Annotated in this window: 31 protein-coding genes; 25 read left to right on the forward strand and 6 right to left on the reverse strand. The window is 64.9% G+C overall.

Translation table 11 applies throughout. The annotated features are described in order from the left end of the window. Nucleotides 1-131 precede the first annotated feature (131 nt). From JSV65_01930 to JSV65_02000, 15 genes are all read left to right on the forward strand, one after another. Nucleotides 132-1,559 (forward strand): VCBS repeat-containing protein, encoded by a 1,428-nt coding sequence (locus JSV65_01930; GenBank protein UCH35136.1) that lies wholly within the window; start codon nucleotides 132-134, stop codon nucleotides 1,557-1,559. Between the two features lie 174 nt (nucleotides 1,560-1,733). Continuing rightward, on the forward strand, nucleotides 1,734-3,245 hold the full coding sequence (locus JSV65_01935; protein UCH35137.1) for a hybrid sensor histidine kinase/response regulator: 1,512 nt from the start codon (nucleotides 1,734-1,736) through the stop codon (nucleotides 3,243-3,245). A 502-nt stretch (nucleotides 3,246-3,747) separates the two neighbouring features. After that, the gene (pyrR, locus tag JSV65_01940; protein ID UCH35138.1) at nucleotides 3,748-4,299 is read left to right on the forward strand and encodes a bifunctional pyr operon transcriptional regulator/uracil phosphoribosyltransferase PyrR; all 552 of its coding nucleotides are present in this window, start codon (nucleotides 3,748-3,750) and stop codon (nucleotides 4,297-4,299) included. 4 nt (nucleotides 4,300-4,303) lie between these two features. Then, on the forward strand, nucleotides 4,304-5,509 hold the full coding sequence (gene pyrB, locus JSV65_01945; GenBank protein UCH35139.1) for an aspartate carbamoyltransferase: 1,206 nt from the start codon (nucleotides 4,304-4,306) through the stop codon (nucleotides 5,507-5,509). Beyond that, nucleotides 5,506-6,783 carry a dihydroorotase gene (locus JSV65_01950; GenBank protein UCH35140.1) on the forward strand — a complete coding sequence of 426 codons (1,278 nt, stop codon included), beginning with the start codon at nucleotides 5,506-5,508 and terminating at the stop codon, nucleotides 6,781-6,783. Before pyrB ends, JSV65_01950 begins: the two co-directional genes overlap by 4 nt. Further along, entirely contained in the window at nucleotides 6,780-7,904 is a 1,125-nt protein-coding gene (carA, locus tag JSV65_01955; protein UCH35141.1) for a glutamine-hydrolyzing carbamoyl-phosphate synthase small subunit, read from the forward strand. Before JSV65_01950 ends, carA begins: the two co-directional genes overlap by 4 nt. 26 nt (nucleotides 7,905-7,930) lie before the next feature. Further along, on the forward strand, nucleotides 7,931-8,344 hold the full coding sequence (locus JSV65_01960; protein ID UCH36671.1) for a GxxExxY protein: 414 nt from the start codon (nucleotides 7,931-7,933) through the stop codon (nucleotides 8,342-8,344). A gap of 281 nt (nucleotides 8,345-8,625) precedes the next feature. Then, nucleotides 8,626-11,871 (forward strand): carbamoyl-phosphate synthase large subunit, encoded by a 3,246-nt coding sequence (gene carB / locus JSV65_01965; GenBank protein ID UCH35142.1) that lies wholly within the window; start codon nucleotides 8,626-8,628, stop codon nucleotides 11,869-11,871. A gap of 370 nt (nucleotides 11,872-12,241) precedes the next feature. Further along, nucleotides 12,242-13,366, forward strand: coding sequence for a hypothetical protein (locus JSV65_01970; protein ID UCH35143.1), 1,125 nt, complete (start codon nucleotides 12,242-12,244; stop codon nucleotides 13,364-13,366). 188 nt (nucleotides 13,367-13,554) lie between these two features. Then, nucleotides 13,555-14,553: an NADH:flavin oxidoreductase gene (locus tag JSV65_01975; GenBank protein UCH35144.1), complete on the forward strand. Its 999-nt coding sequence runs from the start codon at nucleotides 13,555-13,557 to the stop codon at nucleotides 14,551-14,553. After that, nucleotides 14,550-15,623, forward strand: coding sequence for a nucleoside 2-deoxyribosyltransferase (locus JSV65_01980; protein ID UCH35145.1), 1,074 nt, complete (start codon nucleotides 14,550-14,552; stop codon nucleotides 15,621-15,623). Before JSV65_01975 ends, JSV65_01980 begins: the two co-directional genes overlap by 4 nt. Nucleotides 15,624-15,762: 139 nt before the next feature. Then, nucleotides 15,763-16,851 carry a redox-regulated ATPase YchF gene (gene ychF / locus JSV65_01985; protein UCH36672.1) on the forward strand — a complete coding sequence of 363 codons (1,089 nt, stop codon included), beginning with the start codon at nucleotides 15,763-15,765 and terminating at the stop codon, nucleotides 16,849-16,851. A gap of 217 nt (nucleotides 16,852-17,068) precedes the next feature. Beyond that, a complete protein-coding gene (locus JSV65_01990; protein ID UCH35146.1) occupies nucleotides 17,069-18,193 on the forward strand; it encodes a hypothetical protein in 1,125 nt (374 codons plus the stop codon). 778 nt (nucleotides 18,194-18,971) lie between these two features. Next, nucleotides 18,972-20,555, forward strand: a complete 1,584-nt coding sequence (locus JSV65_01995) for a GGDEF domain-containing protein (protein ID UCH35147.1) — start codon at nucleotides 18,972-18,974, stop codon at nucleotides 20,553-20,555. A 55-nt stretch (nucleotides 20,556-20,610) separates the two neighbouring features. Further along, nucleotides 20,611-22,218 carry a GGDEF domain-containing protein gene (locus JSV65_02000; protein ID UCH35148.1) on the forward strand — a complete coding sequence of 536 codons (1,608 nt, stop codon included), beginning with the start codon at nucleotides 20,611-20,613 and terminating at the stop codon, nucleotides 22,216-22,218. 48 nt (nucleotides 22,219-22,266) lie between these two features. On the opposite strand, the gene JSV65_02005 is transcribed toward JSV65_02000, so the two are convergent. The 5 genes from JSV65_02005 to JSV65_02025 all read right to left on the reverse strand — a co-directional run bounded on the left by JSV65_02005 (nucleotide 22,267) and on the right by JSV65_02025 (nucleotide 28,081). Continuing rightward, nucleotides 22,267-24,537: a sodium-translocating pyrophosphatase gene (locus JSV65_02005; protein ID UCH36673.1), complete on the reverse strand. Its 2,271-nt coding sequence runs from the start codon at nucleotides 24,535-24,537 to the stop codon at nucleotides 22,267-22,269. Between the two features lie 340 nt (nucleotides 24,538-24,877). Next, nucleotides 24,878-25,822 (reverse strand): 6-phosphofructokinase, encoded by a 945-nt coding sequence (gene pfkA / locus JSV65_02010; GenBank protein UCH36674.1) that lies wholly within the window; start codon nucleotides 25,820-25,822, stop codon nucleotides 24,878-24,880. A 41-nt stretch (nucleotides 25,823-25,863) separates the two neighbouring features. Continuing rightward, on the reverse strand, nucleotides 25,864-26,889 hold the full coding sequence (locus JSV65_02015; protein UCH35149.1) for a 6-phosphofructokinase: 1,026 nt from the start codon (nucleotides 26,887-26,889) through the stop codon (nucleotides 25,864-25,866). Nucleotides 26,890-26,920: 31 nt separating this feature from the next. Further along, on the reverse strand, nucleotides 26,921-27,610 hold the full coding sequence (locus JSV65_02020) for an NAD-binding protein (GenBank protein ID UCH35150.1): 690 nt from the start codon (nucleotides 27,608-27,610) through the stop codon (nucleotides 26,921-26,923). 18 nt (nucleotides 27,611-27,628) lie between these two features. Further along, on the reverse strand, nucleotides 27,629-28,081 hold the full coding sequence (locus JSV65_02025; protein ID UCH35151.1) for a TrkA family potassium uptake protein: 453 nt from the start codon (nucleotides 28,079-28,081) through the stop codon (nucleotides 27,629-27,631). A 665-nt stretch (nucleotides 28,082-28,746) separates the two neighbouring features. Here JSV65_02025 and JSV65_02030 point away from each other — a divergent pair. The 6 genes from JSV65_02030 to JSV65_02055 all read left to right on the forward strand — a co-directional run bounded on the left by JSV65_02030 (nucleotide 28,747) and on the right by JSV65_02055 (nucleotide 39,145). Beyond that, complete coding sequence (locus JSV65_02030) at nucleotides 28,747-29,994, forward strand: glycosyltransferase family 39 protein (protein ID UCH35152.1); 1,248 nt, start codon at nucleotides 28,747-28,749, stop codon at nucleotides 29,992-29,994. Between the two features lie 558 nt (nucleotides 29,995-30,552). After that, complete coding sequence (locus JSV65_02035) at nucleotides 30,553-31,416, forward strand: prepilin-type N-terminal cleavage/methylation domain-containing protein (protein UCH35153.1); 864 nt, start codon at nucleotides 30,553-30,555, stop codon at nucleotides 31,414-31,416. Between the two features lie 426 nt (nucleotides 31,417-31,842). Beyond that, the gene (locus tag JSV65_02040; protein ID UCH35154.1) at nucleotides 31,843-32,718 is read left to right on the forward strand and encodes a prepilin-type N-terminal cleavage/methylation domain-containing protein; all 876 of its coding nucleotides are present in this window, start codon (nucleotides 31,843-31,845) and stop codon (nucleotides 32,716-32,718) included. A gap of 304 nt (nucleotides 32,719-33,022) precedes the next feature. Further along, complete coding sequence (locus JSV65_02045; protein ID UCH35155.1) at nucleotides 33,023-35,587, forward strand: alpha-mannosidase; 2,565 nt, start codon at nucleotides 33,023-33,025, stop codon at nucleotides 35,585-35,587. Nucleotides 35,588-35,645: 58 nt separating this feature from the next. Further along, the gene (gene nikR, locus JSV65_02050) at nucleotides 35,646-36,083 is read left to right on the forward strand and encodes a nickel-responsive transcriptional regulator NikR (protein UCH35156.1); all 438 of its coding nucleotides are present in this window, start codon (nucleotides 35,646-35,648) and stop codon (nucleotides 36,081-36,083) included. A 71-nt stretch (nucleotides 36,084-36,154) separates the two neighbouring features. Then, complete coding sequence (locus tag JSV65_02055) at nucleotides 36,155-39,145, forward strand: hypothetical protein (protein UCH35157.1); 2,991 nt, start codon at nucleotides 36,155-36,157, stop codon at nucleotides 39,143-39,145. Between the two features lie 59 nt (nucleotides 39,146-39,204). Here JSV65_02055 and JSV65_02060 read toward each other — a convergent pair whose 3' ends face one another. After that, nucleotides 39,205-41,226, reverse strand: coding sequence for a DUF2961 domain-containing protein (locus JSV65_02060; protein ID UCH35158.1), 2,022 nt, complete (start codon nucleotides 41,224-41,226; stop codon nucleotides 39,205-39,207). A 181-nt stretch (nucleotides 41,227-41,407) separates the two neighbouring features. On the opposite strand from JSV65_02060, the gene radC reads away from it, so the two are divergent. The 4 genes from radC (at nucleotide 41,408) to JSV65_02080 (ending at nucleotide 46,328) form a co-directional block, all read left to right on the forward strand. Next, nucleotides 41,408-42,094: a DNA repair protein RadC gene (radC, locus tag JSV65_02065; protein UCH35159.1), complete on the forward strand. Its 687-nt coding sequence runs from the start codon at nucleotides 41,408-41,410 to the stop codon at nucleotides 42,092-42,094. A 155-nt stretch (nucleotides 42,095-42,249) separates the two neighbouring features. Continuing rightward, a complete protein-coding gene (locus JSV65_02070) occupies nucleotides 42,250-43,800 on the forward strand; it encodes a M48 family metalloprotease (protein ID UCH35160.1) in 1,551 nt (516 codons plus the stop codon). 197 nt (nucleotides 43,801-43,997) lie between these two features. Next, nucleotides 43,998-45,260, forward strand: coding sequence for a DegT/DnrJ/EryC1/StrS family aminotransferase (locus JSV65_02075; protein ID UCH35161.1), 1,263 nt, complete (start codon nucleotides 43,998-44,000; stop codon nucleotides 45,258-45,260). Nucleotides 45,261-45,278: 18 nt separating this feature from the next. Then, a complete protein-coding gene (locus JSV65_02080) occupies nucleotides 45,279-46,328 on the forward strand; it encodes a Gfo/Idh/MocA family oxidoreductase (protein ID UCH35162.1) in 1,050 nt (349 codons plus the stop codon). The last annotated feature ends 1 nt before the right edge of the window (nucleotide 46,329 follow it).

The raw sequence follows: 46,329 nt of genomic DNA on the forward strand, positions 1-46,329 counted from the left end.
CCGACGGACTGCCGCAGCGCCAAGCGCCCTGAGGTTAGACGTTGTCCGACGGCGAATGGATTACCTGGACCGTCTCGGCCAGGAAAAAGCCAAGACTCTGCGGCTGGACCACGCTCGAGAGGAGCCTGACGATGCGAAGCGATTGCCGGCGGTATCTCGTGGCGCTGGCGGTGACCCTCGCGGCGACGGTCGCGCCAACTCCGGGCAACGCGAGCCCGGCATTGACGGGTCGGCCTCAATACGAGTCCAACCCGTTCGTCATTCAGACCATGCAGCCGCCCGCTGACGAGCGACAGGGCGGGATCGCCGTCGCCGATCTCGACGGCGACGGCTTGATGGACTTCCTCTACACGACACCGGGCAGCGTCGGCGCGTACCACCACGACGGCCGCAGGATGTGGCTCCTCGACGTGCCGATTCGGTTGAGCGGGCAATCCGAGAGCGAAGGGCTGCCCGGGCTGCACCACCCGGGCGTCCAGGCGGCGGACATTGACGGAGACGGGGCGACGGAAGTCGTCTTCCTGCTCGCCGACGGTACCGTACAGGCGGTTGACGGGGGCACCGGCAACACGAAGCTCTCGGCCCGTCCGCCGGTGTTCGGTGAGGTCGAGCGCTGGGAGTCCTTCATCCTGTGCAACCTGCGCCGCAAGGGCGACCGGGACATTGTGCTGCAGGCGACGAATCCGAAGGGGTATCGCGTCGGCCACTACCTCCAAGCGATGAAATTGGATGACTTGGATGGCGAGCCGCTGTGGCGACGGGACGACTTCGGCGCGCTGGCTCACGGTCCCGCTCGCGCCGCCGACCTGGACGGCGACGGTCGCGACGAAATTATCGGGTTCACCATCGTCCGTCCGGACGGCACCAGCCCCGCATGGCGCTACCCTCCGATCGCGAAAGACATCGTGGACGGAGCGTCTTTCCACATTGATTCGCTATTCGTTTACGACGTACGACCTGATGTCCCCGGTCTTGAGGTCGTTCTCCTGGAGGAGGGGCGCAACTACATCGCGGTTCTCAATCCGGACAATGGAGTGCTGTGGCACAAACCGGGGCCGCGACGTCAAGAGCCGCAGAATGCAGCAGTCGGCGATTTCGATCCGAGCCGGCCGGGACTCGAGATCTGGTGTCGTTCGCGCCATAACGTCAATCAGACGCCCTGGGTTATGGACGCCAGGGGCAAGGCCATCGCTAAGTGGAAAATGGCGGAAAAGGCGCCGCCGAACTGGACCGACGCCGGGGTAGAGGAGATCTCGGTGATTGACTGGGATGGCTCCGGGCCGCGTTACTGCGCAGCGAAGGAGCGCCACGCCCGCGGGGACATCTGCATCTTCAATCCGGCGACGGGCGATTTCGTGCGACGCTGGTCTGAGCAAGCCGACCGCATCATGGTCGCCGATGTCGCAGGCGATTGGCGCGAGGAGATCATCGTCGTCCGCGGCAACCAGATCCGCGTCTACTGGAATCCGGCGCCCAACCCGCACGCGCCGCGCGAACGCTATTGGACGGAGCAGCACTACCGCCGCAGCAAAACCAATTGGAACTATTACTCCCCGTGAGAAACCCCGCCGCGGCCGATGCGTGGGCGGCGGCGCGTCCGGCAGGAGCATGCCACGGCGAAGCAGAACGTTACCTCATCAGCCGTATCAAGCGCTCGCTTGGGTACATAAGCATACTGAAGGCGCCTGGTCGCGCGCGCCCGCACCGGTCACGAGCGACCGCGCCACGCTGTGATGACAAGGGCGATATCCATACTGCGCAAGTCGCAGGTTCCCTTCCTCGGCGCCGTCACGCTGGCCGCGCTTTACGGCGTCAGCCGCTACGACTACCTCCTGTTCCACAGCATCGGAGAGCTGTTCAGTATCGTCGTCGCCTTCAGCATCTTCGTCATCGCGTGGAACACTCGCCATCTCCACGATAACGCGTATCTGCTGCTGATTGGCATCGCGTATTTCTTCGTCGGCACGCTTGATCTGCTGCACACTCTCGCCTACAAGGGGATGGGCGTCTTCCCGCATCATGATGCCAATCTGTCCACCCAACTCTGGATTGCCGGTCGCGGCCTGGAGAGCCTATCGCTGCTCATCGCTCCACTGCTTCTCGGGAAGAAGCTCCGGACCTCTCTCGTCTTCGCTGCGTATTTCGCGGTGGTTGCGCTCTTGCTCCTCGCCATCTTCGCGTGGGGCATCTTTCCGGTGTGCTATGTCGATGCGGCCGGGGGCGGCCTGACCCAATTCAAGATCGTCGCCGAGTATGTCATCTGCTGCATCCTGATCGGCGGCCTCATCGCTTTGTGGGCGCGACGGACTTGGTTCGACCCCATGGTCGTGCGATATCTCGCCGCCGCCGTTGTGACGACCATCCTGGCGGAGCTGGCCTTCACGGCTTACGTCAGCGTGTATGGCACGTTCAATCTCGTCGGTCACCTGCTCAAGATCGTATCGTTCTACATGGTTTACCGCGCCATCGTGCAGACTGGCCTTGCGAAACCCTACGATCTCCTGTTCCGGGAGTTGAAGCAACGTGAAGAGCAGTTACAGGCGGCGCAGCAGATGCAGGAGCAGATGACCCGATTCCTGGTGCACGATCTGCGCTCGCCACTGACCAGTGTGCTCGGAGGGATCCAGACTCTGCGCGAAGGCAGCGCGGAAGAGTGGGGAGAGACGCGTGAGGAACTGTTCGACGGCGCGATCGCCTCAGCTTCCTGGCTGTTGACGCTGACCAACGCGCTGCTGGACGCTTCTCGCCTCGAGAGCGGCAAGATGCCGGTACGGCTGCGCGACGTGGACGTCGGGGATGTGATCAATGCGGCGTGCCAGCAAGTATCGGTGTGGGCCGGGCTGTGCCGCGTGGGCCTTGTGTCGCAACTCGCCGCCGACAACATGACCGCCGTCGCAGACCGTGAATTGACGATGCGTATTCTGGTGAACTTGCTGAGCAACGCGATCAAGTACAGCCCGTACGAGTCCGAAGTGACGATTCGAGTCGCGCCAACCGATGGCAATGCCGTGGCCTTCAGCGTCACCGACCGCGGGCCGGGCATCCCCAGGGACATGACCGACAGGGTCTTCGAGCGCTTCGGGAGCATCGAAGCGCGCGACTCGGGAATCGGAGGCACGGGGCTCGGCCTGAATTTCTGCAAGCTCGCGGTGGAGGCGCAAGGCGGCCGCATCTGGATTGACAGCGACATCGGCCGCGGCACGACAGTTTTCTTCACGCTGCCCGCGTCGGCGGAGCGCCCCTGATCCGCCGATCACAGACCTCCGGCGACGCCGCGGTCTCGACCGCGGGCCTCGGATCGCGTGGGGACCGACGGCGGCGCAGGAAGGCATGGCCGGGTGCCGGCGAAGGTGGCGGATAGACAAATCCCGTTTCCTCCGTATTGACAAGCCGGCGCCCGTTGTGCTACCCTTCGCCCGATAATCCAAGCAGTCGTCTGCCGGACGGCGTATCCCTTTAATCTAGCCCTGCGAGGCTAGGAAGGAGCGACGTGAACGGATCAACGCGAGTCTACGGGTCTTCCCCTAATGGGAGGGCCCTATTTTCATGCCTGCCCGGGACTGACCCTACGATCCCTGGCGAGCGTGTATCCATCAGCGTCTCGTCCGGACTGAGCCACAGCCCAGACTCTTCCGGGATGCGACTCGCGACCACCAACCCCGATCAGTGTGCCCTTCCGGTAAGGTACGAACCCCGTTTGGATCGCGCGTGCGCGCGTGAACCGCGCGCGCTAATGGAGCCCAAGACATGAGCAACCAGCCACCCGAGATCATGGACGCCGACGATATTCGACGCGCCTTGACCCGCGTCGCGCACGAGATCATCGAGCGCAACCGCGGAGCGGAGAATCTGGCGCTGGTGGGAGTCCTCACGCGCGGCGTGCCCCTGGCGCAGCGCCTAAGCGAACTCATCGCATCCATCGAGGGCATCAACGTCCCGGTAGGCGCGCTCGACATCACCCCGTACCGCGACGACCGCCCCGACCGCGGACCCGCCGGCGACGACGCCAGCGACCTGCCCTTCCCCATAGACGACAAGCGCATCGTCCTGGTGGACGAAGTCATCTATACTGGGCGAACCGTACGCGCGGCTATGGACGCCTTGATGGAGCGCGGGCGGCCGGCTGCCATTCAGCTCGCCGTGCTCATTGACCGCGGCCATCGCGAACTGCCCGTCCGGCCGGATTACGTTGGCAAGAACGTGCCGACTTCTCACCGCGAGCGCGTGACCGTGCGCCTGCGCGACCCCGACAGCGAGGAGCGCGTGATCATCGAGAAGCGGCAGGAGGGGGCGAAGTAGAGAGATGGCACTCGTTGGTCGCGATCTGGTTTCGGTGTTCGATCTGGCTAATGCGGAGATCGAAGCGATCTTCGCCCTCGCCGACGACATGGGTCAGTATGTGCGCGCCAAGACAGATATCGCGCGCGGCAAGCTCATGGCCACGCTCTTCTACGAGCCGAGCACGCGCACCAGACTGTCCTTCGAAGCCGCCATGCTGCGCCTGGGGGGCGACGTCATCAGCTGCGCGGAAGTCGCTTCGACCTCCGTGGCCAAGGGCGAGACCATTGCCGACACGGTGCGCATCATCGAAAGCTACGCCGACGTCATCGTCATGCGCCATCCCCTGGAGGGCTCGGCGCGAGTGGCCGCAGATTACGCTGCGGCGCCCGTCATCAATGCCGGCGACGGGGCTCACGAGCACCCGACGCAGACGCTGCTCGACCTCTACACGATCCGCAAGGAGAAGGGCCGCATCGAAGGCGTGTGGGTGGCGCTCGTCGGCGACCTCAAGCACGCCCGCACCGCCCATTCCCTCGCCTACGGCCTGGCGCGCTTCGGGGCGCGGATCGCCTGCGTTGCGCCGCAAGGCCTCGAGCTGCCGCGCGAGATCAGCGACCGCATGCGCGAACGCTACAATGCCCCCACGCACGAATACGGCAGCCTCGACGAATTGGTGGCCGATCCGGACCTGGTGCGGTCACGCAAGGCCTCGGATCCCGATGAGCAATTGGCGCTTACCTCCAACGCGATTTCGCTGTTCGACGCGCTCTATGTGACGCGCGTCCAACGCGAGCGCTTCGCAACGCCCGAGGAGTTCGCGGCTGCGTCAAGCTCGTACAGCATTACGGCCGACATGCTGAGCCGGGCGCGCCCGGACGCCCTGGTCATGCATCCGCTGCCGCGCGTGGATGAACTGGACTACGACATTGACGCCGACCCCCGGGCCGCGTACTTCCGTCAGGCCGCGTACGGCGTGCCGGTGCGCATGGCGCTCGTGGCGGCGATGCTCGGCCTCGCCGATCTCAAGATCCCGGCGGCCGACGAGCCGGAGCGCCGTGCGCCAAGGAAGACGCCCGCGCCCGGGATTAAGTGCTCCAACCCGCGGTGTGTCACGACCGAGGAGCGCCATCTGCAGCCGCTGTTTGAGCCGGTCGGCGCAACCGGCAGAAAGCTGCGCTGCGCGTACTGCGAGCGGATCACCAAAGTCCCGCAGGGGGAGAGCGCTTGAGTTATCTCATCCGCGGCGGCACACTGGTTGATCCTGCGACAGGACGCAGCACGCGCGGAGATCTCCTCATCGTCGGGGATAGGATAACCGCCGTGGGACGTGCGGTGCCCGCCGGCGAGGCCGAAGTCGTGGACGCGAAGGGCCTTGCGGTCTGCCCCGGCCTCATAGACATGCACGTCCATCTCCGCGAGCCGGGCTTCGAGGACAAGGAGACGATCGCCTCAGGCACGGCGGCCGCGGCGGCAGGCGGGTTCTCCACCGTCTGCGCCGAGCCCAACACGGCTCCGCCGATTGACTCCCCGGAACTCATTGCGGATGCGATGTCGCGGGCGGAGTGCGCGGCGCTCGTACGCGTTCATTCCAAGGCGTGCCTCACGAAGACACAGCGCGGCGAGGAACCTACCGCAGCGAAAGCGCTCAAATCCGCAGGCGCGATTGCCCTAAGCGACGACGGCGAGCCGGTGCTGGACGACAGCGTGATGGCGGCATGCTTGCGCGGGGCAGCAGCAGCTCGCATGCTGGTCACCACGCATTGCGAGGAATCGCCTGCCTCGCGCGGAGTCAAGCCGTGGATCGTACCCTATGCGGCCGAGCCGCGTCTCGTCGGACGCGACCTCGGTCTCCTCGGCGACATCCCCGCCCGGCTGCACTTCTCGCATCTGAGCACGGCGGAGTCGGTCGCGGCGGTCACGAAAGCGCGAGACAGCGGACTCAAAGTCACGGCGGAAGCGACGCCTCACCACTGCTTGCTGAGCAGCGAGCAGATCCCCGACAGCGAGGCGAACTTCAAGGTCAATCCGCCGCTGCGGTCGTCAGACGACGCGGCGGCAATCGGCACTGCGGTCGCGTTGGGTGAGATTGACGTCATCGCCAGCGATCATGCGCCGCACACGCCCGCTGAGAAGGCGCGGGGCTGGGATGACGCGCCCTTCGGCGTCATCGGCTTGGAGACGACGCTCGCGGTCATGCTCACTTCGTTCTACCATCCGCAGCTGATGTCGCTGGTGGACCTGCTCGCGAAGATGACGTGGAATCCCGCGCGAATCCTGCGGTTGAAGTCGGGCAAGCTGTCCGTCGGTGCGCCGGCGGATGTGGCACTGATAGACCTCGACCGCGAGTGGGTCATTGACCCGCGCGAGTTCAAATCGAAGGCGCGCAATTGCCCGTTCGCCGGCTGGCGCGTGAAGGGGCGAGCGGTCGGGCTCTTCGTCGGAGGAAGTCTGGTGATGAAGGACGGTGAGATGCTCGGCGCCGCCGTCGGTGAGAGAACATGAAGGCGATACTTGCACTCGAGGATGGCACGGTTTTCGAGGGCGTCGGCATCGGCGCGCCGGGGCGCGCGGTGGGGGAGGTGGTCTTCAGCACCTCGATGACGGGCTATCAGGAGATGCTCACCGACCCGAGCTACCGCGGGCAGATACTGGCCCTGACTTTCCCGCTCATCGGCAACTACGGGGCGAGCGCCGGGGACATGCAGTCGCCCCGACCGCAGGCTGAAGGGTTCGTCGTCCGCGAACTGTGCGACGAGCCGAGCAACTGGCGCTCCGAGCATGCGCTGCGCGCATTCCTCGAAGAGCACCGCGTGGTCGGCATCACCGGCGTTGACACCCGGGCCCTAACACGGCGCCTGCGCGAGCACGGCGTCATGATGGGCACTATAACCACCGAGGAACGCCCGGCAGAGGCGCTGGAGCGCCTGCGGCAGACGCCGCGCTATGGAGAACTCGATTTCATCCATGAAGTCGGCACGGCGAGCCCGTACCAGTGGAGCCCCGAGGCGCGCTACGGCGCCGCCCAGGCGCGGATGCCTTTTGAGGAGCGCCCACGCATTGCGCTGATTGACTACGGCGTCAAACGCAGCATCCTTCAGTTCCTCCACGATCTGGGCTGCGACGTGCTGGTGCTGCCGGGCACCGTAACTTCGGAAACGATACTCGGCCTGTCGCCGGACGCGCTCGTGCTCTCGCCCGGGCCTGGAGATCCGGCGCGCCTCGACTACGAGGTGGATGTGCTGCGCGGGGTCATCGGGAAGCTGCCCATCCTTGGCATCTGCCTGGGTCATCAGTTGCTCGGTCTGGCATTGGGCGGCCGCACGTTCAAGCTGAAGTTCGGCCACCGCGGCGCCAACCACCCCGTGAAGGAAGCCGTCAACGGCGGCCGCACCTACATCACGGTGCAGAACCACGGCTACAGCATAGACGAGGAGAGCCTCGACGGCACCGGCGCCATCATGTCCCACGTCAGCCTCAACGACGGCACCGTCGAGGGCCTGATGCATCCCGATCTCATGATTACGTCGGTGCAGTATCACCCCGAGGCGTCGGCCGGGCCACAGGACAGTCGGCACATATTCGACGATTTCATCGCGAGCGTCAGAAAGCGCAAGGACGTTTGATCAGGAAATGACGGACCTTCCTGGTGATTAACCACAAAGACACCAAGGCACCAAGTGAGCCAATCCCAGATGAGGTCGATCGCGTGGCTGCACAGATCGTGGACGCCGCTTTTCGTGTCCATTCCAGCTTGGGCCCTGGCTTGCTGGAGAGCGTTTACGAGGCCTGTCTGGTTCACGAACTGAGTAAGCGCGGACTGAGGGTATCACAGCAACTCGCGCTGCCCGTCGTGTATGACGGCATCCGAATCGACGCGGGACTTCGTATCGATCTTGTTGTTGAGGACTGCGTCATCGTGGAGGTGAAGACCGTTGAGAACCTGGCGCCAATCCATCACGCACAAGTGCTGACTTATCTTAGGCTGACGGGGCACCGCCTGGGGCTGCTCATCAACTTCAATGTCGGAGCGATTAGGAATGGCATCAAGAGAATCGCCTTGTGAACAATGCCCGGTGGCACGAAAACAATTTGTCTTCTCTGACTCGGTGTCTTTGTGACTTGGTGGCTCCAATGCGTGCATCAACATCTCCTATGACGCGATGCCCTCATGCCCTGCCTGGGGCACTTGACAATACGTCACGCCAGAGCAGCCACGTCATGAGCCAGAGGCGCGGACGCACTATGGGAGCGGTAATCCGGCTCCGAAGTGTCAGATCCGACCTTTGTGTCTTTGTGCCTTGGTGGTTTCATGACCGACTCCTAGAAGCATTGGGGCGAAGCTAGATGCCCAGGCAACCTGATCTGAAGAAAGTAATTGTGATCGGCTCCGGCCCGATCGTCATCGGCCAAGCGGCGGAGTTTGACTACGCCGGCACCCAGGCGTGCAAGGCTGCCAAGGAAGAAGGGCTGGAGGTGGTGCTGGTCAACAGCAACCCCGCCACCATCATGACCGATACGAACATCGCCGACCGCGTCTATATCGAGCCTTTGACCGTCGAAGCGGTGACCGCGATCATCGACCGCGAGCGTCCGCACGGCCTGATACCGACGCTCGGCGGCCAAACTGGCCTCAATCTCGCCACCCAGCTCGCCAAGAAGGGCATCACCGACCGCTTCAACGTCCGCCTGCTGGGCACGCCGCTCGACGCGATCGAGCGCGCCGAAGACCGCGAGCATTTCAAGGCGACGATGGAGTCCATCTCGGAGCCGGTGCCGGAGAGCGCCATCATCACCTCGCTCGATGAAGCGCGCAGCTTCGCGGAGGAAATCGGCTTCCCCGTCATCGTGCGCCCCGCGTACACCTTGGGCGGCACGGGCGGCGGCATCGCTCACAACCAGCGGGAGCTCAAGGAGATCGCCAGCCGCGGCCTGCGCATGAGCATGATCGGGCAGCTGTTGTTGGAGCGCTGCGTCCTGGGCTGGAAGGAAATCGAGTTCGAGGTGATGCGCGATGGCGCCGACAACTGCATCACGGTGTGCAGCATGGAGAACCTCGACGCCATGGGCGTGCACACCGGCGACTCGATGGTCGTCGCGCCCGCGCTCACGCTGACCGATCCCGAATACCAGATGCTGCGCAGCGCGTCCATCAAGATCATCCGCGCGCTGGGCATCGAGGGCGGATGCAACGTCCAGTTCGCGCTCGACCCCAAGAGCTTCACCTACTACGTCATCGAGGTCAATCCGCGCGTCAGCCGTTCCAGCGCGCTCGCGTCCAAGGCGACCGGCTATCCCATCGCGCGCGTCGCCACCAAGATCGCCGTCGGCCTGCATCTCGACGAAATCCCCAACGCGATCACGCAGAAGACGACGGCTTGCTTCGAGCCCGCGATTGACTACGTCGTGGTCAAGGTGCCCCGCTGGCCGTTTGACAAGTTCGCCACCGGCGACCGTACCGTCGGCACGCAGATGAAAGCGACCGGCGAAGTCATGGCCATTGATCGCACGTTCGAAGCCGCACTCAACAAAGCGCTGCGATCGCTCGAGATCGGCGTCTACGGGCCTCGCCTGCGCGGCGTCAACCTGTGGAGCGACACCCAGCTCGAAGACATCTTGCGCCACCCCACCGACGAGCGCATCTTCGCCGTCTTCGAGGCCTTCCGCCGCGGCATGTCGGTCCAGGACATCCACGAGCTATCGTTCATTGACCCCTGGTTCCTGCACCGCATGCGCAATATGATCGAGATGGAGGAGACCATCGCCGACGCGGGGCAGGAGGGGTTGACCGACGAGCTTCTTCAGAACGCCAAGCGGATGAACTTCTCCGACCGCTACATCGCGGAGTTGATCGGCGGTTCGGAATCCGCCCTTGCTGAGCGCCGCCACTCGCTCGCTCTCGACCCGACCTACAAGATGGTTGACACCTGCGCGGCCGAGTTCGAGGCCGCCACGCCATACTACTACTCGACCTATGAGAAGGAAAACGAGGCATCCATCACGCATTCCCGCCGCGTCATCGTTATCGGCGCGGGGCCGATTCGCATCGGGCAGGGCATCGAGTTCGACTACTGCAGCGTGCACTCCGTGTGGGCGCTCGCGCAGGAAGGCTACCAGTCCATCATCATCAACAGCAACCCGGAGACGGTCAGCACCGACTTCGATACCTCGGACAAGCTCTACTTCGAGCCGCTCGCCGAAGAAGACACGCTGAACATCATTGGCCAGGAGCAGCCGGATGCCGTGGTCGTCCAGTTCGGCGGGCAGACGGCGATCAACCTCGCCGACACGTTCCACCGCAACGGCGTCCCGATTCTCGGCACGGCGTTCGAGGATATTGACGTCGCCGAGGACCGCGATCGCTTCGAGCATCTCCTGCGCCGGCTCGACATTTCCAAGCCACCGGGGCGTGCCGTGACGTCGGTCGAAGCGGCGCGGCGCGTGGCATCCGAAATCGGCTATCCCGTCCTGGTGCGGCCGTCCTATGTCCTCGGCGGGCGCGCGATGGAGATCGTGTTCTCGGATGAAGAGCTGCTGTCCTACATGAACATGGCGGCGGACGTGTCACCCCGGCACCCGATTCTCGTGGACAAGTACGTCCTGGGCAAAGAGGCCGAGGTGGACGTCATCGCCGACGGCCGCGACGCGCTCATCCCCGGCATCATGGAGCACATCGAGCGCGCCGGCGTCCACTCCGGCGACAGCATGGCCGTCTGCCCGCCGGTCACGATCTCCGAGAAGGCGCAGCGCACCATCGTGGAATACTCCGTCCGCCTTGCCCGCGCGCTGCACGTCAAAGGGCTGATGAACATCCAGTTCGTGCTCGAGGGCGACCACGTGTACGTGCTCGAGGTCAACCCGCGCGCGAGCCGCACGGTGCCGTACCTCTCGAAGCTGACGGGTATCCCGATGGTCAACGTCGCGACCAAGGCGATGCTCGGCAAGTCGCTGACCGATCTCGGCTACACGCCCGGCCTCTATCCGCCGCCGCAGCACTACGGCGTCAAAGCGCCCGTGTTCTCGTTCGCCAAGCTTACGCGCGTGGACATCAACCTCGGCCCGGAGATGAAGTCCACCGGCGAGATCATGGGCATAGATCCGGAGTTTCCGAAGGCGCTGCACAAGGCGATGGTGGCGTCTGGTGTCGCGGTGCCGGAGCGAGGGACGCTGGTGCTGACAGTGGCCGACCGGGACAAGCCCGAAGCGGCCGAACTCGCGCGTGGGTTCAATCGGCTGGGGTACACGATCCACGCTACGCGCGGCACGGCGAGTCATCTCTCGGCGCAGGGCATACCGGTCGTGCGCGTCGGGAAGATCAGCGAGGGCAGCCCGAACATCATTGACCTCATCATGAGCGGCGGTGTGGATCTGCTCATCAACACGATGTCGAAGGACAACCGCCCCGGCCGCGAGGGCATCCGCATCCGCCGCTCCACAGTCGAGCACTCCATTCCCTGCCTGACCTCGCTCGACACCGCCCAGGCGCTGCTCACCGCGCTTTCCTCCCGCCGCGAAGGCGAGCGCTACGCCTACAAGACCATCGACGAGTACCTCTCAGACGGCAAGGGCGCACACGGCGCCGGCCCGGCCTGAGCCTCTGCCGCCGCGACAGGTGTCACGGGATTTCCGTGGTGTCGCGTGTTGCGGCAGGAAAGTCCCTCTGCAGGTTGTTGCACAATTCCAGTGCTCCGCGCTTCCCCGGCGCCGCGACTGTCATTCAGAGCGTCGCGCTGAGCGTGAGCGAGGCGCAAAGCGAAGAATCTCGGCATCGTCGAAGCAACTGCGCAACAGCCCCCTCCGCCCTCCCGCCCACCGGCCGCCGTGCCCCGGCTCGGCAATACCTGCAGCCGTGGAAGCCAACCATCCCACACGGCGACATCACGAAAAAGGCTGCTACCCTCTTTGTCACGAAGCATCTATACGTGGCGTGGCAGCGACCGCTGTCCGGGGGGACTAAATCGACATGGTTGGCACGAGGGCAACGTTCCGCTTCCGTCAGACCGTGGCTAGGGTCGTCCCGCTCGTTCTCGCCTGGGTTCCGTATCTCGCGGTTTTTGCGCTCAGCGGACTCGCGCCGTGGCCGTATTGGCTTCACCTCCTCGGCCTCAGCTTTCTATTGGCACTGGCAGGAGGTGCGTTCACGGTAGCTGCGATACACAAACAGTTTCCCTATCCTGAATCCCTGCAGAGCTGGGCCGCCCTGATCAATGAAGCCGTAGCCTTCACATTGACACTCGGAACCCTTGCGACAGTGCTACTCTACGCTTTTGTTGCCATCCCTTTGGGGTTGATTCGAAGGATCCTGCATTACACCCGCGTCGCGCCCCGGCTGGATGCAGCACTGGGCCGTTACCCGGCAGCGCTCTCGTTGACCCGGGTTGTTGCCAGGATGATCGAAACAGACTGGGGCTCAGCGGCACTGGCGAGCCTGGCAATCAGCCGTCAGTCGGCAGCGCTTTCGCTGCATCGGGCTGTGGCCACTCGGAAGCGTGAACTCTCGGTATCCACCGCAAATGCTCTGTACCGACTGCACTATCACCTCGCGGACGACGGAACCCTCTGGGTCATGTCCATGGATGCTCGGGGGCCAGCCCGCGAGACCGCGCAGGTGATAGCACAAATCGTGGATCGCCCTCGGATCATTCACGCCCGTCTGGCTCTGTTCTATGCCTCGCGCCTCGGCCTTCGGCCACCGCGCTACCGATCGCCGCTGGCCATGCACCTCTTGCTTGCCAGCACCGAGTTATCGGCAAGCCTCCGGGCCTCACGCTCGCCGGACGCAGGCCTAGTTCACCTGTCGAATGCGATCGGAGCACGGTGGGGGCCACCCGAAGGGCCAGTGCGGCGGCCCACGAGCGTTGAGCGCGACCGCCTGGAGTTCCTACGATTGCTGCGGCGATATCCGGACATCCAGCAGGATCTTCGTTACCAACTCCTGATGGGGATGCTCGAGTCGGGAACTCAGCTTGAGCGCCTGGCGCAGGCTCGGCAGCAGATCCACCCAGACCCGGAGGACGTGCAGATGCTGCCGGAGGAACGCAAGGAGCGCGAATGGGCGGAGGCGCTAATGGCCGCCGCCGCTGCTTGACCTTGTCTATCCGCGTCTATCTGCGTCAGTTCGTGGTTGTTCGGCGGGGACAGTTACCTTTTCTTTCCCGCCAGCCGCAACCCGGCCCAAGCGGTACCCACAGCCGTCGAGGCCAATCATCCGACATGGCGGCGTGACTGAAAAGGTAACTGTCCCCCAAAGTCTAACTACTCGCCGGGAGGCTCACAGTGCCACGACTATTCGATGCGATCCAGATACCGGGGACTGCTCTGCGCCTGCGAAACCGCGTCGTCATGCCGCCCATGAATATGGATGACGCCGGGCCGGGCGGGGTCGTCACGGACGAGGTCATCGAGCATTACGTCGCGCGTGCCCAGGGCGGCGTGGGGCTCATCATTGTCGCGGCAGCATACGTGCGCGACGACGGGAAGCTGTCCCGGAATCAACTCGGCATTTCCAGGGACGAACACGTCGAGCCGTTGTCGCGACTCGCGAAAGCAATCAAGGAGCGCGGCGCAGCGGCCGCGATTCAGATCCACCACGCCGGTGGTGTCGCAGACGCGGAGACCATCGGCGGGACGGCCGTCGCGCCGTCGGCCGAGGGCTTCCCGGATCGCGACGTGAAGGAGCTGAGCGTCCAGGAAATCCGCGAATTGGTCGAGGCGTTCGGCGCTGCCGCCGCACGCGCGAAGGCCGCCGGATTCGACGCGGTCGAGTTGCACGGCGCGCATGGCTACCTCGTCACGCAGTTCCTGTCCCCTGCCACCAACCGCCGCGACGACGACTACGGCGGCACGTCTGAGAAGCGCCTGCGTTTCGCGCTGGAGTGCGTGGATGCGATCCGCAAGGCGACGGGTCAGGACTATCCCATCATCACGCGCATCAGCGCGAAAGAGGATGCTCCCGGCGGGCTGACGATTGAGGACGGCTGCCGCATCGCGAAGGCGCTGGATGATGCCGGCGCGTGCATCGTTCACGTGTCCGCCAGTCTTGCGAGCACGGGCGAGCGCGGGTGGGGTTACATGGTGCCGCTGGCGGAGGCTGTCAAACGGGCGGTGTCGGTGCCGGTCATCGCCGTCGGCAAGCTGCACGATCCGAAGCTCGCCAACAGCGTCATCGAGGAGGGCAAGGCCGACCTCGTCGCCATCGGTTCCCAACTGCTGGCGCAGCCCGACTGGCCGCAGGCCGCCGCAGAGGCCCTGGGCCAGGAGATGAAGCCACTATGATGCCGCAGCCCGATTTCGAGCGGTTCCGCACAGCCGTGCTCTGCCGCGAGCCGGACAGAGTGCCGCTCGCAGAGCTGAAGGTCGAGGACGCGGTGAAAGCCGCGTTTCTCGGGCGCAAGTTTGCCGACCCCTCCTCCGATCCCATTGCCTACCTGCGCGACGACATCGAGTTCAGCGCCGCCGCGGGATACGACTACGTCCGCGTCACCGCAATCCTGCCATACCCCGAAGTCAAGACCGCGCATACCTACCGCTATGGCGGCTACGAAGGCGACACGCGCCGCGACTGGGTCAGCCTTGGCGGCGGCATCATTCGCACCTGGGAGGACTTCGAGAACTTCGCGTGGCCGAGCGCTGACGGTGCTGACATGCGGGCGCTCGAAGCGGCGGCGGAGCATCTGCCGGACGGCATGAAGGTGGTCACGGCCGTCAAAGGTGGCGGCATCTTCGAGCGCGCGTGGATGCTGATGGGCATGGAGCAATTCGCGATGTGCCTGGCCGATGACCCCGACCTGGCGAGGGCGGTGGTGGACCGCGCCGGGGCGCTCTACGTTGAAACCTGCGCGCGGGCGGTCGAACATGACGGCGTCGAGTGCGTCTGGTTTAGCGACGATCTGGCGCACTGCGGCGGCATGCTCGTCTCGCCGCAAGTGCTGCGCGACTGGGTGTTCCCGTGGTATCAGAAGCTCGCGGACCTCAGCCGTGCGCACGATCTCATCTTCATCTTCCACTCCGACGGCAAGCTGTGGGAGGTCATGGAGGATCTGCTCGACATCGGCTTCCACGCGTTGCATCCGATCGAACCGAAGGCAATGGACATCGTCGAGGTCAAGCGCCGCTATGAAGGGCGGCTGTGCGTCATCGGCAACATTGACCTGGGCTACACGCTGACCCGCGGCACGCCGGCCGAAGTGGAGGCGGAAGTTCGCGAGCGCATCCGCGCCCTCGCCCCCGGCGGCGGGTACTGCGTCAGCTCGAGCAACAGCATCACCGAGTACGTCCCGTTGGACAACTATCGGGCGATGCTCGACGCGACGCTGCGATACGGCGAGTATCCGATCAACGTCTGAACGCAGAGCGTTGAACTTGGCCCCGGATTGACGCCGATGTACGCGGATATGGATGGCCCGCTTCGCGCGACAGTTGAACAGGATTCGCCGGCAGGGCCGTTCTGCCCGCTGGCGAAGATAACCGATGGCGGGGTGGGCGATGATCGAGATCGGCATAGTCGGGCTGCCCAACGTCGGCAAGTCCACCATCTTCAACTCCCTCTGCGGCGCGCAGGCCAAGGTCTCCAATTACGCATTCTGCACCGTCGAGCCCAACCGCGCAGTCGTGCCCGTTCCCGACCCGCGTCTCGCGCGCGTGGCGGAGATCTTCGGGCAGGAGCGGGCCGTTCCCGTCACCGCCACCTTCGTTGACATCGCGGGGCTGGTGCGCGGGGCGAGCAAGGGCGAAGGGCTCGGCAACCAGTTCCTCGCGCACATCCGCGAGGTTGACGCGATACTCCACGTCGTACGATGTTTCGCTGATGCGGAGGTGTCACACATCGAAGGCGACGTGAACCCCACGCGCGACGCGGAGATCGTTGATATCGAACTCGCCTTAGCGGATCTCGGCACGGTTCAGCGCAGACTCGAGAAGGCCAGAACGGACGCCAAGAGCGGCAATCCCGACGCGCGGGCGCAGGTCGCGTTCCTCGAACGCCTGTCGGAATCCCTCAATCAAGGAACGCCTGCGAGACTCGTCGAGGTGACCCACGCGGAGGCCCAGGTGCTGGGCGAGCTGCATTTGCTGACCGCAAAGCGGGAGTTGTATGTCGCGAACGTGGGAGAGGACGGCGATGATTCCGGCGGGGCAGGGGAGGAGCTGCGAGAGTACGGGCAGCAGCGCGGCTCGCACGTGCTTGAACTGAGCGGCAAGATTCAGGCGGAGCTGGCAGAGCTGCCCGATGCGGAGCGAGATCAATTCGCGCGGGAGATGGATGTGCCTGCCGATGCACTGGAAAAGGTCGTCGCCGCGAGTTATAATGTACTTGAACTGGTCACGTTCTTCACGGCAGTGGGGAAGGAAGCGCGGGCGTGGCCGGTGCGCAGAGGAACGACCGCGGCCGAAGCCGCGGGTCAGATTCATACGGATATGGAGAAAGGGTTCGTCCGCGCTGAGGTCATCGGATTCGATGTCCTGGATCGCCTCGGCTCGTGGGACGCGGCGCATCAGCAGGGCTTGCTGCGCGTGGAGGGCAGAGACTACGCGGTTGAGGAAGGCGACGTGATCCACGTGCGGTTCGCGACCTGAGCGCGGCACCGTTCTTGCGGCGCTGGATTCCTGGAAGGGGGTGGGGGTGCTCTGCGGCAGCATCAGGAAAGCCGCCGGAGCCGACGGAAAGGCGGGTAAAACGGGTTCGTCAGGGGAATACTCAAACCGGGAGATCGGAAGGGGGACGCAGCAGCGATTGCTGCCTTGCGGCGCCGAGTCGGCACGGGCTGCTGACGAAGCGAGAAAGGAGGCGGCGATGAGGCGCAACACGGCCGTGCGCGGTACGGCATGGCTCGCAGGCCTGGTGGCGCTCGTATTCCTACTGGGCGCGCTCCTGGCGTGCGACGCCGAGGCGGGGTTCTTCAGCAAGGTCAAGGGTCCGAAAGCGAGTTCCCAGAAGGAAAGCACGTCCCCGCCCTCGACAAGCAGCAGCCAGCCGAAAAGCGGCGGCTTCCTAAGTAAGGTCAAGAGCAAGGGGCCGACGCCGTACATCCCGTCGAAGCCCGCTCCTTCACCACCGTCAAACACGCCGCTGCCGAGCGACAAGCCCGGCTTCTTCAGCCCGACCAAGGACAAACCGCAGCTCGGCGTCCCGCACCCGTCCACACCGGGCAATCCCCCGGGCGACTTCGTGTTCACGCGGCCCAGGGATGGTTGGAAGCAGGATCCGGGAGTGCTGCGGGACGTCACGTCGACGCCGAGGCACGGCTGGAACAGCCGTGGGTACTTCGAGCAACTGCGCCGTGAGATCGAGGCGCGCCGCCACCGAGAGCGACACGTCCATTACTGGTACTATCCCTACGACTACACCTACTACCGCTGGTACCGCTACCACGTCGTGCCGCTTTACGTGTCGGTGGACAGCTACGGTTATGGCTACACGTACCTCTATCCGGACTACCGGTTCTACTATGCCGCGCCGACGACCATCATCATGGTGGAGCCCAACGATTGGGTGTACGGCGAGACGTACGTCCCGTACGCGACCTGGCCCTCCAATGACTTGATGGAGGCGAAGCGCGACATCGAGCGCGGGTGGCGACACGAACGCCTCGAGTTGATTGACCGCCACCTGGATCCCGACCACCAGATCGCCAGCTACCTGCGCGATGAGTACACGCACAGCCTGTCGGCGGAGGAGTTCCGGCAGCTCACACTTGATGCGTTTTCCAGCATTCGCACGGTGAGCTTCGAGCTGACCTCGGCGCGCTACGTCTCGACACGCTACTGGGCGCGGCTGAAGGGTAAGCACGTCTTCTACGATCCCTTCGACAAGCGCACCGTCGTCTACGTCAGCTACCTGATGCGCCGGGTCGACTACGATGCCGGGCATGAGCGCTGGATGATCTGGGAAGTCCGCCAGTCGCCGTCCCCGGACTGAGGCGTACGGCGCGTTCGATTCGCGGCGAACGCGCACGCATCCAGTTTGACTGAGCGTCGGCCCTGGTCGCGACAGAGCGGCCAGGGCCGTTTTCTGCTGGGGCTGACTCATTCTGCTTGCCGTGTCGCGGCAGCGCCCCTCGAACAACCACCGCCACCGCTTGACAAGTCCCGGTCTTGCCGCTACTATTGCGGGTAGCGAAAGGAGGTGGTGTGCATATGGTTAACTTAGCACGAGGTGAGGCTGGAGGCTAGTACCTGCTCGAAGACTTCCTCCATGTCCTCAGACATGACAGGGACGGAGCCGCAGCAGGTCGGCTCCGTCCTGCTTTTTGCCCCGGCCGAGTAGCGCGCCGCCCCCACGTTCGGCCGCGGCGTCCTCGCCCCGAACCCCGCGTGCACGCTGCCGCATAGACCGAATCACCTCTCCATCGAGCCCGGGCTTGTGCACGCGCGGCACCGTAGGCCCCTCCGGAGCCCCCAATGCGTCGAGGCCGTCGCACCTCCCCCGGGATCGGGCCCGTGAGCGTGATTCCTTGGTCTGCCGCCCTTCCCGTGACAGACGGACCCCGTTAATGTGGAATAACGCCCACAAAGTCTTGCTGTCAGGGGCGGACTGCCCCACCGGGCACGAACCCGCGGAAGTCGGTCCGGAAAAGGTCCCGGACCGTCTGCCGACTTGACGCCCGGCGTCGCGCAATACTGGAAGACTTTCATCAATCACATCACATCACACCGTGCGTCTGACGTGCGGCACAAAACAACAGAGGTCGCATGACATGCCCCCCGAACAGCCGTTAGGGACACACGCCTCAACGGAACCGCCCCTCGACGCCTCCGGCGACGCGAGCGCGTCGTTCACGGCCATGACGGCACAGATAGCGTCGGTGGTTCGCCTCGTCGTTTTGCTGACCGTTGTGCTCATGCTCCGGCTGCGTCAACTGCCGCTGGTGTTCGATTCGCTTGACATCTTGCTCGCACTAGGCGCGTGCTACGTCGTCGTCACCACGCTGTTCCCGCGGCGCTGGAGAAGCTCGCAGCTCACTCGTCTCCTTCTCATCTGCGACATCGTGCTGATCTCGGGCCTGATCTGGATCACGGGCGGCACGCGCAGCGAGTATTACCTGCTGTATTACCTGCCGATTCTGCACGGGGCGAGCCGCCTCAACTTCCGCGACGCGATAACCGCGTCGGTGTTGGCGGCGATCTGCTATCTCTTCATCGCCATTGCCGCGGGGCCGCTCGTGCCCATTATGACGACCGGCATACTGAGAGCGGGCGCCTTTGGCGGCTCGGTCATCATCCTCGCCGTATTCTTTGCCGTTCTCTCCCACGAGGCGCGCACCAATCGACTGCTTACGGAGAAACTGCGCGAGGCGTTCGACAGCGTGTCGGCAGTGTATGACATCGCCCGGGTGGCGAGCACCCGCGACAGCGTGCAAGACGTGATGGGCACGACGCTGCGGCAAGCGATGCGGCTCTCGGAGGCCGACGGCGGCGTCCTCGCCGTGCTCGACAGCGAGGGGCGGTTTCACGTGGCGGCGCAACACGGCGCCGACGACGCACCCGAAGTGGCATTCGACCAAGCGCTTGCTGGGACAGCGATCGAGGGCCGCCGGTGGTTGTCGCGCGAAGTCGCGGACCCGCGACCCGACAAGCAGCCCGCCCACGAGTTCTTCATCCCCATGTTTGCCGGCTGGCATCCGCTGGCGGTAATGCAGATTCGCACGACTCGCCCCGCCGGCTTGCAGGAGCGGGATATGGAACTCGTACGTGCGTTGTGCGCCGAGGCCGCGATGGCCATCGAGAATGCTCGCCTCCGCGCCGAAACGAAGCGCGCGGCGGCCACCGATTACCTGACCGGCCTATGCAATCGCCGAGAGTTCGCACTCCGTCTGGAGGCGGAGATTCGGCGCACCGCGCGGCACGGCGGCGAAGTCGCCTTGGTGCTGCTCGACGCCGACGACTTCAAGCGCTGCAACGATTCGCACGGGCATCAAGCCGGCGACCAGGTGCTGCAGGCGCTGGCGGAGCGCATCGAGGCCGTCATCCGCGGCGAGGATACCGCCGCACGTTACGGCGGCGACGAATTCGCAATTATCCTGCCGCAGACCGACATCGCCGGCGCCCGCGTCGTGGCGCAGAAACTTCAGCGAGAACTTCAAACGCTGACGTTCGATTGGAGCGCCGACACGTGGCAGCTCACGGTCAGTACCGGTGTCAGCGCGTCAGGCGAAGAGCTCTCCGCTAACTTGTTGCTGCAGAAGGCCGACCGAGCACTGTACGAGGCCAAGAGCGCAGGCAAGAACCAGATCTGTGTGTGGCAGGCCAACGCACAAGCTGAATCGGCGGCAACCCCGTGACGGCCGTTGTCGCCAGGCGCTGCAACACGTTGCCACCGCAGAAGGCACACGCCAGGTGAAAGACGGCAACCGCCAAACACTCAATAACGCAGCAGTCGCCATCCGCGCGGTGGTCCTACTCACCGCCACGATCATGACGCGCGTGCGGATGCACGCCGCTCCGGCGACCTTGGGATTGGACATCCTTCTCGTTTGCGGGGGACTGTATGTGCTGCTGACATCTGTCCTCGATCGCCTCGGGCCGCGCTACCGGCCCGACGTCAGTGCGCTCGTCGGCTTGGACGTATTCTACATCACCGCCCTGGTGTGGCAGACCGGTGGCCTCGCCAGCGAGTTCTATCTGCTCTATTACCTGCCCATTCTACACGCCAGTGTGCGCCTCGACTTCCGCCACGCGGTGCTGTCTTCCATGCTAGCCGCGCTGTGCTACGGGTTGATAACGGTCGCGGGAGGGCCGGACGTCCCGGTGCAAAGCACCCCGGCGCTTCAGTTGGCCACGTTTGGCGGATCCGCGCTAATCCTGGCGCTTTTCTTCGCGACCGCCGCGGCTCTGTCCAGAAGCCAGCGCGAAACAACCGACCGCTTGGAGCGAACGGTCGAGCGGCTGTCGGCGCTGTACCGCATCGCGCGCGCGGTTCACGCCAAGGACAGCTTGCAGAGCGTCGTCGATACGAGCCTTGAACTCGGGTTGGAGCTCACGGGGGCGCGCTTCGGGTATGTGGCACTGGGCAACGGCGCCGGCGAACTGCTGGTCAAAGCCAGCCGCGCCGCAAGCAGCCAGGGGGATATCGGCGAGCACCCGCCGTTCGATCGCCGTCTCGCGGAGCAGTGTCTGGTGCGGCGGGCGCCGGCGGTGACCGACGTTCGGGGCGATCATCCCGAAGTGGCCGGCGCGCTGCGCGCGGGATGCTGCGTGATCTCCGTTCCGTTGGTACACAACGACAACGCCTATGGGGCGGTGCAGCTCTACGATGCTCCCGGCGAGACGTGCGGTGAGCGGGAACTCGAGACGCTGGTCGCGCTATGCGGGGAGGCGTCGCGCGCGATCGAGAACGCCCGTCTGCTGGCCGAGGTTCACCGCTTGGCGGTGACAGACGAACTCACCGGGCTCTACCACCGCAGCGAGTTCCGACGTTTGCTCGCCGCGGAAGTTGACAACGCGCGGGCCAACGGGGGCGTCATCACGGTGCTTCTGTTCGATATTGACGGGATGCAGCAGATTGGGGCTGAGCACGGACCCGAGGCGGCGGACGAGGTACTGCTCGCCTTCGCAGACATGTTACGCCGGTACATCAGATCGCAGGACATCGCCGCGCGCTACGGCGCCGACGAGTTCGCAGTGCTGCTGCCGCAGGGAGGCATTGACGGTGCGCGAGCCGTTGCGGCGCGGCTGTGCCATGCCATGGCGCGCCATCCGTTCCACCTCCACAGCGAGGACGAGGTCCGTCATTTCAGCGTTTGCGCCGGCGCGGTCGTTGCCAAGGAGATGCCCGACGACCCGGATCATCTGATCGGGCGCGCCGACGAAGCGCTGTTCGAGGCAAGGCAGGCGGGGCCGGGCCAGATCCGTTTCTGGGAGGCCACCGTCAAGCGCGGCGTCGTGACGCAGATGCGTCAGATCGTGGAGCACGTGCAGCACTCCTCAGACGAGCAGTGGCGCTGACGAAGTGGCTTCGCCCGGCGCCCGTGACCGGCGGCGCCGCGGGCGGCATCAAGCCCCCGCCTCAGGCGGCTCCCCGGTCTTCTCCTCAAGCGCCGTCTCCGCGCCCAGGCCGCTCCGCTTGCTGAACACCACCGCGGTGCCGAGCGCGGCGATCGCCGCGAGCACCACCACAACGCGCAGCGCCGGGCTCATCTCTCCCAACTGCGTTGCCGCCACAAACGGCGCCAACAGAAGCGCCACCAAGTTCATTACCTTAATCAGCGGGTTGAGCGCGGGCCCCGCAGTGTCCTTGAGGGGATCGCCGACCGTATCGCCGATGACTGCTGCCTTGTGAAACTCGGTGCCCTTGCCGCCGTAGAGCCCGTCCTCGATCTTTTTCTTCGCGTTATCCCATGCGCCGCCGGTATTCGCCATAAACACGGCCATAAGCTGTCCGGTGAGGATCGCCCCCGCGAGGTAGCCGCCGAGCGCTGCGGCGCCGAGCCCGAAAGCGACCAGGACCGGCGTGGCGATGGCGAGCAGGCCCGGGCCGATAAGCTCCTTCTGCGCCGCGCGAGTGCTGATCTCGACACACCGAGAGTACTCGGGGCGCCCGGTGCCTTCCATGATGCCCGGGATCTCGCGGAACTGGCGCCGCACTTCATCCACGAGCAAGCCCGCCGCGCGGCCGACTGCGCGGATGGCGAAACTGGAGAACAGGAACGGCACCGCGCCGCCGATGAGCAGCCCGATGAACACGGGCGGGAAGTTAACGCGTATTCCCGTTTCCACCAGTTCGCTCTCCGCCGCGAAGGACGCGAACAGAGAGGTCGCCGCGACCACCGCAGTGGCAATGGCGAAGCCCTTGGTCAGGGCTTTGGTCGTGTTGCCTACGGCGTCCAGGCGGGCGACGATGCGATGGGCTGCCTCCTGTTTCTTGTCCCCTTCCTTCAACGCACCCGACATCTCGAAAATGCCGTTGGCGTTGTCCGATATCGGCCCGTATGTATCCATTGCTAGAATGTAGCCGGTCGTCGTCAGCAGCCCGAGGCCGGCCAACGCAATGCCGTAGAACGCCAGCGCGAGGTTGCCGCTGAAGATCACGAACGAAACGAGCATGGTGAAACAGATCGCCAGGATCGCCCACACGCTGCTCTCCATGCCTTCCGCGAGCCCGGCCAGCAGCATGGTGGCCGCGCCGGTGCGCGTCGAGCGCGCGATCTCGGTTACCGGCGCCTTGTCGGTGTGCGTGAAATGCTCGGTGAGTCGGCCGATGATCAGCGCGAGCACGATGCCCATTGCCGTCGCCACGAAGAAGCGCCAGTCCGGCAGGTAGAGCACCGTCACCACCCCGAATCCGGCCGCGGCGAGCAGCGCCGAGACCCAGAAGCCGACATTGATCGGCTGCATCGGGTTCATGTCCTCGTCATCGCGGCCGCGCACGCTCCAGGTGCCGACGATGGAGGCGAACACGCCCACCGCCCGCACGAGCAACGGATAGATGATGAGCTTGAGGCCGAACCCGAGGTCGGCCCCGACGAAGATGGCCGCCGCGCCGAGAATGATGGCCGCCACCAGCGTCACTTCGTAGCTCTCGAAGACGTCGGCGGCCATGCCGGCGCAGTCCCCGACGTTGTCGCCGACGTTGTCGGCGATGACGGCGGCGTTGCGGGGGTCATCCTCGGGGATGCCCTTCTCGACCTTGCCCACGAGGTCGGCTCCGACGTCCGCCGCCTTGGTGTAGATTCCGCCGCCGACCCTCATGAAGAGCGCCGCCAGGCACCCGCCGAAGCCGAAGCCCACGAGCACGCGCATCGCATCCTCGCGGAACACGAGAAAGATGACCGTGGCGCCGAGCAGGCCCAGGCCGACCGTGAACATCCCCGACACCGTCCCCGCCTGGAACGCCAACTCGAGCGCGCGCTTAAAGCTGCCGAGCGCCGCATTCGCCACGCGCACATTCGCGCGCACCGCCACGCCCATCCCGACGTAACCCGCGCCATATGACGCGAACACGCCCATGAGGAACGCCAGCGCGATCCCGAGCGCGATCATCGGATCCTCGGCGTACTTCCCCTGGTACATGAAGTAAAGGCCGATCGTGATGACGAGCACGAGGACGATCATCGTCCGGAACTGCCGACCCAGGTAGGCCATCGCCCCGTCGTGAATCGCGGAGGCGACGTTCTGCATGGCCTCGCTGCCGGCGGGCGCTCGCGCAACCTTGCGCGTCAGGTACCACCCATAGAGCAGCGCGATGACCGCTGTAATCAGCACCGCCCACAGCATACCCCACTCCAGCGGCGGCAGCGTGGGCAGCGTAAGCTCGCCCTCGCTCATCGGGATGCGTGCGTGTTGTATCTCGCCTCCCACAGGCATATTCGAACATCCTCCTTGTCTAATCCGCGTTATTCGCGACGAGCTTAGACCACGTACACAGCGCGCCCCACGACCGTCACGAACAACCCGAACGCCGCGGCTAGGCGGACGTGGAGACGATGCCGCCGACCCGCCGCAGGTGCGAGCTAATGACAGGCCAGCTATCTGGGCCCAGGCGCGCTCCAGGTCTCAGCAGATGCACGCGTCGTCGTTGGAGCACGGTATCCCCCGCCGCGGCAATGATGTCGCGGCGTGCCGCACAGTCTCGCGGCCGAATCAGTGATTCCCGCCACGGCAGCGACTATGCCGCCAGCACGTGGGCCAACTCGTACACCGAGGTGTCAATGGTCTTCCGCTGCGTCCATATCGTCTCGAGGGGAAAGACGACGACCTGGTTGGCCTGCATGCCGACCATGACGCCGAACCGCCCTTCGACCATTGCGTCCACCGCAGCCGCGCCGAGCCGGGTGGCAAGCACGCGGTCGGCAGCCGTCGGCGCGCCGCCGCGCTGCAAATGGCCGAGGACGGTCGCTCTGGTCTCGGCTCCGGTAATGGCTTCAATATCGGCGGCGACGGCTATGCCTCGCGCCGCACCCTCTGCGACGACGATGATGTACGACGTCTTGCCGCGCCGTCGTCCCCGCTTGATCGTGCTCCCAATCCTGGTTGTCTCGAACGGTATCTCCGGCACCAGGATGGCCTCGGCGCCTCCGGCGAGACCTACCTCCAGCGCGATGAAGCCGACGTCGCGGCCCATGACCTCGACCACGAATATGCGATCGTGGCTCACCGCCGTGTCGCGGATCTTGTCTATCGCATCGAGCGCGGTGTTGACCGCGGTATCGAATCCGATGGAGAAGTCCGTCCCGGCGAGGTCGTTGTCAATGCTGCCGGGTATGCCGACCGTCGGCACCTGCCACTTCTGCCACAGCTCGTGCGCGCCGTGCAACGAGCCGTCGCCCCCGACGACGATCACCCCGTCGATCTGGTGCTGGCGCAACTGCGCTACGGCGTCTCCTTGCCCTTCTTCGGTCTTGAACTCGGGGCAGCGGGCGGTGAGCAGGATGGTGCCACCGCGATTGATGATCCCGCTGACCGCGGTGGCCGGGAGCGGCTCGAATTCGCCCTCGATCAGGCCGAGATATCCGCGGCGCACGCCGACCACTTCCGAGCCGTGATGAATCGCGCGGCGCACGACCGCGCGTATCGCCGCGTTCATCCCCGGTGCGTCGCCGCCGCTCGTCATGAGCGCGATGCGTTTGACTGGTTGCTTCCCTTTGCGCGCGCTCACTTGAACGTCGTCTTGATCTCTTCGTACAGTTCGTGAGGCACCGTCTTCAGCTCAGCCACGGCATCCTCCAGGGGGACGCCGATGAACTGATTGCTCGTCAGCGACGACATGTAGCCGAACTTGCCCTCGTGAACCAGATCCACGGCTCGAATGCCCAGTCGAGTGGCTAGCATGCGATCGAACGCGGTAGGCGCTCCACCGCGGACGATGTGCCCGAGCACCGCCAGCCGCGTCTCAAAGCCGGTACGCTCCTCGACCTCCTTGGCGACGAATTCGCCGACGCCGCGCTGACGCAAGATGACGTGCCCGAAGTCGTCCGTGGTCGCGGTGCTTTGCTCAGCCTCGGTGATCTCCACGCCTTCGGACACGACGATCAGACCGAAGTTCCTTCCGCGCTCGCGCAGGTGCGCGATGTGGGCGCACATCTCGTCAAGGTCGAGGGTCACCTCGGGGATAAGGATCCAATCCGCACCCCCCGCGACGCCGGCCTCGAGAGCGACCCAGCCGGCGTGCCGTCCCATGACCTCCAGCACCATCACGCGCCGATGGGAGCGCGCCGTGTCGCGAAGCCGGTCCGCGGCATCGGTCGCGACCTCTGCGGCGCTGTCGAAACCGAACGTGTAGTCCGTGCAATTGAGGTCGTTGTCCATGGTCTTCGGAATGCCGACGGTCTTCACGCCCAGCGCGAACAGCTTGTGCGCCACGCCGAGCGTGTCTTCCCCGCCGAGGGCAACGATGACGTCGAGCTTGAGTTCCTCGATGTTGCGCAGGACGGCTTGGAGATCCTCGTCGCGCTTGAAAGGGTTGGTGCGAGACGATTCGAGGATGGTGCCGCCGCGCGAGATGATGTCCTCGACCATTTCCAGCGTGAGCGGACACGTATCGTTGTCAATGAGCCCGGCCCAACCGAGCTTGATACCCACGCACTCGTCGCCGAAGTCCATGGCGCGCATCACCACTGCGCGCAGAGCTGGATTGAGACCGGGGCAGTCTCCTCCCCCAGTCAGCACACCCAATCGCATTTCCGTACTCCTCCCTTAGATCACAAAGACGCTACCGCGTCCCCGACTCCGCGCCGTCTCCCGCGCTTCCCGCCATCAGCTCGCGCAGCGCGCGCTCGTCCGCCGGTCGCGTGAGGGCGATGACGCAGTCACCCTCCTCCAAGCGGGTGGTACCGCTGGGAAGTACGATCTGGTCGCCGCGAATAACCACGGCCACTACGGAATCGCCGGGAAGGTGTATATCCTTCAACGCGCGGTTGACGACCGGGGACTGCGCCGTCAAATCAGCTTCAACGATCTCGATGTTCCCTCGCTTCAGTGCCGTGAGCGGCACGACCTGTCCGGTGTCAACCTCCTGCTCGATGAGGCTGTAGATGATCTTGGTGCTGGCGAGGGTCGCATCTATCCCGAGCAGGCGAAATATCTCTTCGTTGCGCGGGTCGTTGACGCGAGCGATGGTACGCTTGACGTCGAAGTGCCGCTTCGCCATCTGGCAGATGACCAAGTTGTCCTCGTCGTCGCCGGTGACGGCCACCACCGCTTCCGCGCGGCCCATGCCGGCCTCTGACATCACCCGGACCTCGCAGCCGTCGCCGGCCATCGCCACCTCGCCAAGTTCCTCCGCGAGCAGCTCCGCGTGGCGCCGATCCTTCTCGATCAGCAGCACCTCGCGCCCCTCGCTGAGCAAGGTCTTAGTCAAGTAATACCCGACCTTGCCGCCCCCGACCACGATGACGTACATCAACGCACCTCCTCGGGTCTAGCGCCCGAGTTCGCTCGTCAGTCGCGCGTATTCCTCGTAGCTCCGCACCGGCTGCTCCGTGATCAGGTCTCTGACGATACCCGCGCCGACCGCGGTGGAGCAGAAAGTCGCCATGCCCATCTTCCCGTACTCCTCGGCCCGAATCGGGTCATAGATTCGCGCCATCACCCTCGGGACGCCGAACTTTTCCTTGGCGATCTGCGCCGCCATGATGTTCGTGTTATCCCCGTTGGTGACCGAAACGAAAGCGTCGGCGTTCTGTACGCCCGCTCGCCGCAGGATGTCTTCGTCAATCCCATTGCCGACCACGCGCTGCCCGCCGAAATCTGAACCGAGCCGCCGGAATGCGTTACTATCCCGGTCCAGGATAGTGACCTCGTGATTCTCGCGAGACATCAGTGTGGCGAGCGCAGAGCCCACCCGGCCGCAGCCGAGGATGAGGATCTTCATCGCACCTGCCTCAACGTATTCCCGCCATTAGGAGAGGGCCGCCGTGCCGCGGAGAACCGAACTCCAGCTTCACACCGGGAGGGAGTATCCCGGGTAAACCAACCGTTCCGCCGGCCCTCCCGTGAAGGCCAGGCTCCCGACAGCCCCCGGTCGGCGGTCAGTAGCCCGCCCGGCATCCCCGCGCCGACAGTGCGCCGTCCGAGGCCACACCCCTGCGGAACGCCGAGTCTCGTCGGTCGCATCTGCCCGCCGGGGCCGTTATCCGCTTATAGAGTCTCGTGTATTACCGCAGCGCCCGTAATACACGTAGACTCTTCCGGACGAGGTTCGTTCGGGAGGTGCCCCGCCATCCCTTGCGTCCTTCCCTAATACACGAACCTCGGTAGTACGCCCGGCTGGAGGCCAACGGCCCGGCCAATCCCGCCGGTTCGGCGGCCAACCATCGAGGTAGCATTATAAGCGTTTGCGCCCATGCACGCAAGTGCCGGCGCGCGCCGCCGGGCCGGCGCAGTCCGGCCTGCGTGCCCTGCTGTCCCGCACCGCATCGGCACACCCCGTCACTTGCAGGAGTCACGTTGAAACCGACGAATGCAACGGGAGGCATGCGACCATCCCCGAGATCCAAAGCCGGCGCGCCGGCGCGTCTTTCAACGCGCGCGCTGGTCGTGATCCTAGTCGGCTACCTGGTGCTCGCCGCAGTCTACTCATTCGCCACCCGCCTGCGCTGGGGCCCCGACGAGCCGGGTCACATCGCCTACATCGAGTCGCTTGCACTGGATGCGAGATTCCCCACCCTCGGCGAGGCCGACGTCTACCGCCCCGGTGCGGCGGTGTCTCATCAGGTGCAGCATCCGCCGTTGTATTACCTGGTCGCCGCCGGCGTATATCGGGCCGTGCTGTTTCTGCCCGAAGATGCGCGGATCAGAGCCCTGCGTCTGTTCTCCGCGGTGCTGGGCCTGGCTGCGCTGTGGTTCCTGTGGTCGCTCGCCAGCCTGATGTTCCGGGAGGACAACTCAAGCCGCCTAGCCGCAGTGGCGGCACTCGCTTTCCTCCCCCTGTTCGGCTATATGACGGCGGTGGTGAATAACGACGCCCTCGTTGTGCTGCTCGTGTCCGCAGTATTCCACACCATGGTGACGATCATGGCGGGCAACGACGCGCCCCGGCGGTGGGTCTTGCTGGGTGTTCTGACAGGGCTGGCAATCCTATCAAAGGAGGTCGCCCTGGCCCTGCTGCCGGTGCTTGTCATTGGCATGCTGCTTCCGCGGGGGGCGGAGGGGCCGCGGCTTCGCCGACGCCTGACGGGGCTCGGCGTAGCGATGGTGCCGGCCCTCCTCATCCCATCTACCTGGTGGATTCGTAACTTCGTGCTGTTCGGCCAACCCATGGTCTATGCCTACGTCAAGCCCCCGTTTGAAAACACGGCCGAAATGCTGGCCAACCCTTACCTCGCGCTGAGTGTTGCATCAATCTGGGCGAAGCTGAGCTTCCTGACGCTGTGGGCGCCCTACTGGGCCATCCGGGAGGTCATCCCCCGCAGTCCGTATCTGGCGCTGACCGGGGTCGTGTGCGCGGTCGCGCTCATCGGACTCATACTGCTAGTGACGGATCATCTCCGTGGAGCAGCGCGCCTCGACCGCGTGCCGGCACAGGCGATGGGGCTCATGATGGCCTTCGCTGTCCTCGTGGCTGCGGGTGTACTGCGCTACACGCTTCTCGTGGACTATCGCACCGTTGAAGGCGGGCGCTACATGCTCGTGACCTGGCCGTACCTGGCGATTCTGGGGATAGCCGGCTGGGCGCATCTCGCGGGCCGCAGCCGGCGTGCGGTCTTGCTCGGGCTGGCAGCAGTATGGCTCGTCGCTGATCTGATCGTGCTGCTTGCGGTCGGGCGAACCTATGCCGCGTGGTAGTCCGTCGCAGGACGAGTCGCACCCGATCCCGGCTCGCCGCGCAGGAGGAAACGCGGCAGGAATCGGTTGGGCGACTGACGAAACCTCCGGCGAGGTCACGGGAAATGGATGCGGGGGCGTCTTCCCGTGAGGGCCGGTTTCGGCAGGCGTTCGACGCGGACTTCGCGAAACGCGGTATGCGTGGACGACTGTGACGGATGAGTCATGACCGCCGCAACGGACGAGCGGCCTTCCCGGGGGTGCCGCAAACGTTTTTTCTACGTGGGCGGCGCGAGGCCCGGCGGACAAGCCGCTCGAGGCGTCACAACATGTGAGCGCGGTAGGCAAACCGGCAAGCGCGCAGTACAATATCGAGCAGCCAGCGCAAGATCCTCTGCTCCTGAGATTTAACGAGCTTGCGGAGACTGCGGGTGTTCTTTCAGTTCGCGTGAGTGGCACGATTGGGTAACGCTTGGCCCTGGAAGGAGGTGAGACCAGGCAAGAGGGCTCACGCGTCGTTATAGCCGATCATATGAGTCTCAGTGAGACCTTTCGCGACCATTAAGGAGGCTTGTGAGCATGCGAAAGAACCGCGGCTTTACCCTGATTGAGTTGCTGGTGGTGATTGCGATCATCGCAATACTCGCCGCTATCCTGTTCCCGGTGTTCGCGCGCGCTCGGGAGGCGGCGAGGAAGGCCACCTGCCTGTCCAACCTGAAGCAGATCGCCCTTGCGGCAATCATGTACGCTCAGGACTACGATGAGGTGCTCCCGGCGGCTAACTGCACCGGTTGGCAGTCGAGCGCACACCCCCTGGACCCCGCCAACCAGTATATCACCGACTTCACCGGCCTCGGATCGGCCGACTACTGGCAGCTGGCGGACGCTCTCGTGCCGTACATCAAGAGCCTGGACATCTTCAATTGCCCGACCAACAGCAGGCGGTACCCGGGCTTCACAGTTGAGACCGTGATTCTAACCTCCGGCACGGCTGTCGGCGTACGCAAGGTCGGCCGCCTCGCCGCGTCGAACGGCTCTGGAACGTACTGGTGGAGCTGCTGCCATTTCGATGACGCCGTCAGCGGCGCCATAGACCAGCAAGGCACGACTGGCGCCATGTTTGACATCGCGTACGTTTTGGGCTTCATCCCCTCCGGCGACTACGACAACCCAGAGGAGTACTTCGCCTGCGCCAACGCGGTCGGCAACTTCGACGACCCCGTGTGGAAGCCGATGGGCGGCGAAGATAGCTTCGGGTGCCACGAAGGGTACTCCCACGACTTCTTGAATGGCGGACACGTCATCCCGGTCGAGTTGGGCGGGACCCCTCCCACCGTCCCGATTGCGATGCCGACAATGTTTGTTGACGGCCACGTCAAGTACATGCGGCTCGGCTTCTACCAGTTCATCGGGATGGCTTCGCAGCCGAACGAGATCCAGTAGAGCCTGTTCCCGGCAGACGGTTTCCCGTCTCCACCGACGGGACCGTTGAGCGGTAGGCGGCCCGCCTCGATCCGGATCGAGGCGGGCCGCTTCGTTATCCCCTCCAAACGGGGTGCTCCCGCCGTCTCGCCCGCCGAATGTGCCCACGGTGAGTCCCGCCGCAGGCGCTGACGACGGGTAAGCGTAGTAGGCAAACCGGCAAGCGGGTAGTATAATATGCAGTAGTGACTACACGGCCTGCCCCAATCGGGAGGTCATGAGCATACGGTGACTGTGGACGCTGCTCCGATTCGCATAGGTGGCACGATCGCGTAAGGTTTAGCCCCGAAGGAGGTGACGTCAGGTCAGAGGGCTCGCGCGTCGTCATAGCTGATCATATGCGTTCCAGCGAATCCTTTCGCGTGAGACCAAAGGAGGTATGTCAGCATGCGAAAGAACCGCGGTTTCACCCTGATTGAGCTGCTGGTGGTGATTGCGATCATCGCAATCCTCGCCGCCATTCTGTTCCCGGTGTTCGCGCGCGCTCGCGAGGCAGCGAGGAAGGCCACCTGCCTGTCCAATCTGAAGCAGATCGCCCTTGCGGCGATCATGTACGCTCAGGACTACGATGAGGTGCTCCCGGCGGCTAACTGCACCGGCTGGCAGTCGAGCGCACACCCCCTGGATCCCGCAAATCAGTATGTCACCGACTTCAGCGGGCTCGGATCGGCCGACTACTGGCAACTGGCCGACGCCCTCGTGCCGTACGTCAAGAGCCTGGATCTCTTCAACTGTCCGACCGCCATGCGGCGCTATCCGCACTTCGCCATCCACACCGAGGTCCTGACCTCCGGCACCGCTATTGGTGTCCGCAAGGTGGGGCGCCTGGCCTCCGACCCGTACGACGCGTCGAACGGCTGCGGTACGTACTGGTGGGGCTGCTGCCACTTCGATGCTGGTGTCAGCGGCGCGACCGCCCAGCAGGGCACGACCGGCACCATTTGGGATGCAGCGGACCTCTTGGGTTTTATCCCCTCTGGCGACTATGACGACCCGCAGGACTACTGGGCTTGCGCCAATGCGGTCGGCATCTTCGACGACCCGGTGTGGAAGCCGCTGGGCGGAGAGGACGAATACGCCGTGCACGAAGGGTACTCCCACGACTACTGCATGGAACACGTCATCCCCGTCGAGCTGGGCGGCACGCCCCCGACCATCGTCATCGCCATGCCGGTCATGTTTGTTGACGGCCACGTCAAATACATGCGACTGGGCTTCTACCCGATGCTGGCACTAGTCGTTCTGCCAAACAGCATCCAGTAGGCGCCGCCATGCGACCGGCAGTCGCAACGCATCCCGGTTGACTGGGATGCACGGGTTTCCGCGACCCGCCTCGCTGCACCTGGAGGCGGGTCGCTCCCTTGTGCCCACCGACTCGAATCTCAGCGGCAGCCCCGAGAACCATGTCGTCAGCATGCGCTTCGGCGGCATCAGCCCGCGAAGGGCGTCACGCATTTGTGGCGAATTGAAGAAGCGTGCTCGGGAGGCATCGAGCCCGTGCGGCTGTCGCCGGCGCGCCATCGCCCAGCCGACACCTGCCGGCTCTCACTCCACGAGCCAACACGTCATGGGAGCAATGAGAATCATGTCCGTCACCCGCGTCCTCGTCATCCTCTGCATCCTCGGCGCATTGGCTGTGGCGTCACCCGCCCAGGATATCTCGGACTGCACGCTGTACATGATGGGCCAGTCGCACATTGATGTCGCCTGGCGGTGGCAGTGGGATGAGACTATCGGCGTCTGCCGCGACACCTTCGGCCAGGCGCTCCAGCTCATGCAGGACTACCCTGATTTCCGTTACACCCAGAGCCAGGCGCTCCTCTACGCGGCGATGGAGGAGCATGACCCCGAGTTGTTCGCCGCGATCAAGCGGGCGGTCGAGGCGGGGCGCTGGAGCATCGTCGGCGGGATGTGGGTGGAGCCCGACTGCAACATGCCGAGCGGCGAGTCGCTCGTCCGGCAATGTCTTCACGGGCAGCGGTACTTCCGGGACAAGTTCGGCGTCGAGGCACACATCGCGTGTGTGCCCGATACGTTCGGCCTCGCCTGGACCCTGCCCCAGATCCTCAAGAAAAGCCATATGGACAGCCTCGGATTCGCCAAGTTCACGTTCGGCCCTGGCCCGCTGCTCAGATGGGAAGGTCCTGACGGCTCCCAGGTGTTGTTCTATAACGGGCGCGACACGCTCGAGGCAATAGGCGCGGCGCTCGGCGACCCGCCGGACTTCTCGCGATTGCCGCCCACATTGAAAGCGCTGGCGGAGGACACCGGCGCCAACATGCTGGCCGTACCGTACGGGGTGGGGGACCACGGCGGCGGCCCCACTCGGCGTGACATCGAGATGTTCCGCGGTCTCGCCCGACTCCCTGGTATGCCCACGGTCTGCTTGGCGACCGCTGACGATGTCTTTGCCGCCCTGCGTGAGAAGGCCGACCGTCTGCCGGTCTGGCGCGACGAAGTCAACTACTACCACCGCGGCTGCTACTCGTCGCAGGCCGAGATGAAGCGCCGCAATCGCAAGTGCGAGACGCTCCTGCCCAACGGCGAGAAATTCGCGGTCATGGCCATGTTGACGGGCGGGTCTGATTACCCGCGCGCAGCCCTGACCGAGGCGTGGCGGGGAGCGCTCTTCAACCAGTTTCATGACATTCTTCCGGGATCATCAATCACGGAGGTTCACGCCGACGCCATGGATCTCTATCGCGACGTGGAGGCGGCGGGCGAACGCGTGCTGGACGACGCGCTTGCAGCATTGGCGCAGCGCGCCAACACCGAGGGTAGCGGCGAAGCCGTGATCGTCTTCAACCCGCTGCCCTGGCCGCGCACTGACATCGCGGAGGTGACGTTGGATTACGACAAGGTGCCGGCGCAGCTCACGGCCCGCGATGCGACCGGCGCCACCTGGGCCGCGCAGGTCGCAAGCAGCAAGACGATTTACGAAGCGTTCGAGCGCTGTCAGGTGATCTTCGCTGCGCGCGACGTGCCGGCGTTCGGCTTCAAGGTGTTCTGGATCGAGCGCAGCGATGCCGCGCCGGACAGCGGCCTCGCCGCCGGCGACTACTGGATCGAGAGTCCGCGCTGCCGCGTCGAGGTCGACGCGAAGACCGGCCACGTCATCACCATACGGGACAAGCAGTTGGGGCGGGACATCCTGGCGCGCGGCGCGCGAGGCAACGTCTTGCGCCTACTGGGCGACGACAGCGGCGGGCATACGGCGTGGGAGATCAAGTACACCGGCGACGTCGCAGAGCTCGCTAACCCGGTCTCGGTTCGCGTCGTCGAGCGCGGGCCGGTGCGCGCGACGGTCGAGGTCCGGTATTTCCGAGAAGGCAGCGTGTACCACCAGCGCATCTCGCTGTACGAGGACATCGAACGCATAGACTTCCCCACGACCATTGACTGGCGCGAGTACCATACCGCGCTCAAGGTATGCTTCCCGGTTGCGGTTGACGTGGACGAGTTCGTCCGCGAAATACCGTTCGGCAACATCGCGCACCAGTGCAACGGCGACGAGGTGCCGGCGCAGAAATGGATAGACCTCTCCGGCGGCGAGTGGGGCGTCAGCCTGCTCAACGATTCCAAGTATAGCCACAGCGTCACCGGAAGCGAGATGACGATCACGCTGCTGCGCAGCACCACCGACCCGGACCCGGTCGCCGATCTCGGGCGGCACACCATGACATACAGCCTGGTTCCTCACACCGGCGGATGGCGCGAAGCCCTGACCCAGCGCCGCGCCGAGGAGCTCAATGCCCCGCTCCTGGCCCGGGCTGTCGACCGCCACGAGGGGGCGCTCGGCTCCGAGTACTCTATGCTCAGCGTCGAGCCGGACAATGTCTTCGTCTCCGCGACCAAGTTGTGCGAGGACTCCAACGACCTTCTGGTTCGCGTTTGGGAGGCGCACGGGCAGGCGACACGAGCGCGGGTGAAACTTCCGATAGCTCAGGCCGCGGTGACCGAGGTTGACCTGCTCGAGGACACGCTCGGGCCCGTCGAGGCGACCGATGGCGTCCTCGTGGTGGACATCAAGCCCTACGAGATACGCAGCTTCAAGGTCAGGACCGGCATCCGGACGCCCAAGCCGGCATCGCGGGGGCTGCTCTCCGCAGAGCGCGCGTGGGAGATGCGATAGGTGCGGCGGGGGCGCGCGCGACCGACGTCTTGCCGCCGCGCGCAGGAGTTCGCATGACATGAGCGATCACGACGACAGTAGTGAAACGGCAGAGCGCTTCGGTGTCTCCATGAGCCGGCGGCTGCTGCGTGCATTCGATCGAGTAATCCGTGAGAAGGGCTACCGCAGCCGCTCCGAGGCTATCCGCGACATCGTGCGCAACTACCTTGTCGGCCAGGAGTGGGTCGGCGGCAGGTCCCGGGTCGTGGGAACGGTCACCATCGTCTATGACCACGGGACCCGCGAGCTGGGTGACGTCCTGACCCACCTTCAGCACGAGCATCAAGCCACCGTCGTCTGCAGCACGCACGTGCACCTCGACCAGCACAACTGTCTCGAAGTGGTCGTGCTCAAGGGCCGTCCGCGGGATGTCCAGGCCATCGCCGACCGGCTCATCAGCACGCGCGGCGTGAAACACGGCCGCCTCGTCTGCACGACCACTGGCGCGCGTGTGTGATGCCCCCGGCGAACCGGCCCGAAGATCCCCGCGCACACCCGATCCCGGCGCACGCAGAAAGGCAAACGCTCATGCTCCTCGCGGCTGTCCTGATCGTGCTCCTGTGCGCTGCTGTCTGCGGCGCGCAGGAAGACATCCCTCGCGGAGTAGGTTCGTGGCCGGCTGACGGCCTCGGCAATCACAGGGCGGTGGTTCGGGTCGAGGAGCCATCCGACGCGGTATGGGTCCACATCACGTGGCGCCGACGTGACGATGCGCAGGATAATAACATCGTCATCATCTACGCGGCAACCGGCGAGCAGGTGACCAACGTCGTCCGAGCCGAGATAAGCCGCGAAGCCGGCGACGTCGTCTTTCAGGCCGGCGCTGCGGGCGAGTACCAGGTCTACTACATGCCCTACACGGCTTCAACCCAGCCGTGGGGCTACGCGACGCGCTATTCCTCGCCCGAGGATACCGCCGATCCCGCCTGGGTCGATCGCCACGGTCTGACGCCCGCGGGCCTCGCGCAGGGCGAATGGCGGACGCTCCCGCGGGCTACAGTGGTGGAGATTCAAGCGCGTACGGACTTCGACCGCTTCGATCCGATGGAAGTCCCGGCGAGCGCGGCTGAGATGCAGGATATGCTGGCACGGCATCCCGGCGTACCCTACCTGCTCTTCCCGGAGGACCGCGAACACGCCATACGGATGACCGCCGATCTGCCGCTGCGGTGGGTACGGAACGGGCCGAGCAGCCGCTTCGACGGCGCGGCGCAGCGCGGCGAGTTCTACGTGTTTCAGATCGGCCTGTACGCGGCGCGGGAACGTATCGAGGGGCTCAAAGTCACATTCGACGACCTCACATCCGACAGCGGGGAACGCATCCCTGCGGCGGCGTTCCACTGCTTCAACCTCGGCGGCACCGACTGGCTCGGACGAAGTTTCGAGAAGGACGTCACGGTGCCGCAGGGAGCGGCCCAGGCGCTGTGGTTCGGCGTGCAGCTACCAGAGGGCACGCAACCAGGCGAGTTGCGAGGCGCCCTGAACGTACGGCCCCTGAACCTTCCGGAAACGAGAGTAGACCTGTCCATCACCGTGGGCGCCGATGCCATCGCCGACCACGGCGACAACGATCTCTGGCGCCAGGCCCGGTTGCGTTGGCTGGATTCGACGATCGGACTCGATGACGAGGTCGTCGCCCCGTATACTGCGCTGCACGTGGCGGGCCGGACGGTTTCCTGCCTCGGACGCGAGGTGCGGTTCGCGGACACGGGACTCCCGGAGAGCATCACCAGCAGCGGGCGCGAGATACTGGCGAAGCCCATCGCCATGGTCGCGGAAGTGGGGGAGGGGCGCGAGTCCAATGAGACTGAATGGGGAGGCGGCCGTCCCAGGATTCTGAAGCAGGCGCCGGGCGCCGTGACGTGGCAGTCCGGCAACGCGGGCGGGCCTCTCGAGATGCGCTGCTGGGCCAAGATGGAGTGCGACGGCTACGTCAACTTCCGCGTGACCATCGCCGCGCGGCAGAGGGTGGAGGTGAAAGACATACGCCTCGAGATCCCGATGCGCCGCGAGGCGGCGACGTACATGATGGGTCTCGGACGTACCGGAGGCTACCGGCCCGAGGAATGGCAGTGGGCCTGGGATGCGCGGCGGGCGAACAACTCCGTGTGGGTGGGCGACGTGGCCGCCGGGCTGTACTGCAAGCTGAAGGATCCGGCGGACTCATGGTCACTCGGCGGGCTGCCCGACCTGCCCGCGGCGTGGCACAACGGCGGCCGCGGCGGCTGCATCGTGAGCGAAGAAGGCAACGATATCGTGACGGTTGGCGCGTATAGTGGCCAACGCGCCTTGCAGGCCGGGGAGGAGCTTGAGTTCTGCTTCGGTCTGCTCGTCACGCCCGTCAAGTCTCTCGACCCTGCTCACTGGAATCAGCGTTACTATCACGCCGCCGTGCCCGCGCAGACGGCCGTGGATGCCGGCGCGAACATCATCAACGTCCACCACGGCAACGACCTGAATCCCAACATCAACTATCCCTTCCTGGCTGCCAACGAGCTGGCCGCCTATGTCAACGACGCCCACGCGAAGAATGTAGCGGTCAAGATCTACTACACCGTGCGCGAACTCAGCAACTACGTGGCGGAGATATGGGCGTTGCGGAGTCTGGGGCACGAAGTGTTCACCGACGGGACCGGCGGCGGTCACTCGTGGCTGTGCGAGCATCTCGTGGATCATTACGCTCCCGCGTGGCATCATACGTTCGAGGATGGCCGGGTGGATGCGGCGATGGCGACCACTGGGCTTTCGCGTTGGCACAACTACTACCTGGAAGGCCTGGCGTGGCTGCTTGGGCATGTCGAGATCGACGGGCTCTATCTCGACGGCATCGGCTACAACCGCGAAATCATGAAGCGCGTGCGCAAGGTCATGGACCGTATGCGCCCCGGGTCGCTGATGGACTTTCACTCCGGCAACGATTTCACGTTCAATGATCGCCGCGTCAGCCCGGCTTGCCTGTACATGGAGCACTTCCCGTACGTCAACAGCCTGTGGTTCGGCGAAGGGTACGACTACAACGAAAGCCCGGACTATTGGCTGGTCGAGATCTCCGGAATCCCCTTCGGCCTGTTCGGCGAGATGCTGCAGGACAACGGCAACCCGTGGCGCGGCATGGTCTATGGGATGACGGCCCGCTACTACAGCGGGGCCGACCCGAAGCATATCTGGCGCCTGTGGGACGAGTTCGGGATTCAGGACGCGCGGATGATCGGATACTGGGACCCCGCGTGCCCGGTAAGGACCGATCACCAGAACGTGCTTGCGACGGCCTATGTGAAGCCGGACAAGACGCTCGTGTCGATCGCCAGTTGGGCGCGGGAGTCGCTGTGGGGCAAGCAGCCGGTGCGCTGCCGGCTGCGCGTCGACTGGGCGGCGTTGGGCCTCGATCCGGAGAAGGCGACGATCGTCGCCCCGGCGATTCCCGGATTTCAGGACGCGGCTGAGTTCCGCCCACCTGACGAAATACCGGTCGAGTCCGGCAAAGGCTGGCTGCTGGTCCTGTCGGAAGACCGGACCTGAGCAACGCACGCGGTTCAAGAACGCTGCGGCTGCCGGGCAACACGCGAAAGAGACGGCCGCTAGCGGACAGGCTCCAGCAGCACGTAGTCTATCCCCGCCATGCGGTTAACCGGCTGCGCTGAAGGGTTCGTGCCGACGCATCGCAGGCCGATCAGCAACTCTCCGGCCGGTACGTCGAACTCGCCCAGGTTGACCTTCAGCGGCGTGATTTGCTGCGCGTAGAGATCCACGGGTCGCCCCACGGGCTCACCGCTAACAAGCGGCTGGTGTATGCCGTAGTCCCATGACTTGGTCATGCCCAGCGTGACAGCGTAATGGCCGGCCTTTGCCACCGGCACCTTGACTTCCAGGACATCGCCTTCCTCGGGGTTGAGCCACCACAAGTGACGGCTGTCGCTGAAGTCTCCCGACAGGTCCTGCACCTGGGTCTTGCCGCCAGTGCATCGGGCGACCTCCAGCTTCTCGCCTTCGACCGCTCCCTTCACGCGGTAAGGCTCCGGCAAGGGCCGGATGCGCCGCTCGGCCGCGGACACCGGCGCAAAGAAGTCCGTCGCGCCGGGCGCCGCGTACCAGTATGCCGTGCAGGCGTACTCGCGATCTGCACCTGACCATTTCTCGATGTCGAACCTGATGCGTCTCTGGAACGGAATGTCATCAGAGACGTGATAGCGCGCGACCGCCGTATACCCGAAGTTGCCCGGGCCGGTGACGATGCTCTGGCTGTGGTAGGCGTGACTGAAGAGCGTGGTGTTGCACCAGGCGTAGCCGAAGTAGTCCTCGGAGCCGGTGCCGAAATAGCTGGGGAATGTGTCGTCGTCAACCCAGACCTTCTCGTCGCCTTCGCCCCACCAGCCGGGCTTCGTGTTGACCACGCCGAGCATGACCCCGACGAAGCGCCCCGGCCCGCCGGCCTCGAGCATCGGCCAGTCAACAAACTCCGGCTGGGCGAGCAGCCAGTCATTGCGCCACTTCGCGTGAAAGTAGAGCGTACGCCCTTGCCTCCACTCCGCGGGCTTGCTCCATACGGTAAGCCGTACACTCACCGGGTCGTCTGATTCGTTGCGAATGGCAATGCGCGCGCGTTTGGCGAAGGGCATGTACCAGTTGCAGTAGCAGCGGCCGTCCCCGAGCATGCCGACCGGAAGGCTCTCGTGCGGGTTTACGCCGGGCGTCGAGCCGAAGAAGTCGCCAATCGGCGCCCATACGCTCGGCTCGCGCTCCTCGTCGAAACTGATCGTCAGCAGCGTCTCGCGCATCGCGGCGAACAGCTGCTCCGCAGGCACGTCGATCAAGCCCTCCATGCGCACAATCGCGCCCGGCCCCGCGAAGTCGTCGAGTACGAGTTCTCTTCCCGGCGCGATGGTAGCATCTTCGTCGCGGCGCTGCGCGCCTTTCGTCGTGAAGCTCACGGCGGGCCTGGAAAGGATCTCGCCGATCTCGCGCATCGTCGGGCGCGCCTCGTCCAGGGCCTGCATGGAGAACGGTTCCACGACTGTCCCTGTGGGGTACGTCCGATAGCCGACGTGGTAATACAAGCTCGGCTTGTCGACCGTGACCTTGCAGCGCTGCTGGTATGCGATCGGGAAGTAGAGATTGGCCCCCAGCGCGCGGCGACCGCTGAAGGGAGCCGGGAACTCCGGCATCTGCGCCGATGTCAACGCGAGGAAGTCGGCTTCGAGCGCCGGCGTCTGCATATCGTCAACGTAGATTCGAATCGTGCCGCCGCCGTCCGGGTTTGCCGACCACAGGCGCACGATCGCTCCCGGGCCGTCTATCTCCGCCATCACGAACTCGGTGCGCCCGTCGCGCTGCTCCTGGCGGATAAACTTGCCGGCGTCGCCGTTCGCGAACCAGCCGTCCTGTTCCGGCGATACGCTTGCTCGATCATAACTCGACTGTTGGTCGCACTCCATGCCGGGCTGCGGCGCGGTCGCGAGCCGTTCCATATCTATCATCTCGCGCAGCAGCGCCTCGATGGTCACGCGGCCATCAGCCGGTGCCGCCTGCGCGGACCCGGGCCCCACCACAAGCCACAGCACCGCGGCCATCACCATCACGACTTCCAGGACCATTCGTCTCATGCTCGCAATCCCTCCCGTAGTCCCCATCGGGCATAACCCCGACGAACCGCAACGGTCTTCGCTGCGCGGCGCACCGACTCCTGTCAACGGCCCGTAGAGATGGAGGTCGAGAGCACCGATACAAAGGAATCCCGCACCCCCGAGTCGAAATCGGGAGCGGTCCCGGTTCCGAGCAGGCGCCATGGAAACGTACAGCACGATGATCCGCGATATCCCGGCGGATGAGCGCCCGCGGGAGAGGCTCGCCCACGCTGGCGCGGAGGCGCTGAGCGTGCCGGAGTTGCTCGCTATCATCCTGCGCGTCGGCTCGAGCCGCGGTTCAGCCATCAGCCTGGGCAACCAGTTGCTCAAGCACTTCGGCAGCTTGAGAGCGGTCGCGACGGCGACGGTGGCCGAGCTATCGGCGGTGCCGGGCGTCGGTATGGCGAAGGCGGCACAAATCAAGGCCGCGTTCGAGTTGGGCAAACGGTTAGCTACCATTACGAACGAGAAGCCGGTCGTCAATTGCCCGGAGGTGGCCGCCGGTCTCGTCATGGAGGATATGCGCTACCAGGACAAGGAGCACTTCAAGGCCCTGCTGCTCGATGTGCGCAATCGGTGCATCGCCGTGCGCCCTGTCTCGATGGGCAGTCTCACGTCGAACGTCGCCCATCCCCGCGAGGTCTTCCACGAGGCGGTGTCACATTCGGCGCATTCGGTCATCGTCGCGCACAACCATCCCAGCGGCGACCCGACGCCGAGCGAGGAAGACAAGGCTCTGACGCGGCGCCTGGTCGAAGCGGGGAAGGTCATGGGCATCGAAGTCCTCGATCACGTCATCATCGGGGACGGCCGCTGGGTCAGCCTGAAGGAAAAGGGCCTGATGTAGCGCATCGCCGCGCCGCGCGTGACCCCGACTCGCATTCACCCCGTGCCGCCTCGTCGCGCACGCAGTTTGCGTTCCCGCGCCTCGGATCCCACGCCAAAGGCGCATTCAATCATACGCCATATCTATACTACAGTATGCCAGGTGGACGATACGATATGAACTCACGACCTTCCGGAGACACGGCTTCTCGCGATACGAGGCACATCGTTGTCACGGTGCTTGCCGCGGCAGTGGTTGTCTCGATCTTCTGCGCATTCGCGGCGATCATTTTCAGGGTGAGTTGGAAGATCGGGCTGCTGGGCCTGCTTGCGTTCGCGATCGCCTATGCGATTGACATCTACCGCACGCTCAATCCGAGCCTGCCGGAGGTAACGCCGGATTCAACTGACGAAGACGGCAGACGAATCTACGCCGCGGTCAAGCAGGTCAGCGCGTCCGCGGGCATACCTATGCCCAGGATCTATCTCGACCCCGACCCGGATCCCAATGCGTACACCTACGGCTTCGGGCCGCGGCACTCGGTGATCGTGTTCCACAAGGGCATCCTCGATCTCGTCGGTGACGACGAGGAGATGCTTCGCTCGGTCGTCGGGCACGAGATTGGCCACATGCTGAGTTTCGACTGCTCGGTCTTCACTGCCCTGATCTTTCCGATTCATATCATGACGTGGGTGTCCAACCTGCTGGTGAGCCTCGCCTATCTCGCGGGGCGGATGATCGGACCCATCATCCACACGACTCTGCGCGCCGCGACGGACATCTGGGGCCTGCTCATTGGCTTGTTCATCGCCATGTTCGTGGTGTTCCTCGCGTTCTACCTTGCGATGTGGGCCGGCCTCATCATCGCCGCGATCGCGGTGTGCACGTTGTTCGTCAACCTGCTCAAGCGCGAGCGGGAGTACGCCGCCGACGCCATCGGCGCGCGCCTGGTGGGCGGCAAGTCGGGGACGGTGCGCGTGCTTGCCCGCCTCCTCGACGCCGCGCCGCATGACGCCGAGGTGCTCGCCGCCGCGCTCGCCAGTCACCCCGGCCCCAGGCCCGATGGGGAGGAACACCCCGACCTCGAACGCTGGCCAGTCAACAGATACGTCAATGTCGGGCTCATGCACGCCGCGAAGGAACTCCTGTTCGACCATCCCTACACGGTGCGGCGCATCGGCAATGTGAACAGCGTGGCGGCGCTCGGGAAACCCCTGGTGCGCACATCCGACTTGGCGGCATGGATCCCCGCCGGCGTTCTCATCGTGCTCTTCACCTCAAGCTCCGCCTTGTGGCCCGGCGGGGCTTCCCGCCGGCAGCCCAGTCCGCCTTCGCGCCCACCGGCTCAGACGCAAACGACCGCCCCCAGATACATCCCGCCGCCGCCGCCAAACCGCGCTGAAGAGCCGTCCGCGCCCGTTGAGGATCTCGAGACGCCCGACGAGCCCTCGACGGTCGTCGAAGTCGTCCCGCAAGAGCAGCAGCCCGCAGAGGAGCCGGAGCCGAGCGCTGAAACCGAGCGCGGCCGGCGATTGGCTGAACTCGGGCGAGAACACCTGCGCCTGGCGGGCGAGGGCGAGACACAACAGAACTCCGCGACCGTCAGAATGCACATCCAACAAGCCATCCGCTGCTTCGAGGAAGCCGTGCGCCTCGACCCATCGAACCAGGAAGCGCAGCAGAACCTGGATAACGCGCGCTTCCTCCTGCAAACCGTGCCGGAGTAGGGGAGGCGGCCGCGCTTCGCCCGACTCCCGCTGCGACCTCGGCTCCGATAGGACGACCGAACACGCAGGCCGCATCAAGCCGTGCGGATTGCGAGCATACCGGTTCTCCCTTGACACGCCCGTGACACGACTCGACCGGGCAGGACTCCCCCCTCGGCGCGCCGAAGACGCCCGCAACCGATCAGCGGAGGACTGACATGAGCGCGAAGCTAGCCATAGACGGTGGAACGCCGGTGCGAGCCGAACCCTATCCCCCGTGGCCGTTCTTCTGGGAAGAAGAGAAGCAGGCGGTTCGCGAGGTGCTTGACTCCGGCAAAATCAACTACTGGACCGGCTTTCGCGGCATGGAGTTCCAGAAGCAGTGGGCGGAGTATTGCGGCGTGAAGCACGCCATCGCGCTGAACAGCGGCACGAGCGCCTTGCACGTCGCCGCCGCCGCGGCGAGCATCGGCCCCGGTGACGAGGGGATCTGTCCCTCCTACACGTTCATCGGAACCGCCGCCGCCGTTTGCCACCAGAATGCGGTCCCCATATTCGTTGACGTTGACGAGCAGACGTACAACATTGACCCCGCCGCCGTCGAGAAAGCAATCACGCCCAGGACGAAGGCCATCATTGCGGTCCACCTGCACGGACATCCGGCAGAGATGGATCCGCTGATGGACCTGGCGAAGAAGCACAACCTCGTCGTCATCGAGGACGCCGCGCAAGCTCACGGCGCGGAATACAAAGGAAAGAAGATCGGCTCCATCGGCCACCTCGCCGCTTTCAGCTTCTGCCAGGACAAGATCATCACCACCGGCGGCGAGGGCGGCATGGTGACGACCAACGACGACGACTTCGCCGAGATTGGCCGCAGCTTTAAGGATCACGGCTACTGGGAGGAGGAGCACAAGGACTTGCTCCAGATGGAGGCGCTCTATCCCTACATCCATCACCGCGTCGGCTTCAATTACCGCATGACCGAGATGCAATCCGTAATTGGCATGGTGTGCCTGAGGCGTCTCGATGAGTGGGTGGACAAGCGGCGCGAGAATGCACATTTCCTGAGCGAGTGCATCGGCCGGATCGCACAGCTCGAGCCGCCGCACGAGGCGCCGCACGTCAAGCATGCCTTCTACAAGTACGCATTCACCATCAAGCCGGAGACCCTGAAGTGCAGCCGCGATGACTTCATCCTTGCCCTGCGCGCCGAGGGCATCCCTTGTATCGCCGGCGTGCCACCGAGCAACCAGATGGAGGAGGTTTTCCAGAAGCACGTTGGATACGGCCATACCAAATGTCCGTTCGCATGTCCGTGGTACGGCGATCCGCCGGACTACAGCAAGATGAAGACGCCGGTCGCGGAGCGGATTGGCGCGAGGACGGTATGGCTGCTGGTGCATCCGACCGTCGAGCGCAAGGACCTCAAGGACGCGGCCACGGCGTTGGAAAAGGTCGCCGGAGCATACGCCGTCTAGGGGAGATGGAGGCGGACGATGGCCTGGAAGTGGGGAGTCATAGGAGCGGGTGGCATCGCGGACCGGCGCACGATGCCTGAGGGGATTGTGCCCTCAGATCGGTGCGAGCTCGTGGCGCTGATGGACGTGGACGGCAACCGCCTAGGCGAGGTGGCGCGCAAGTATGGCGTGAGTCGGACGACGACCGATGTTGCTGAGCTGCTTTCATGGGACGACGTGCAGGTTGTCTATATCGGCACGCCGGTGTGTCTCCACCCCGAGCACGCGATCGCCGCCGCCGAGGCCGGGAAGCACGTCCTCTGCGAGAAGCCGCTCGCGATCACCGCGGCGGAATGCCGGCGGATCACAGGCGCAGCCGAGGCAAATGGCGTCAAGCTCGCCGTCGGGTACATGATGCGCTTCCACGCGCTTCATCGGCGTCTGAAGGAGATGATCGAAGCGGGAGATATCGGTCAGCCGGTGCTCGCGCGAGCGAACTTCACGTGCTGGTATCCTGAGATCGAGGGCGCCTGGCGCCAGGATCCGGAAAAGGGTGGGGGAGGCGCGCTTCCGGATCTCGCGACGCATTGCATTGATCTGCTGCGGTGGATGCTCGGGGAAGTCGCTTCGGTTTCCGCGCAGGCGGACACGATCACGTTCGGATACCCTGTTGACGACATCGCCACCATCATGCTGAAGTTCGCGGGCGGCGCGCACGGGATGGTCGAGGCGTGCTTCAACGTGCCGGACGCCGCATCGCAGTACATACTCGAAGTCTACGGCACCAAAGGCAGCGTGATTGCGGATCACACGCTCGGCCAGATGCCGGGCGGGAACATGGTTGCTCATGTGGTTGACGAGCCGGGCGGCTACGACGCGGCGCAGGGTACGCCATCCGGCGGCCGGACCGAAGCCATCCAGGCCCCGCTGGTCAACATGTATCAGGCTGAGGTGGAGCACCTCTTGGACTGCATCGAGGCCGAACGGGATCCGCTCATCAGTGGCGCCGAAGCGACTCGGGTCCAGGAGATCGTCGAAGCGGCGTACGAGTCCTCGCGGACCGGCAAGCGCGTGGATATCGGCGCGTGAG

The sequence above is a fragment of the Armatimonadota bacterium genome, from assembly GCA_020354555.1.
GTDB lineage: Bacteria > Armatimonadota > Hebobacteria.

What these genes read in the sequence shown, in the direction of transcription:
- JSV65_01930 (UCH35136.1), top strand. Translation starts at nt 132, where the DNA reads ATGCGAAGCGATTGCCGGCGGTATCTCGTGGCGCTGGCGGTGACCCTC.
- JSV65_01935 (UCH35137.1), top strand. Translation starts at nt 1,734, where the DNA reads ATGACAAGGGCGATATCCATACTGCGCAAGTCGCAGGTTCCCTTCCTC.
- pyrR (UCH35138.1), top strand. Translation starts at nt 3,748, where the DNA reads ATGAGCAACCAGCCACCCGAGATCATGGACGCCGACGATATTCGACGC.
- pyrB (UCH35139.1), top strand. Translation starts at nt 4,304, where the DNA reads ATGGCACTCGTTGGTCGCGATCTGGTTTCGGTGTTCGATCTGGCTAAT.
- carA (UCH35141.1), top strand. Translation starts at nt 6,780, where the DNA reads ATGAAGGCGATACTTGCACTCGAGGATGGCACGGTTTTCGAGGGCGTC.
- carB (UCH35142.1), top strand. Translation starts at nt 8,626, where the DNA reads ATGCCCAGGCAACCTGATCTGAAGAAAGTAATTGTGATCGGCTCCGGC.
- JSV65_01970 (UCH35143.1), top strand. Translation starts at nt 12,242, where the DNA reads ATGGTTGGCACGAGGGCAACGTTCCGCTTCCGTCAGACCGTGGCTAGG.
- JSV65_01980 (UCH35145.1), top strand. Translation starts at nt 14,550, where the DNA reads ATGATGCCGCAGCCCGATTTCGAGCGGTTCCGCACAGCCGTGCTCTGC.
- ychF (UCH36672.1), top strand. Translation starts at nt 15,763, where the DNA reads ATGATCGAGATCGGCATAGTCGGGCTGCCCAACGTCGGCAAGTCCACC.
- JSV65_01990 (UCH35146.1), top strand. Translation starts at nt 17,069, where the DNA reads ATGAGGCGCAACACGGCCGTGCGCGGTACGGCATGGCTCGCAGGCCTG.
- JSV65_01995 (UCH35147.1), top strand. Translation starts at nt 18,972, where the DNA reads ATGCCCCCCGAACAGCCGTTAGGGACACACGCCTCAACGGAACCGCCC.
- JSV65_02005 (UCH36673.1), bottom strand. Translation starts at nt 24,537, where the DNA reads ATGAGCGAGGGCGAGCTTACGCTGCCCACGCTGCCGCCGCTGGAGTGG.
- pfkA (UCH36674.1), bottom strand. Translation starts at nt 25,822, where the DNA reads ATGACGAGCGGCGGCGACGCACCGGGGATGAACGCGGCGATACGCGCG.
- JSV65_02015 (UCH35149.1), bottom strand. Translation starts at nt 26,889, where the DNA reads ATGCGATTGGGTGTGCTGACTGGGGGAGGAGACTGCCCCGGTCTCAAT.
- JSV65_02020 (UCH35150.1), bottom strand. Translation starts at nt 27,610, where the DNA reads ATGTACGTCATCGTGGTCGGGGGCGGCAAGGTCGGGTATTACTTGACT.
- JSV65_02025 (UCH35151.1), bottom strand. Translation starts at nt 28,081, where the DNA reads ATGAAGATCCTCATCCTCGGCTGCGGCCGGGTGGGCTCTGCGCTCGCC.
- JSV65_02035 (UCH35153.1), top strand. Translation starts at nt 30,553, where the DNA reads ATGCGAAAGAACCGCGGCTTTACCCTGATTGAGTTGCTGGTGGTGATT.
- JSV65_02040 (UCH35154.1), top strand. Translation starts at nt 31,843, where the DNA reads ATGCGAAAGAACCGCGGTTTCACCCTGATTGAGCTGCTGGTGGTGATT.
- JSV65_02045 (UCH35155.1), top strand. Translation starts at nt 33,023, where the DNA reads ATGGGAGCAATGAGAATCATGTCCGTCACCCGCGTCCTCGTCATCCTC.
- nikR (UCH35156.1), top strand. Translation starts at nt 35,646, where the DNA reads ATGAGCGATCACGACGACAGTAGTGAAACGGCAGAGCGCTTCGGTGTC.
- JSV65_02055 (UCH35157.1), top strand. Translation starts at nt 36,155, where the DNA reads ATGCTCCTCGCGGCTGTCCTGATCGTGCTCCTGTGCGCTGCTGTCTGC.
- JSV65_02060 (UCH35158.1), bottom strand. Translation starts at nt 41,226, where the DNA reads ATGAGACGAATGGTCCTGGAAGTCGTGATGGTGATGGCCGCGGTGCTG.
- radC (UCH35159.1), top strand. Translation starts at nt 41,408, where the DNA reads ATGGAAACGTACAGCACGATGATCCGCGATATCCCGGCGGATGAGCGC.
- JSV65_02070 (UCH35160.1), top strand. Translation starts at nt 42,250, where the DNA reads ATGAACTCACGACCTTCCGGAGACACGGCTTCTCGCGATACGAGGCAC.
- JSV65_02075 (UCH35161.1), top strand. Translation starts at nt 43,998, where the DNA reads ATGAGCGCGAAGCTAGCCATAGACGGTGGAACGCCGGTGCGAGCCGAA.
- JSV65_02080 (UCH35162.1), top strand. Translation starts at nt 45,279, where the DNA reads ATGGCCTGGAAGTGGGGAGTCATAGGAGCGGGTGGCATCGCGGACCGG.